Genomic DNA, 56,803 nt, shown 5'->3' with positions numbered 1-56,803 from the left:
CGATCGAATTGACCAGCCCGCCAAAGGCGGTGCCGATGACCACGCCGATGGCGAGATCCACCATGTTTCCCTTCAGGGCAAATTCCTTGAATTCCTTAAGCATGCTATCGTCTCCATACTTTGTTTTAATGCTTCCTTAAAAGATGGAGTAGAGGGGAAAAAGAGGGAACCGTGCAGGGTTGGGGAATTATCGGCATTGCGTTTCTCTATCTGCTCCTGCTCTTCGCGGTGGCGAGCCTGGGGGACCGGCGCGCGCAGCGCTGGGGGACCGAGCCGCGGCCCTATATCTATGCGCTCAGCCTCGCCGTCTATTGCACCTCATGGACCTTTTTCGGCTCCGTGGGCGTTGCGGCGGAGCGGGGGCTGGAGTTCCTCGGCATTTATATCGGCCCGATCCTCGTCTTCACCGTGGGCAACCGGCTGGTGCGCCATATCGTGCGGCTGGCAAAAGCCGAACGCATCACCTCCATCGCCGATTTCCTCGCCGCCCGCTACGGCAAGAGCTTCGCCGTCGCCTCCATCGCCACGCTGATCGCCACCATCGGCGCGCTGCCCTATATCGCACTGCAATTGAAGGCGGTGTCCGGCAGTGTGGATTTGATCGTCGCGCATTACGGCCAGTCCTTCGATCCCATCGGCTATGTGTTCAGCGACGTGTCCCTGCCGGTCGCCTGCGTGCTGGCACTGTTCGCCATCCTGTTCGGCACACGGCATACGGACGCGACCGAGCATCAGGACGGGCTTATTCTCGCGGTGGCGCTGGAATCGGTCATAAAGCTCTGCGCCTTTCTCGCCGTGGGTCTTGCCTGCACCTTCTTCCTCTTCGGCAGCCCTTCCGCGCTCATGGAGGCGGTGACGCTGAATGAAGCGGCATCCCATGCCCTCAATTACCAGACCTCCATCGGCACATGGATTGTGCAGAGCGTGCTCAGCGCCATCGCGATCCTCATGCTGCCGCGCCAGTTCCATGTCGCTGTCGTGGAAAACCGCAGCGTGACGGAGCTGCGCATCGCGCGCTGGCTGTTCCCGGCCTATCTGGTCTTGATCAATCTTTTCGTGCTGCCCATCGCGCTTGCCGGCGTGGTGGCGCTTGGGCCCAGCACCAATGCCGACCTCTATGTGCTGGCGCTGCCGCTGGCGACCGACCACCATCTGCTGGCGCTCATCGCCTTTGTCGGCGGGCTTTCAGCGGCCACCGCCATGGTCATCGTCGCCTGCGTGGCGCTGTCTGTGATGATCTCGAACCATCTGGTGCTGCCGCTTTTCATCAAGCATTTCCTGCGCAGCGAGGAAGGCGAGCCGCGCGACCTGACGCGCATGATCCTTTATACGCGGCGGGCGACGATCATCGTCATCCTGTTCATATCCTTCATCTATTACCGCGAGACGGCGGATAATATCCGCCTCTCCTCCATCGGTCTCGTCTCCTTCGCCGCCATCGCGCAGTTCGCCCCTCCCCTGCTCGGCGGCCTGATCTGGCGCGGGGCGAATGCGCGCGGCGCGGTGGCAGGCATGATCTGCGGCTTCGCGGTCTGGGCCTATACGCTGCTGCTGCCCACCCTCGCACCACCGGACGCCGCCATCCTGCGCGAAGGGCTGTTCGGCCTCGCGGCGCTGAAACCGCAGGCGTTGTTCGGCACCGACGCCTTTCCGCTTACCAATGGCGTGATCTGGAGCCTGGCGGCGAACACGTTCGCCTATATCCTCGCCTCGCTCTCGCGCAAGGCGACGCCGCTCGAGCGCATCCAGGCCACCACCTTCATGCCGCGCGACATCATGACAGTGCCGACGCTGCGCCGCTTCCGCACCACGGTGACCGTCGATGAGTTGAAAGCGACCATCGCGCGCTATCTGGGCGCGGAGCGGGTGGAGCGCTCGTTCCAGAGTTTTGCCGTCCGGGAGCAAAGAACATTGGTCGGCACTGCGCCCGCCGATATGGGCCTCATCCGCTATGCGGAGCAATTGCTCGGCAGCGCGGTCGGTTCGTCTTCCGCCCGGCTCGTCCTGTCGCTGCTCCTGCAGCGCAATGACAGTTCCACACGCGGCGCGCTGCGCCTCCTCGATGACGCCTCGGAGGCGCTGCAGCAGAACCGGGGCCTGTTGCAGATCGCGCTCGACCAGATGGAACAGGGCATCACGGTGTTCGACCGGAATTTCCGGCTCACCTGCTGGAACCGGCAGTTCCGCCTGTTGCTCGACCTTCCCGATGAGTTCGGCCAGGTCGGCACGCCGTTGTCTGAGATCATCGAGCATCTGGCGCGGCGCGGCGATGTGGCGGCGGGAAACATCGTCACCATCATGCGCAATTTCACCACGTTCCGGCAGCCCTGGCGCATAGAGCTGAAATCGAGCGGACGCATCCTCGAAATCCGCTCCAACCCGATGCCGGATGGCGGGGTCGTCGCCACCTATACGGACATCACCCTCGCCGTCGAGGCGGCCAATGCGCTGAAGCGGATCAATGAGACGCTGGAGCAGCGGGTGGAGGACCGCACGGCGGAACTGACCCATGTCAACAGCGAGCTTGCCAAGGCGCGCGCAGTGGCGGATGAGGCAAACTTAAGCAAGACGCGGTTCCTGGCGGCAGTGGGACACGACATATTGCAGCCGCTCAATGCAGCGCGGCTCTATAGTTCCGCCCTGACGGAACGGCTAAAGGGCGCGGAAGAGGAAAGCCTGACGCGCAACATCGATTCCTCGCTGGAGTCTGTCGAGGCCATCCTCGGCGCGGTGCTGGACATTTCCCGCCTCGATACGGGGGCGCTGAAGCCGCATGTCTCGGTCTTCCGGCTCGATGAATTGATGAAACAGATCGCCACCGATTTTGCGCCGCTCGCCAGACAGAAGGGCTTGCGGCTGCGCGTCGTGCCGAGCAGCGTGGTGGTGGAGACGGACCGCAATTTGCTGCGCCGGCTCGTGCAGAACCTCGTTTCCAACGCCATCAAATACAGCCGCAGCGGCAGCGTGCTCCTGGGCGCGCGACGGCGCGGCGATGCGGTGGATTTGCAGGTGCTCGACACCGGCATCGGCATTCCCGCCGACAAGCTCGAAGCGGTCTTCCGGGAATTCACCCGGCTTGACGAGGGCATGAAGGAGGCCGAAGGGCTGGGACTCGGGCTTTCGATCGTGGACCGCATCGCGCGCGTGCTGTCGCTGCCGCTGGATTTGCGCTCCGTGCCGGCCAAGGGAACCGTCTTCTCGGTACGGCTCGCGACGCTTCAACAGCCCGTGCCGGCCAAGGCAGGCGAGGCATCGCCCGGAGCCTACCGCGCCAACGAACTCTCCGGCACGAATGTGCTCTGCATCGACAATGACGAGCGCATCCTCGCGGGCATGGAGATCCTGCTCGGCGGCTGGGGGTGCCAGGTGGCAACGGCGCGCAGCGGCGCGGAACTGAAAGCAGTTCTGGCGGAGGGAGGTATGACGCCCGACATCATCCTTGCCGATTACCACCTCAACAATGAAAACGGCCTCGACCTGATCGGCGAGGCGCGCGGCTATTACGGGAAATTACCGGCCGTTCTCGTCACCGCCGACCGCTCCAACGAAGTACGCCTGCGGGCAGAGGCGGAAGAGGTGACGGTGCTGCACAAGCCGCTGAAACCGGCGGCATTGCGGGCCTTGCTTTCGCATCATCGGACGCGGATGCAGGCGGCGGAGTAGATCAGCGAGAGCGATTCTTGATATATTTATCGTAGCCAATCCAACCAAAGCAGGCCAGACCGACAAGGATCGGGAAAACATACCACATGAAAATTTGATCGGTCATGGTTTCCGGCTTCCAAGGACGTATGTTGCCATTCTAGCACAATTTACGTGGAACGGAACCGTCGGCCGCCTCGCGCCCTCCTTCCCCCTTGCGGGGAATGTGCCCGCGTTAGCGGGCGGATGGGGGTGGTGACGTTTGCGCCACTTTCTCAGACAAAAGCGCAAACGTCACCACCCCCACCCGACCCTTCGGGCCACCCTCCCCGCAAGGGGGAGGGAAAGGCGCGGACGTCAATTCACCGTCTGAATCCCATCCCCGCCGATCTTCGATAGCCGGATGACCGCCTGGGTGCGGCTGTCGACGCCGAGCTTCTGCAGGACCGCCGAGACATGGGCCTTGATGGTCGCCTCGGATACGCTGAGCTCATAGGCGATCTGCTTGTTGAGGAGGCCTTCAGCGAGCATGGAGAGGACGCGGGCCTGCTGGGGGGTCAGGGTGCGGATGCGGTGGATCAGGTCGGATATCTCAGGGTCCGGCTCGCCGCCGAGCTCGACTTCCGGCGGCGCCCAGATATCGCCTGAGAGAACCGCGCTTACCGCCTTTTCGATATCCTCGATGCCTGATGATTTGGAGATGAAGCCGGAAGCGCCAAGCTCCAGCGCGCGGCGGATGGTGGCGGGATCGTCGGTCGCGGAGACGACGATGATCGGTAGTGCCGGCTGGATCGATTTCAGCGCGACGAGACCCGAAAGGCCGCTGGCGCCCGGCATGGTCAGGTCAAGCAGCAAAAGGTCGATGTCGGGGGTTTCGAGGACCAGCTTCCTGGCGGCGTCGAAATCGCCCGCCTCGATAATATCCGCCTCCTCAACGCTGTGCATGAGCGCGTGCCTTAATGCCCCCCGGAACAGCGGATGATCATCGGCGATGATGAACTTCGATTTCATGACACCGCGTCTTCCCCATTATATATGATAGCGGCTGTTTCCTTCCGACTAACGGGTTTTTCCAGCTTTTCAAGCCGAAATCAAATGGACGGAAATGGTCGCGAAAGGCGCGCCCGCCGCAGTATGGCCTTATTGTGCAACAGGAATAGCCATATTGGAACACGCATCGTTTCCGGATAACCAATAAAAAGGCCGTTATGACCCCGCGCAACACGCTTTATCCTGAGATCACACCCCATCGCGACGAGATGCTTCCCGTTTCGGACCTGCATACGATCCATATCGAGGAATGCGGCAATCCGGAGGGCAAGCCCGTCATCATGATCCATGGCGGGCCGGGCGGCGGCATCACGCCAACCATGCGGCGCCTCCACGATCCGGAGCGCTACCGCATCATTCTGTTCGACCAGCGCGGCTGCGGCCGCTCGACGCCGCACGCCGAACTACGCGAAAACACCACCTGGGATCTCGTCGCCGACATGGAGCGCATTCGCGAGCATCTCGGTGTCGAGCAATGGCAGGTGTTCGGCGGCTCGTGGGGCTCGACGCTGGCGCTCGCCTATGCGCAGACCCATCCGGAACGGGTGAGCGAACTCGTGCTGCGCGGTATCTTCATGATCCGCCGCTTCGAGATCGACTGGTTCTACTCCAACGGCGCGAGCATCATCTATCCCGACCGTTTCGAGGCTTATCAGGAACACATTCCCGAGGCGGAGCGCGGCGATATGATAGCCGCCTATTACAAGCGCCTGACCGATCCCAACCCGCAGGTGCAGATCGAAGCAGCGCGCAAATGGGCGCGCTGGGAGGGCTCGGCCCTGTCGCTGCTGCCCGACCCCGCGCGCGAGAATGCCTTCGGCGAGGACCATTACGCCATCGCCTTCGCCCGCATCGAGTGCCATTATTTCCAGAATCGCGGCTTCTTCGACACCGACGATCACCTCCTACGCAATGTCGAACGCATCCGGCATATTCCCGGCGTGATCGTGCATGGGCGCTACGACATGTGCACGCCCTTCATCAATGCCTGGCAGTTGAAGAAGGTCTGGCCCGAGGCTGACTTACGCATCGTCGAGGATGCCGGTCACGCCGTGACCGAGCCGGGCATCGTGCATGAGCTGATCGAGGCGACGAAGCGGTTTGCGTAAGGGAGTAAGGGAGTAAGGGAGTAAGGGAGTAAGGCTAAAAATCGGCTTTTTCACCCCGGTTCAAGGCTTTTTCCCTATTCCCCTACTCCCTTATTCCCCTACTCCCCTAAAATGCCCGTTGCTCAATGCCGTGCTTTTCCACTAGGGAAACACCCATGAGCACGACAATCTATAAAATCGCGCCCCGCGCATTGTGGCAGGCGGCGGAGGAAGCAGGCGTATTCACCGGCGCGCCGGTCGACCTCGCCGATGGGTTCATTCATTTTTCCACCGCCGCGCAAGTGCGCGAAACGGCGGCGAAGCATTTTGCGGGGCAGAGCGACCTGCTGCTCATCGCGGTCGATGCCGAAGCGCTTGGCGACTGGCTGAGATATGAAGTCTCGCGCGGGGGCGATCTGTTCCCCCATCTTTATGGCGAGCTGCCGCTTGCCGCCGTACGCTGGGTCAAACCTTTGCCGCTCGGGGCCGATGGCGCGCACCAATTCCCGAGGATGGACGCATGAGCGGGCTTTTCGAAACCTTCGGCCGCCGCGCCCTCTTTGCGCTCGACCCGGAACAGGCGCATGGCCTTTCCATCGCCGCGCTGAAAAGCGGGCTCATATCGTGCGGCAAAGTCGACGATCCGGCGCTTGCCGTAAGCATCGCCGGACTCGCCTTCCCCAATCCGCTGGGCATGGCGGCGGGCTATGACAAGAACGCCGAAATCCCGGACGAACTTCTGAAGCTCGGCTTCGGTTTCGCCGAAGTCGGCACGCTGACGCCCCTGTCCCAGAGCGGCAATCCGCGTCCGCGCATTTTCCGCCTGCCCGAAGACGGGGCGGTCATCAACCGCCTCGGCTTCAACAATGAGGGCCACGAGGCGGCGTTTCAGCGCCTTTCCCGCCGGCGCGGCAAGGCTGGTATCGTCGGCGTCAATATCGGCGCGAACAAGGATGCAGCCGACCGCATCGCCGATTATGTGGCGGGCATTCGCAAATTCTATCCGCTCGCCAGCTATTTCACCGCCAATATCTCCTCCCCCAACACGCCGGGCCTGCGCGATCTGCAGGCGCGCGAGAGCCTGCGCGACCTGCTCTCACGGGTGCTGGCAGCGCGGGACGAGGAAGCGGAGAAAGCAGGCATACGCCGTCCAGTGTTCCTCAAGATCGCGCCTGATCTGACGGAGGAAGGGCTCGACGACATCGCGGCGGAAGTGCTGGCCCATCCGCTCGACGGGCTTATTATTTCCAACACCACGCTGTCGCGGGCCGGCCTGACGAACAGGCAGAATGCAGGCGAGACGGGTGGCCTCTCGGGCGCACCGCTGTTCGAGCGCTCGACCATCGTGCTTGCCAAGATGCGGGCGAAAGTCGGTCCCCACCTGCCCATCATCGGTGTCGGCGGCATAGACAGCGCGGAGACGGCGATTGCCAAGATACGGGCGGGCGCGGATCTCATGCAGCTTTATACGGGCCTCGTCTATCGCGGCCCCGGCCTGCCGGGCGAGATCCTGCGCGGCCTATCGCAACGGCTGAAACGCGAGAGCGTCAGGAACATCCGTGACCTGCGGGATCGCGACACCGCGCAATGGGCGGCGAAGGAGATCCCGACTTAGGGAGACGGCGTTCCGTGCCCATGAGGCTTTTGAAGCGTTGCGGCTTGCATCAAACCCCCAGCATCAACGCCCAGTAGATATAGCGCGGCTTGCTGGCGGGGGTGGCCCAGGCGAGGCCGTAGTGATGGAATTCCGGGTCGAGCATGTTCTTGCGGTGGCCGGGCGATTTCATCCATGCGTCGAACACCGCCGCCGTGCTGCGCTGGCCAGCCGCGACATTTTCCGCCGCCGGACCGTGAATGCCCGCCTGGCGCAGGCGCGAGACGAAATCATTGCCCCAGCCGATGCTATGGCCGATCTTATCATAGCTAGCCATGCGCTTCGCTTGATAAAGCGCGGCCTGCTCGAGCCTGGAATTGACCGCGACCGGCGGCAGGTCATGCTGTTTGCGAATGGCGTTGAAAAGCGCGGTCGGATCTTCGGCCGCCTCCGCCTCATTTGCCAGCGGCACGGCAGCCATAAGCGATGCCGCGCCTATCACCATCATGAATTTCCGCCGGCTCACGGCGAAACCGGAATGCTCGATCGTCATCGTCCTGTTCTAGCCCCAAATACCTTGGAAAGATCAGCGCCGATAGCTCACGATCCTGAGCAAAATGAAGGCAGGGATGACGATCGCAGCGCCCAGTAACAGGTAATTGACGAAATCCGCGATGGCCGAGAAGCCCATGTTCCACAATTGCAGGAAGAAGCCGCGGATAGCCCACAATATATCGTAGGGCGACCAGTCGAATGCGTGCATGACAACGCCGACGACCAGCGAAACCAGCACAAGCTTGACGATGACCCGGGCCGGCGTATCGCCCAGAAAACGGTTTACACTATCGGACATCTCGTGCCTCCTGTTTGCAGGCAGAGATATGTGTTAAAGTTCGGTGATGCAAGATAAACCCGGAGACGGTAGGATGGGGCGCATTCGAACAATCGAGAATGACGATGACCTCGCGCTATTTCGATCATCCTCCTGCTCCAGGTAGTGAAGACGCAGAGCGCTTCGATATGTTAGCGGATCTCATCGAAGAATATGAAACCCGCCATTACTCGATTTCGCCACTCCTTATTTAACGGCAGCTTGATATGTGAAGACGCCGCATTTTCAGCGGCGTCTTTATCTATGGCATCAGGAACATTTCTCCTGGTCCCGACGAGCACTTGCGCTCATGCTAGGCTTCCCGCCTCGCTTCGTTACTTCCTTGCAATAAGCATCCTCGGCCTCGACGATCGCCATCGAGATTATATAAGCCAGGGTTTTAAATCGCTCCTTGTCCACCATATGGAAAAGCTCACGCAGCATTTCGATTGTGTAAGATATTCTCGCTTCCTCATTTATGCCGACAGGCATGGTTCCCCCTGTAAACCTTAAAATAGAACAATCAACGCATGTATTTAGAATTCCAAATCTCTAATTGAGCAATCCATAAGTTTATTAAATTAGGATATTTGGTTAAGCTTAGATATTTAATTAATTTTCGCTTATTGGACGGAGTGGAATGAACCGGTCGTCCAAATGGGCGGCTGGGATCACGCGGCTAACTCTTGGTATGCATCTTTACATGGTGCATAATTTGCCCTATATTTATTTCATCAAAATGATCGGCGCATGGGCAAGTTGGTTCAAATCGGGAACATCATCATTCGAGTGTACGCGAATGATCACCTGCCGCCTCATTTCCACATCCTAACACCCGATGGAGATGCACTGGTGGAAATTGCCACGCTGGAAATCCTACGCGGCAAACTGCCCCGTAAGGTGGAAGATACCGCCCTTGAATGGGCGCGTGAGAATAAGGCGAGGATCGCCGCTGAATGGAGCCGAACAAATCCCCGCTTTCCCGTCGCCTGAGAAAGGAAACGAAGATGGACATGCCGCGCATCGAAAGCGTAAAGCCTGCGCCGAACATGACGCTGGAAATTCAATGGAAAAATGCCCCGGCTTCCACGGTCAATCTCGTCGGTTGGGTTGCCACTGGCGGCGAACTTCTCGCCTCGCTTAAAGCCCCGGATGTATGGAAAACCGCTACCGTTACGGACTATGGCGCAACGGTGGAATGGGCAGGCGAGGATTTGGCGATTGATGCCTATCACCTTTTTCAGATCGCAGAAGATCAGCGCGACTTTACGTCGGAGGATCTATGCCGGTGGCAGGAAGAGTGTGGCCTTTCCAACAACGAAGCAGCCGATTTTCTGGGCGTCAGCCTTCGCACCTGGAAGAACTACCGCGCGGGCGCTCCCATTAGCCATGCTGTCAAGATGCTGCTGCGCGCCAGCCAGCGAGACCCGCTATTGATGCACGCGCATTATCGGCCACGGCAAAATGGAAGGCCGAAACACGCCGCGTGATCCAAGCCACGCTTCGGGAACTGCGCCTTACTGTGGAAGACACTGCTGCTGGAGCGGGTAGCGGGAATCGAACCCGCGCGTTCAGCTTGGGAAGCTGACAGGCTACCATTACATCATACCCGCGACGCAGCGTAGCGCTTTTAAATCGCGCCAGAGGGCGGTGCTTGTCAAGCAGCGAACCGCACTCTTACCGAAAATGTTTCGAGAGCTTCAGCCCCTGCGCCTGGTAATGCGAGCCCAAATCCGCGCCATAGAGCGCTTTCGGGCGCGCCAGCATATGCTCGTAGACCAGCCGGCCGACGATCTGGCCGTGCTCGAGGATGAACGGCACCTCATGGCTGCGCACTTCCAGCACGGCGCGGCTGCCGGTGCCGCCGGCGGCGGTGTGGCCGAAGCCGGGATCGAAGAAGCCCGCATAGTGCACCCGGAACTCGCCGACGAGCGGGTCGAAGGGCGTCATCTCGGCGGCGTAGAGCGGCGGCACATGCACCGCCTCGCGCGAGACAAGGATGTAGAACTCATCCGGATCGAGCACTAGTTCGCCGCTCCCCCGGTCATAGATCGGCTCCCAGAAATCGAGCACGTCATGCGCGGCGCGCTTGTCTACATCGACCACCGCGGTGTGATGCTTGCCGCGATAGCCGACAAGTCCATCCTTGCCGCCGGTCAAATCGATGGAAAGCGCGATGCCGCCCCCGGTGATATTGGGAGTCTCGGACGCGACCAGCGTTTCGGCTGTGTGGAGCGCAAGCAGTTCGGCCTCGTCCAGCTGAGCGCGGCCCCTGCGGAAGCGTATCTGCGACAGGCGCGAGCCCGTGCGTGCGACGATGGGAAATGTGCGCGGGCTGACTTCGAGATAGAGCGGGCCGTTATAGCCGGCGGGAACCTTGTCGAACTCCTGCGCGCCATCGGCGATGACGCGCGTGAAGATGTCGAGGCGGCCGGTCGAGCTTTTGGGGTTGGCGGAAGCGGACAGGCCGGCGGGCAGCGCCAGCGCCTCCAGCAGCGGCACGATATAGACGCATCCGGTCTCGAGCACCGCGCCCGCCGTCAGGTCGATCTCGTGCAGCTTCAAACGGTCCAGCTTGGCCATGACGGGCGTACCGGGCCCCGGCATGAAGGAGGCGCGGACGCGATAGGCCTTGTGCCCCAATCTCAGGTCAAGGCTTGCCGGCTGGACCTGGTCGGCGTCGAGCGGCCTCGGCGCGGCAAGCGCTCCGCTCTCGAACAATGCCGCTATATCGGCGTCCGCCAAAATCCCTGCGTTTCGCTTGGTCATACGCACCTCACTACACTCTTGCCCCGCGCCGTCTGCCTCACCTTCGCAGCACAATTAATTGCTTGAACCTTTAGCGACCTGCCCGATTGACGCAAGGCTTCAACAGGACTAAAGCATCCTTATCCCGTGGTGATTTGGCCGGCCGGCTTGCAGCCACGTTAAAGAATTCGCTAAAGGAGGCCACGGTCCCGCACCGGCCTTTTGCGTTTTCGCAAGGCCGGTTTTTTATTGGCCTCCAGTCCGATACTGCGAGGCCAGATTTGGCAGGTGGACCCGATGACTGACAAGACCAACCGCAATTTCCGCCCCGCGACGCAGCTCATCCATGGCGGCACGCTGCGCTCGGGCTTCGGCGAGACGTCCGAGGCGATTTTCCTGACGCAGGGCTTTGTCTATGACTCGGCGGAGGCGGCGGAAGCGCGCTTCAAGGGCGAAGAACCCGGCTTCATCTATTCCCGCTACGCCAACCCAACCACGGACATGTTCGAAAAGCGCATGTGCGCGCTTGAAGGCGCAGAAGATGCCCGCGCCACGGCATCCGGCATGGCGGCAGTGGCGGCGGCCATTCTCTGTCAGGTCAGGGCGGGCGACCATGTGCTCGCCGCACGCGCGCTGTTCGGCTCCTGCCGCTATGTCATCGAAACCCTGCTGCCGAAATATGGCGTCGATTTCACGCTGATCGACGGCTCCAGGATCGAAAACTGGGAGCGGGCTATCCGCCCCAATACCCGCGCGCTGTTCCTGGAAAGCCCGACAAACCCGACGCTGGAAGTGGTCGATATCGCCAAAGTTGCCGAGATCGCCAATTCGGTAGGCGCCAAGCTGATCGTCGACAATGTCTTCGCCACGCCTCTTTTCCAGAAGCCGCTGGAACTGGGCGCGCATATCGTCGTTTATTCCGCGACCAAGCATATTGACGGCCAGGGCCGGTGTCTTGGCGGCGTGATCCTCTCCGACAAGCAGTGGATCGACGAAAATTTACACGAATATTTCCGCCATACCGGACCGGGCCTCAGCCCCTTCAATTCTTGGCTCCTCTTGAAGGGGCTCGAGACGCTGCCCATCCGCGTGCGCCAGCAGACGGACAGCGCGGGCAAGATCGCCGATTTCCTGACGGGGCAAACCCAGGTCGCCCGCGTCATCTATCCGGGCCGCGCCGATCACCCGCAGGCGGATATCATCGCCCGGCAGATGAGCGGCGGTTCGTCGCTGATCGCCTTCGATTTGAAGGGCGGCAAGAAGGCGGCCTTCGCATTCGAGAATGCGCTCGAAGTGATCCTGCTTTCCAACAATCTCGGCGACGCCAAGAGCCTCATCACCCACCCCGCCACCACCACGCACAAGAACCTCTCGGAAGAGGCGCGGGCGGAGGCGGGGATCACCGATGGCATGTTGCGGCTTTCCGTTGGGCTGGAGGATGTGGACGACCTTCTCGAAGATATCGACGCGGCGTTGCAGGCAGCCGGATAAGCTACCCGGAAGGCGTGTTATTTTAGCGTTGACGAACGCTTACAACTCGGCAATATCTTCCTGGTTGCAAAAGCTCGGGGGAGATTTCAATGTATCGTGCAATCACACGGCAAATCGAAGTCGTCGTGGAACCATTCTACCTGGAGGAGCAGTCGGACCCGGACGAGTACCGTTATGTTTTCGGCTATAAGGTAACGATTGCGAACAATTCGGAGGAAACCGTTCAGTTGCGCTCCCGCCATTGGCGGATCACGGATGAAAACGGCCGCGTCGAGGAAGTCCACGGCGCGGGCGTCGTCGGCGAGCAGCCGGTGCTCGATCCCGGCGATTCCTATCAATATTCGTCGGGTTGCCCCTTATCCACGCCCTCAGGGATGATGGTCGGGCGCTATCAGATGCAGGGCGAAGGCGGCAAGGATTTCGAAATCGAAATTCCGGCCTTCTCGCTGGATCTGCCCGACAAACGGCGGACGTTGAATTGAAGTGAATCGTGGACGGTGAATAGTCGGAAGTATCGTTATTGCTTACCGATAACCATACTTCCATTCACCATTCACTTCTTCTCAAATTCAGCCGGATCGAACTCATATCGCGTCGAGCAGAATTCGCAGGTGACTGCGATTTTGCCGTCTTCGATGCTGTCTTCGACTTCCTCCGCGGTGAAGCCTTCCAGCACGCCGCGGATTTTTTCGCGCGAGCAGGAGCAGTCGTCGATGACGGGGACCGGCTCGAACACGCGCACGCCGCGCTCGTGGAACAGGCGGTAGAGCAAGCGCTCCGCGCCGACCTGCGGGTCCGTCAGCTCCGAACTCTCGATGGTGCCGACGAGTGAGGTCACCTCAAGCCAATCGTCATCCTCATATTGCCCGTCATCGCTCTCATCCGCGCCGTGCGGGGCGTCACCGCCGGGCAGGTCTTTTTGCCGCATGCGCAGCTCCGACTCCGGCAGGAACTGCACGAGCAGCCCGCCCGCGCGCCATTGCTCCACCGCCTTGCCGTTCCTGCGCTCGATGAGCTTGGCGACGGAGAGGCGGATATCGGTGGGGATCTGCTCCGACTGGCGGAAATAGGCGCGGGCGATGTCCTCGAGGCTCGACCCGTCGAGCGCGACGATGCCCTGATAGCGCTGCATATAGGCGCCCTGGTCGATGGTGAGCGCCAGCGTGCCGCGCCCCAGCAGCTCTTCCGGCGCGGTCCTGCCCGCGGCGACCGCCTGCGCCAGCCGCTCCTCGTCGAAGCGCGCATAGGCGCGGACCGATTTCGGCGTGCGGAAATCCACCACCAGCATGTCCACCGGGCCGTCCGACTGGGTCTGAAGGATGAACTTGCCCTCGAATTTCAGCGACGTGCCGAGCAGTACGGTCAACACGATGGCTTCCGCCAGAAGCCGCGCCACCTCCTCCGGGTAAGCATGGCGCGCGAGGATGCTATCGAGGATCGGCCCGAGCTGCACGGTGCGGCCGCGCGCCGCCAGCGCCTCCACCTGGAACGGCACGACGGCATCGTCGCCCGCGAAATGAAAATCACCCAGTGAGGCGCCGCCCGCTTCGCCCTTGCCGTAAATCTCAACCATGCGCGCGCGCACTTTCCAGACACCAGGCGAGGATTGCCTTTTGCGCATGGAGACGGTTTTCCGCCTCGTCGAACACGACCGAGTTGGGACCGTCGATGACATCGTCGGTCACTTCCTCGCCGCGATGGGCGGGCAGGCAGTGCATGAACAGCGCGTCGGGCTTGGCATGGTCCATCAGGCGCTGGTTTACCTGATAGGGCATGAACACGTTATGGCCGCGTGCTCGGTCCTCCTGCCCCATCGAGACCCAGGTATCAGTGACGACGCAATCGGCGCCTGTCACCGCCTCGACCGGATCGGTGGTGGAGAGAATGCGGGCGCCATTGGCCTTGGCCCAGCCGAGATAGGAGCCCTGCGGCTCGCTGCCTGAGGGAGTCGCGATGTTCAGGTTGAAATCGAACCGCGCCGACGCCTCGATCAGCGAGTGGAGCACATTGTTGCCGTCGCCCGTCCAGGCGAAGGTGCGCCCTTTCACAGGGCCGCGATGCTCTTCATAGGTCAGCACATCGGCCATGATCTGGCAGGGATGCGTATCGTCGGTCAGGCCGTTGATGACGGGAACGGTGGCATTTTCGGCCAGTTCCATCAGCCGGTCATGCGCCGTGGTGCGGATCATGATGATATCGACATAGCGCGACAGCACCTTCGCCGTGTCGGCGATGGTTTCGCTGCGGCCAAGCTGCATCTCCGAGCCGGTCAGCATGATCGTCTCGCCGCCCAATTGACGCATAGCGACATCGAAGGAGACGCGGGTGCGTGTCGAGGGCTTGTCGAAAATCATCGCCAGCACCTTCCCGGCAAAGGGCTTCTCGATTTCGCCCGCCTTGAGACGCTCCTTGCGGGAGCGGGCATCGTCGAGAATGCGCCGCAGCTCCTGCGCAGAAACGGCGGAAAGATCGGTAAAATGCCTGATATCCTGCTTCATCGTCATGCTGTTCACGCTGTCTTCCTATTGGCAGCCGAAAGCCGCTCGCAAGCGGCCTCGATGCGCGCGAGGCCGTCGCGCAGTTCTTCCTCGGTCACGATCAGCGGGGGCAGCAGGCGCACCGCATTGTCGCCGGCGCCGACGCTGAGCAGGTGCTCGTCGCGCAGCGCCTGGACGAAGGCCGTGTTGGGAACCACGCATTTGAGGCCGGCCAGAAGCCCGCGACCGCGCACCTCCGAAACGACGTCGGGATAACGGTCGACGATCGAGGCGAGCCCCTGCTTGAAGACAAGCGCCATCTGGCGCACATGGTCGAGGAAGCCATCGGCGAGCACCACGTCGAGCACGGCATTGCCCACAGCCATGGCCAGCGGCCCGCCGCCATAGGTGGTGCCATGCACACCTGCCGTCATGCCCTTGGCGGCCTTGGCGGTCGCAAGGCACGCGCCCATCGGGAAGCCGCCGCCGATGCCCTTGGCCACCGCCATGATATCAGGGGTAATACCTGCCCATTCATGGGCAAAGAGCTTGCCGGTACGCCCGACGCCGGTCTGCACCTCGTCGAGGATGAGCAGCAGGCCCTGCTCGTCGCAGATTTTGCGCAGCGTACGCAGGAACTCCTCCGATGCCGGGCGCAGCCCGCCTTCTCCCTGCACCGGCTCGATGAGAATGCCGGCCGTTTCCGGCGTGATTGCCGCCTTCAGCGCCTTTTCATCGCCGAAGGGCACCTGATCGAAGCCATCCACCTTGGGGCCGAAACCTTCGAGATATTTGGCCTGCCCGCCCGCCGCGATCGTCGCCAGCGTGCGGCCATGGAAGGCGCCTTCGAAGGTGATGATCCGGTAGCGCTCCGGCTGGCCATTGACATAATGATAGCGGCGCGCGGTCTTTATGGCGCATTCGAGCGCCTCGGCACCGGAATTGGTGAAGAAGACCTTGTCGGCAAAAGTGGCATCCACAAGCCTCTGACCGAGCTTTTCCTGTCCGGGGATCTCATAGACATTGGAGACATGCCAGAGCTTTTCAGCCTGGGACGTCAGCGCCTTCACCAGATGCGGATGCGAGTGCCCCAGCGAATTGACGGCGATGCCCGCCGCGAAATCCAGATAACGGTCGCCCTTCTCGGTGATCAGCCAGACGCCCTCGCCTCGCTCGAAGCGCAAACCGGCACGATTATAAGTGTCGTAGAGCGGTTGCACGGTCGATTGGGTCATGCCTGTCGGGCCTCCTAGCCTTGAAGAGCGTGGGTGCGGGATGCGCCGTTTCCGGCGGGCCCCGCGCGGACGAAATCAAAAAGCCGCCCCCAGGGCGGCTTCTAGACCTGCAATATCATGCGGGAAGGCTTAAATGTCAATTGAAGCCCGCGTTTGGTTTTTTTGCCGCAGCGGATTTGTTTGTCCCCAAAAGAGTCACAAAAAGCAGATAGTTGGTGCCCAAGTTGGGGAAAACCGAAAAAACCAAATCAGTGTGGCACCACGACTCTTGTCACGGAGTCACCCGTTAATGTAGCTTCCCCGCAGTAAAAACTAGATTTCGTGCGGCGGACCTAGTCATCCGGATAGATGTAGTATTTTCGTCTGGGGCAACCCGGTCGAGACGATGGATTCCGGATGAGATGTTAATAAATTGGAGCCCAGGACAATGAACTGGACAGACGAGCGCGTCGAACTGCTTAAGAAATTGTGGGGTGAAGGGCTCAGCGCCAGCCAGATTGCAGCACAGCTTGGCGGAGTGAGCCGCAACGCGGTCATCGGCAAGGTGCATCGGCTGAAACTTTCGGGGCGCGGCAAAACGTCCGCAGCGCCGGCGCGCAGCAAGAAGGTCAACACCTCCACCGGCAGCACCGTGCGCACCGCGACGGCGACCGCTTCCAGCGCCAGCCAGCAGACCGTGGTTCGCACCGCCGTCACCAAGAGCATCGGCGCGACGGCCCTGCAGGCGGAATATGCGGTGGAAGCGGTGGCGCATACGGTGATCCGCCCGACCGCGGATGTGGTGGTGCCGATCTCGCGCCGCCTTTCGCTGCTGCAATTGAGCGAGCGGACCTGCAAATGGCCGATCGGCGACCCGCTCAACGAGGATTTCCACTTCTGCGGCAATGATTCCGAGGAAACAGGGCCTTATTGCGGCTACCACTCCAAGCTCGCCTTCCAGCCGGTTTCAGAACGCCGCCGCGCGCGGTAACTCCATTTACGACGTTGTTGCGGTGGCGAGGTTGAGGCATGGATTCCTGTGACAAGCACAGGAATCCATGCCTCAACCTTGCCTCCAGCGCGAGAGTGAAGAAGCGCATACTGCTTCCTTTCGGACCGTGACTGACCTAAGCCAGCTTGCGGAAGCGGACCCGCGCGCTGCGCTCTATGGCCGCGACGGTGAGCTCATCGAGGTCCCATCGGTCGCGCAGCATTTGCAGGAAGCGCAGTTCCTCCTGCTCGACATGGAGATCGGCGGCGGCGACTTCCACCGCCAGCGCATAGGCGGTGTCGTAGAGCCGCTCGGGCAGGGTTTCATGGGCGATGTCGAGGATCCGCTCCAGTCCGTCCTCATCCCCTAGATAGGCATAGCAGCGCGCCGCCAGCTCGGCGAGCCTGTTGGCATCGAAGCCGCGGAACACGGGAAGGCGGCTGACGATATTGCCGATGGATGAAAGTTCGGCATCGGTCATCGTGGTATCCGCCGCCGATGTGGTGACCATGATATAAACAAGCGCATCCTGCGGCGAAATCTCTGACATGCTTCCTCGCATCCGTTCAAAAACCGCCGCGAAACTAGAAGCACTGCTGCGAAGGCGCAAGGAAATTCCATGGGAGTTGACGCGAGGCGACCGGAGCCATAGAGCAAGACGGAAAAGCAAACTACACTCTTTTCGTCAACGTGCGCGCCATTCCGGCTTCAGGAACCCATCAAATGACCACCAACCGCCTTCCCGACCTCGCCCTCACGCCCGAACTGATCGCGGCGGCGGCGGAGGCGAAAGCGTGGCCGTTCGAGGAGGCGCGGAAAATCCTCAAGCGGTACGAAAAGACCGGCCTGCCGGAAACCGTGCTGTTCGAGACCGGCTACGGCCCCTCCGGCCTGCCGCATATCGGCACCTTCGGCGAGGTGGCGCGCACCTCCATGGTGCGCCATGCCTTCCGCGTGCTGACCGAGGGCAAGGTGAAGACGCGGCTCATCTGCTTCTCTGACGACATGGACGGGATGCGCAAGATCCCCGACAATGTGCCTGACAAGGCGGCGATGGAGCCTTACCTGCAATTGCCGCTTTCTGCCGTGCCGAACCCGTTCGGCGGCAATTACAAGAGCTTCGCCGAGCATAACAATGCCATGCTCTGCCGCTTCCTCGACACCTTCGGCTTCGATTACGAATTCGCCAGCGCGACCGGATATTACAAGTCCGGCAAGTTCGACGCGGTGCTGCTCAAGGCCGTCGAGCGCTATGACGACATCATGAAGGTGATGCTGCCGACGCTGGGCGAGGAGCGCCGGGCGACCTACAGCCCCTTCCTGCCGATCTCGCCAAAGTCGGGCCGCGTGCTCTACGTGCCGATGAAGAAGGTGGATGCCAAGGCCGGCACCATCACCTTCGACGACGAGGACGGCACCGAGACGACGCTTTCCGTCACCGGCGGCAATGTGAAGCTGCAATGGAAGCCGGATTTCGGCATGCGCTGGGCCGCGCTCGGCATCGATTTCGAGATGTTCGGTAAGGATCATCAGACCAACGCCGTCATTTACGACCGCATCTGCGAAATCCTCGGCGGCCGCGCGCCGGAGCATTTCGTCTACGAGTTGTTTCTCGACCAGCTCGGGCAGAAGATTTCGAAGTCCAAGGGCAATGGCATTTCCATCGATGAGTGGCTCGCCTACGCGCCGACGGAGAGTCTCGCGCTCTATAATTTCCAGAAGCCGAAGACCGCGAAAAAGCTTTATTTCGACGTGATCCCGAAGGCGGTGGACGAATATTTCACCTATCTCTCCGCCTATCAGCGCCAGGAATGGAAGGACCGGCTCAACAATCCGGTCTGGTATATTCACTACGGCAACCCGCCGAAGGTCGACCTGCCGGTGCCGTTCGCGCTGCTGCTCAATCTTGTCAGTGCGTCCAACGCGGAAAATCCGGATGTGCTCTGGGGCTTCATCTCGCGCCATGCACCGGGCGTGACGCCGCAGAACAATCCGGAACTCGACGCGCTGGTCGGCTATGCGATCCGCTATTTCAACGATTTTGTGAAGCCGACGAAGAAGTTCCGCGCACCCGACGAGGTGGAACGGCAGGCGCTCGCGGCACTCGATGCCAAACTCGGCGAATTGCCCGAGGGCAGCGACGGCAACGACATCCAGAACGCCATCCTGGACGTCGCCCGCGCCATCGAGCGCTATCAGGACCACACCAAGAAGAGCCCGGAAGGCGGCCCCGGCGTTTCGGTCTCCTTCTTCCAGATGCTCTACGAGGTGCTGATCGGCCAGGAGCGCGGCCCCCGCTTCGGCTCCTTCGTTGCGCTTTACGGCATTGCCGAGACGCGGGCGCTGATCGAGAAGGCGCTGGCGGAGGAGCTGGTTTAGGGCATTTGTTTTAAACGGAACATACTCTACCCGCTCGCCCCCTACGACGCGGCGGCCTTGAGGCGCTCGGCGGCGAAGACCGGATCATTATCCGCTCGGGGCCGCAGCTTCTGTTGTGCGGCGCCTGAAACGGCCGTTTGCGGGGAAGGACGCGCAGCGCGGGGGATGACGAAGGCGCCGCTCGGGTGATGCGGGGTCTTCTCCCATAGGTGCGGCGCCTCGAACAATTGCCACGCGGCGCGCCAGGCGGAGAAGGACATCAGCAGCCAATAGAACGGTATCCAGCAGAAATAGGGGCCGGCCCGGCGCTCCTCGCGGTTCAAGGTTTTCAACCCAAGGGCGTAATAACTGACATAGGCGAGCAGGATGTTCACCACATCGACGCAGAGGAGATAGAAGGACCAGAAGGAAGCCGGCCCGCGCAGCGCAGTGGCGATAACCACAACCGCCGTCAGCATCATCAGCGGATAGACGAGCGCGGAGAGGATGAGGCCTGACATATAGAGCATGCTGAGGGCGAAGCGGACGGTGCCGAGATCCCGCCAGGTGCGCCAGGGATTGCGCATATGGACGAGCCAGGTCTGCATCCAGCCCTTGAGCCAGCGGGTGCGCTGCTTTTTCCAGTCCTGATAGCAGCGGGGCGCATCTTCCCAGGTGCCGCGCGTGATCACGCCGACGCGATAGCCGAAACGCGCCAGCCTCAGCCCAAGATCGGCATCCTCAGTCACATTATAGCTGTCCCAGCCGCCGACCGCCTCCAGGCACTCACGGCGCAGATGGTTGGAGGTGCCGCCGAGCGGGATGACCAAATTCATCCGCGCCATCCAGGGCAGAAGGCCGCGGAACAGCGCCGCATATTCGAAGGCGAACATACGCGTCAGCCAATCGGAACGGAAATTCGAAATGAGGAGCGGCGCCTGCACGCAGGCGAGCCTGCGGTCGCCGGTGCGGAACGCATTCCACGCCTCGAGCAGCTGGTCCGGATGGGGTCTGTCCTCGGCATCGAAGATGACGAGGAATTCGCCGCGCGCGAATTGCAAGGCGTAGTTCAGCGCCTTCGGCTTGGTACGCGGGCCTGAATTGGGGACGCGGACGATCTCGAAGCAGGGCGGAAGCATATGGTTTTCGATGGCTTCGATGGTATCAGGGTCGTCGGCCTCGCAGACGAGCTTGATATCGAGCTTGGAGGCAGGCCAGTTTATACCCGACAGCGCCTGCAGCAATTGCGGGACGATCGCCGCCTCCCTATAGAGCGGCACCAGGATCGTATAAACCGGCATGTCACGCGGCACGATATTGCCGGCTGGCGGCAGCGAGGGCTTATGCGCCGCGATCGAGGCAAGCAGGCGCATCGTGACGCAGCAGAAGAAAATCAGCGTCAGGCTGACATGCAGGACAACCGACGTCTCCAGCGGGTGGAACAGAAAAAAGCCGATCAGCAGGAAGATCGTTTCCGCCAGCACGAAGCCTTGCCAGCCATTGACGACCATGGCAGCAGAAAATTGCGGCGGGGTCATTTCCTGGGCGATCTTCACCAGCTCCCGCTCCTGCCGCAGCCGCATCATCTGCGCCAGAATGGCGGGCGGGCATACGCGCAGACGTTCGGTGAGCGCGGGGGTTTGCGCAAGGGCTTGCTTGAGAACGACCAGATCATCGATGGTCGGCGCGATGTAGAGCAAGGTCCGTCCGCCGCCATGCGCCACCAGCACATGGCGGATGCTGCGCAGGTTTTGCGGGACGTCGTCCTCGCGCAAGAGGATATCGGAGGAGACGATGCGATCGGCAAAGCCTACGCCCAGTTCCCCCGCAATCGCCTCATAGAGTTGTTCCTGTCTAATCCCAGCTGAAACCATGATTTCATCGGTAAAAGAAGTATTGTTCCGTTTCGCTTCGATGAACGCATGTATCACTTCATTCCTCTTTGCCCCGTTCAGGCAAAGTCTTGCGGCGATGGCCGAACAAACCAGAATTTCGGCGTGATATTCCTTATGCAGCCAAGCCGCTTCCCCGGCCCGGCGTGCCTGAGCACCCCCGAATTTTGCCATGGTTGTTTAGTCGCGCAACTTAACGGTGACAGACGCGCGCCCGAACAGAAACAATTCTGCAAACTCAAGAACAGTACACGCCATTTTTTACACCTCTTACAAATACACCTTTCATTAAACTTAATTTTTTGTGAATTACAATAGGGATCATCTTCGCTGGCGAAAAAATGATTCGCCAAATTCACATTAAATTTCAATTATTTAGGATGTATAGAAATGCTGCGTGTGGGGGGATGACTTAGGCCCCGCGCGATTCCGCCAAAACACAATCTCCCCTCAAACCGTCCCGCCAATTCCTGTGCCTTGTCGTGAAACTGTCATTCAAGGCGTTCTCCGGTAATATAGACAATCCATGCTATGGAGGCATGGATTGGACGTTTCGGAGAGCCTTGGCGGGATGAGCGAGATCGAAAAGAACGGCGGCAGACGATGGGCAATAGCGGCGCGGATGGCCGGACGCATCGTGCGCGCGCGCCATATCCTGATCATCGCGGTTCTGGCACTGCTGCTGGTGCTCGCCTCCGGCGCATCCCTGCCGGTGCTCGCGGTTTTCACCATCGGCCTGCTGCTGGCTGTCGCGGCCTTGATGCCCGCGCCGCAAGCAGAGAAAGTCTATCCGGGCGGATTGGAAGGACCGCAGAACGGCCTGTCGCGCATTTCCGGCGAGCGCCTCGCCGAGCAGCTTCCCGATCCGATGATCCTGTTCGACGCGGGCGGCATGGTGCTCTATGCCAACAAGGCCGCGCGCGAGGCTTTCCAGCCGCTGGCCGAAGACACGACTTTGTACCTGCGCTTCCGCGCGCCGGAAATGCACGGCCTGATCCAGAGCGTGATTGCCGACGGACAGTCCCGCGCCATCGACTATTTCGAGCGCGTCCCGCTCGACCGCTGGTACAGGGCCATGGTCATGGCGCTCGATGCTGGCGCCGGAAGGCCGGCTTCCTTTGTCCTCCTCTTCCGCGACCAGACCGAGATACGCCGGATCGACCGCATGCGGTCGGATTTCATCGCCAATGCCAGCCATGAGCTGCGCACGCCGCTGGCCTCGCTGCGCGGTTTTATCGAAACCCTGCAAGGTCCTGCCCGCAATGACGAGCCAGCGCGGGAAAAATTCCTTGGGATCATGCAGAAGCAGGCGGAGCGCATGGCGCGGCTTATCGACGACCTGCTCTCCCTGTCGCGCATCGAGATGAAGGCGCATATCGCCGTGACCGAGCGCGTCGATCTCGCCAATGTGCTGAACCACGTCGCCGACAGCCTGACGCCCTTCGCCGTTGGGATGGGCGTCACCATCGAGCGCCATATCCCCGCCGGTCCCGTCAAGGTGACGGGCGACCGCGACGAGCTGATCCAGGTTTTCCAGAACCTGTTGGAAAATGCCTGCAAATACGGCCAGTCCGGCAAGCGCGCCATCGTCCGGCTGGAGGAGGAAAACGGCGCCACGGGCAAGGAGATCGTCGCCTCCATCGAGGATTTCGGCCCAGGCATACCCTCCGAGCACCTGCCGCGCCTGACCGAGCGCTTCTACCGCGTCGATGTCGAAACCAGCCGCGCCCACAAGGGCACCGGCCTCGGCCTCGCCATCGTCAAGCACATCCTCACCCGCCACCGGGGCCGGCTCATCATCCGCTCGCAGGTCGGCCAAGGCTCGACCTTCATCGTGCGATTTCCTGCACCGGAGGGGAGGGGGTGAGGCTAATGCTTCGGTGGCGTCGCCGGTTTCGGATGATTCCGTCTGAAAGCAATTTGTCCTAGAGCGTGATGCGATTAGGCCCGTGCGGGCATCACGCTCTAACTCTTTGTTTTACCGCATGATCTTGCCCGAAAGTCTGCAACTTTTCGGGATCATGCTCTAGTAAAACCCGATCGGGAAATATCTCAGGTAGAGCTCCGCCATCGTGCCTTTTTGCTCCAGCGCCTCCAGCGCGTAGTCGAAGGCCCTTGCCAGCGGCGCATTGCCGGCGGGGACGGCTATGGTGAGGCCGGGGCCGAGAAATTGCGGGCCGAGATAGGGGCCGCCGGAGAAGGCGCAGCAGCCTTCCGACGCCTTGTCGCCGAGCCAGAAGGAGAGCGTCATGCCGTCACCGAAGACGGCATCGAGCTTGCCGCTCTTGAGATCGGCGAAAAGCCGTTCCTTGGCGGGAAAATTCTCGATGACGGCATTTGGAAAATAGTTGCGGAGCATCGCCTCATGGGCGGTTCCGCCAAGCACGCCGACGCGCTTGTTCCTCAGGTTGCGGTTGAGCGGTTCGTCGAGCATGGCGCTGCGCCGCGTGACGAAGCGGGCCGGCAGGCCGAGATAGGGCCGGGAGAAGGCGTATTCCAGACGGTTTTCCGCCGTGGGCTCGAGTCCCGCGATGATGGCCTCGCCGTCGCCTGCCTTCAGCTTGGCGGCAAGCTCGCCCCAAGGGGCGGCTTCGACCTGACAGATCTCCCCTATTGCGAGTTCATCGCAGATGGCACGCGCGAGGTCGATATTATAGCCGGCAAGCCTGCCGCTGCTGTCGATGAAGTTGAACGGCGGAAAATCGACTGTCGTGAGAAACCGCAACCGGCGCAATTTCGAAAGGTCCGGCTTGGCGACGCGCTCGCGGCGGTCCCAGAGATATGGAATGTCCGGCGAGGCCGCCATGGCGGGAGCAGACAGGGCGGAAATGCCGAGGAGCAAGGCCGAAACCAGCGCTGAGAATCTCATGGAGCCTCCGGTGAACATGCCAGCCAGCATAGCATCGGCTGGTCGCCAAGGGTCAATCCTTCGTGCTCATTTCCCGGCAACGCGATATCCGGCTTCAAGCCGAACGCGCCCAGCCGCGCGTCCTCCATCTTCCGCCCGCGCTCGGCTATTGGCTCGCCCAGACGATGCGGGCAAGCCATGCCACATCGGGCGTGTCGATAACGCGGTTGGGCTCACCGGGGGCGGCGGTGAGAAGCTCGACGGCGCGGGTGGTCTGGCGGTGCAGGATGCGGGCCATGATCTCACCCGCCTTCGTCCTCACGAGGACACGGTCGCCCCGGCGGATCGGCGCGCCGGGCGCGACGATCAGCGTTTCGCCGTCGCGGTAGAGCGGCAGCAGGGAATCGCCGGAGACTTCCAGCGCATAGACCGCCCCAGCGGGAGGGAATTCCATGACGTCCCAGCCCTGCCCGGTGGGGAAGCCTGCATCGTCGAAGACATCCGCGCTCCCTGCCTGCGCCAGGCTTAGGAATGGAATGGCGCGCGCGGAGGCGGCGGGAGCTGGAGCACCGCCGCCCTCCCCCTCTTCGCGCATCAGTTCCATCAATTCGTCGAGCGATGCGCCGGTCGCTTCCATCACCTTGGCAAGCGACTCCGTCGAAGGCCACCGGGCGCGTCCGTCCGCGGCATGGCGCTTGGATTTATTGAAGGTGGTGGGGTCCAGCCCCGCGCGGCGGGCAAGGCCGGAGGGGGTCAGCGAATACCGCTCAGCCAACGCGTCGATGGCAGCCCATACGCGCTCATGAGAGATCATGGCGAAGTTTTCCTGATGGCGTCAGGAAAAAATACCTCTTTTTTGTCGGGCAGGCAAGATGAAGGATGGGGATGGTGGATTTCTCTCCCCCTTGCGGGGAGGGTGGCCCGAAGGGCCGGGTGGGGGTGGCGACGTTTACGCTATTTTCTCCAGCACAAGCGCAAACGTCACCACCCCCATCCGCCCGCTGACGCGGGGTTCGTCGTTGGAAAAGCCAAATCGTTGGCTTTTCCTCGGCCTTCGGCCGAACGCTCCTCAATCCCCGCAAGGGGGAAGGAGGGCGTTGGCGCTTACGCCGCCTGCTTCTGCTCACTCTTATACGGATCGAAGCGCTGGTAGAAGGTCTCGCCCTTTTCCGCCATGTCGAGAAGCAGGTTGGGGGCCTTGAACTGGGCTCCGTATTTCCTCTGCAACTCCTTGGAGCGTTTGACGAATTTCTTCGCGCCCATGCCGTCGATATAGGAGAGCGTTCCGCCCGTGTAGGGGGCGAAGCCGAAGGCGAGGATGGAGCCGACATCGGCCTCGCGCGGGTCGGTGACGATGCCTTCCTCCATGACGCGCGCCGCTTCCAGCGCGATGACGAACAGGAAGCGCTGCTTCAGTTCCTCGACGTCGATCTTGTCCGGGTCCTGCTGCGGGTAGAGCGTCTTCAGGTCGGGCCACAAATGCTTCTTGGCGGGCTTAGCCGGATAATCATAGAAGCCCTTGCCATTCTTGCGGCCCTTGCGATCATATTTGTCGACCATGGTGTTCACCAGCTCGACATGGCGCGGGTCGACAGCCTTGGGCCCCAGATCGGCGAGAGCGGCCTTCAGGATTTTCTGCGACAGGTCAATCGCCGTCTCGTCGTTGAGCGCCAGTGGGCCGACCGGCATGCCGGCCATGCGGGCGGCGTTCTCGATCATCGCCGGGGGCACGCCCTCGATCAGCATATTGTAGGCTTCCGACATATAGCGCAGCACGCAGCGATTGACGTAGAAGCCGCGCGTGTCGTTGACGACGATCGGCGTCTTCTTGATGGCGCGGACATAATCGAGCGCCACGGCCAGTGCCTTGTCGCCGGTCTTCTTGCCGAGGATCACTTCCACCAGCATCATCTTGTCGACAGGCGAGAAGAAGTGGATGCCGATGAAGTTCTTCGGGCGCTGCGATACTTTGGCAAGGCCGGTAATAGGCAAAGTCGAGGTGTTGGAGGCGAAGATGGCCGAGGATTTCAGCACCGCCTCGGCCTTCTCGGTCGCCACGCGCTTGACTTCGCGATCTTCAAACACCGCCTCGATCACAAGGTCCGCGCCTTCGAGATCAGCGTAATCCGGCGTCGCGGTGATGAGCGACAACAGCTTTTCCTTGTCGGCCTCGGTTGCCCGGCCCTTCTGGATTTCCTTCGTGATCAAATCAGCCGAATGGGCCTTGCCCTTGTCGGCGGCTTCCTGGTCGCGGTCGATAAGGACAACCGGAATGCCGGCCTTGGCGGTGACATAGGCGATGCCTGCGCCCATGAAGCCCGCGCCGATGACGCCGACTTTGGTAAACTTAGTCGGCTTCACATCCGCGGGACGGCGTGCGCCCTTGTTCAGCTCCTGCAGGGATACGAACAGCGAGCGGATCATCATACCCGCTTCGGTCGTCTGCAAAATCTGCGTGAAATAGCGCTGCTCGATCTTGAGGCCCGTGTCGAATGGGACAAGCAGACCTTCATAGACGCATTTCAGGATGGCTGCGGCGGCGGGATAATTGCCATAGGTCTCGCGGCGCAGGATGGCGCTTGCGGCGGGCCAGAGATTGGCCCCCGCCGCCGAATAGATCGGCGCGCCGGGCAGCTTGAAGCCCTTCTCGTCCCAAGGCTGGACCGGCTTCAGCCCACTCTTGATCATCTTCTTGGCAGTCTCGACCAGCTTCTTGGCCGGGGCGATCTCATGGATCAGGCCCATCGCCTTGGCGCGCTGCGGCGTCAGGTTCTGGCCTGTCGTCATCATCTGCAGGGCGTCCTGCTGGTTGGTGAGGCGCGGGACGCGCTGCGTGCCGCCGGCACCGGGGAAGATGCCGACCTTGACCTCGGGCAGCGCCATTTTCACGCCCGGCGCGTCGGAGGCGACACGGCCATGGCAGGCGAGCGACATTTCGAACGCGCCGCCCATGCAGGTGCCGTTGATGGCGGAGACCCAGGGCTTGCCTGAGGTTTCCAGCTTGCGGAACAGCCCGCCCATGCGGCCGGTGTTCTGGAACAGAAGCTCCACCGCCTTTTGCGGGTCCTTCGCCTTTTCCTCGTGGAACAGCTGGAACATGCGCTTCAGCATGGTCAGGTCCGCTCCGCCAGAGAAGGTATCCTTGCCCGAGGTGATGACAGCGCCCTTGATCGCGGCGTCGCCCGCCACGCGATCGACGATGGCGTCGAGCTCCTCCATCACCTCCTCGGTGAAGACATTCATCGACTTGTCGGGCATGTCCCAGGTGACGAGCGCGATACCGTCAGCGTCGACGTCGAATTTGAAGTTCTTATAGGTCATTGTTGCTCCTCCCCGGTCAGACGCGTTCGATGATGGTGGCGGTGCCCATGCCCGCACCGATGCATAGCGTGACGAGCGCGGTGTTGAGATCGCGGCGCTCCAGCTCGTCGAGCACGGTGCCGAGGATCATCGCGCCAGTGGCGCCTAGCGGGTGGCCCATGGCGATGGCGCCGCCATTGACGTTGATCTTGTCATGCGGAATGTCGAAAGCCTGCATGTAGCGCAGCACGACGGCGGCGAAGGCTTCGTTGAGCTCGAAGAGGTCGATATCCGAGAGCTTCATCTTCGCGCGCTTCAGAAGCTTCTCCGTCACATCGACGGGGCCGGTCAGCATCAGCGCCGGGTCGGAGCCGATATTGGCGAAGGTGCGGATGCGCGCGCGCGGCTTCAAGCCCAACGCCTTGCCCGCCTTTTTCGAGCCGAGCAGCACGCCCGCCGCGCCATCGACGATGCCGGACGAATTGCCGGCGTGGTGGACGTGGTTGACGCTCTCGACATCCGGATGCGCTTGAATGCCCACGGCGTCGAAGCCGCCCATCTCGCCGGGCATGACGAAGGACGGATTGAGGGAGGCCAGCGCCTGCATGTCGGTCGTGGGGCGGATCGTCTCGTCATGGTCGAGAATGGTGAGGCCGTTCTGGTCCTTGACCGGGATGACCGACTTCCTGAAATAGCCCTTTTCCCAAGCCTTCGCGGCGCGCTTCTGGCTTTCCACGGCATAGGCGTCGACATCGTCGCGGGAGAAGCCGTATTTGGTGGCGATCAGGTCAGCCGAGACGCCCTGCGGCATGAACCAGCCGGGCAGGCCCACGGAAGGGTCCATGTACCAGGCGCCGCCCGACATACCCATGCCGACGCGCGACATGCTCTCCACGCCGCCCGCGATGACGATGTCATCAGCGCCTTGCGCGATCTTGGCGGCGGCGAAATTGATGGCGTCGAGGCCGGAGGCGCAGAAGCGCGAAATCTGCATGCCCGGGGCCTTGAAATCATAGCCCGCCTCGAAGGCGGAGGAACGCGGGATTACCGCGCCCGCCTCACCGACCGGATCGACACAGCCATAGATGATGTCGTCGACCTGCGAGGTGTCGAGCCCGTTGCGGTCGCGCAGCGCCTCCAGCACCTTGGCGCCCAGCCGCACCGCCGGCACCTCATGCAGGCTGCCATCCTTCTTGCCGCGCCCGCGCGGGGTGCGGACATGATCGTAAATATAGGCTTCGGCCATCTTTTCTCTCCCTTTCACCGCGCCGCGGAGGCTGCGGATATTCGAAATTCCGTCGCGCCATCACCCCCCTCTGCCCTGCCGGGCATCTCCCCCACAAGGGGGGAGATTAGCCTTCATCAACGTTCGGTACCAATCGCAAACGTTGCAGAATGAGCGCCGCGAGCCATGTCAGCCAATCTCCCCCCTTGTGGGGGAGATGCCCGGCAGGGCAGAGGGGGGTGCGCCTGGTAGAAGCGTACCCGGTAATCTAACTTAAAACGCCTCCGCCGGCAGCGCCATCAGCGTATCAGCGCCGGTCTGGATGCGGGCGAGGCGCAAGGCGGTTTCGGGCATGATGCGCTCCATATAGTAGCGGGCGGTGGCGAGCTTGGCTTCGAAATAAGCCTTTTTATCGCCCGCGCCGGCATCGAGCTTCTCCTGAGCGGCTTTCGCCATCTGTCCCCACATGTAGCCGAGTGAAACGAGACCGAAGAGATGCATATAATCGGTCGAGGCGGCACCGGCATTGTCGGGCTTGGCCATCGCGTTCTGCATCAGCCACATGGTGGCGCTTTGCAGATCGTTAAGACCCTTCTTGACATGCTTGGTGAAGAAGGAGAGCTGCTCGTTCGCACGGTTCTCCTCGCAGAAATCGCCGACTTCCTTGAAGAAAGCCATGACGGCGCGCCCGCCATTGGCGCCGAGCTTGCGGCCGACGAGGTCGAGCGCCTGGATGCCGTTGGCGCCCTCGTAGATCATGGCGATGCGCGCGTCGCGCACATACTGGCTCATGCCATGCTCCTCGATATAGCCATGGCCACCGAAGACCTGCTGCGCCATGACCGCATGGTCGAAGCCCTTGTCGGTCAGAACACCCTTCAGCACCGGGGTCATCAAGCCGATGAGATCATCCGCTGCCTGGCGCTCAGCTTCATCCGGTGAGCGGTGGGCGATGTCGGCCTTGAGCGCCGTCCAGAGGATGAGCGCGCGGCCCGCCTCGTTAAAGGCGCGGATGGTCATCAGCGAGCGGCGGATATCGGGATGAACGATGATGGGGTCCGCCTTCTTCTCCGGCTCGGCGGCGCCCGAGAGCGCCCGGCCCTGCAGGCGCTCGCGGGCATAGATGGCCGCGTTCTGATAGGCGGTTTCGGCAATCGAAAGGCCCTGCAGCGCGACGCCGAGGCGGGCCTCGTTCATCATGGTGAACATGGCGCGCAGGCCCTTGTTCTCGCCGCCGATGAGATAGCCGGTCGCCTCGTCATAATTCATAACGCAGGTGGCATTGCCGTGAATGCCCATCTTCTCTTCGATGGAACCGCAGGAAACGCCGTTGCGCTTGCCCGGATTGCCGTTCTCGTCAAGAACGAATTTCGGCACGATGAACAGCGAAATGCCCTTGGTGCCATCAGGCGCGCCCTCGATGCGGGCGAGCACCAGATGGATGATATTCTCCGACATATCGTGCTCGCCGGCGGAGATGAAAATCTTCTGCCCCGATATCTTGTAGGAGCCGTCGCCATTGGGCACCGCCTTGGTGCGCAGCAGGCCCAGATCCGTGCCGGCATGCGGCTCGGTCAGGTTCATGGTGCCGGTCCAGACGCCCTCGACCATTTTCGGCAGATAGGCCTGCTTCTGCTCTTCCGTGCCATGAGTCAGGATCGCGGCGATGGCGCCCTGCGTCAGGCCCGGATACATCATCAGCGCCATATTGGCGGACGACATATATTCGCCCGCCGCCACATGCAGCGCGTAAGGCAGCCCCTGCCCGCCATATTCGGCGGGGACGGCAAGGCCCAGCCAGCCGCCCTGGCAATAGAGGTCGTAGCCCTGCTTGAAGCCTTTCGGCGTCGTTACCGAGCCATCATCGTTGCGCACGCAGCCTTGGTGATCGCCGACCTGGTTCAAAGGAAACAGCGTGTTTTCCGCCAGCTTCGCGCCCTCCTGCAAAATCGCCTCGACCACATCGGGCGAGGCATCGGCAAAGCCGGGAAGATTGTCATAGCGCTCATAGCCCAGAACATCGTTCAGGATAAAAAGCGTGTCTTCGACGGGCGCGCGGTAGCTCGGCATCAATTTCCTCCATAATCATGCGATAGCAGGGGACCGGGCTCGGACTCATCAACCCGGAAGGCGTATTAGGCGCGGATATTAGACAATTTTGACGTTTTCGTAAACGTCAAAAACAAGCCCATCGCAATCACGTTGTCTTTTGCAACCGGCTGGATCATATTGTCCACATTAACCCATCAGGGGATTGTGATGTCTGAGGAACTGCAAAAAGTGCTTCATGCCCTCGGCTCGGTGATCGAGACGCAGCAGACCATCATCGGATATATTGCAAAATATGATGCCAGATTTGACCGTATCGATGCGGAATTGGTGAAGCTTACCCGCGGTCAGTTGAGGCTTCAGGAAGAGATAGACGCCATTAAGGCTGAATTAGCGGATTTTAGAAACCGATTTGATGCTATCGACAAGCGTTTTGAGGCCATAGAGAATCGTTTTAATGCTATCGACAAGCGCTTTGACGCTATCGTTCGCCGCCTCGATGAAATTGAAAATCACCTCGATCAAGATTCCCTGGAGATTCGCGCCCTCAGAAAGGATATTTTCAGCCTCGAAACCAAGGTGATGAACGCCATTCGAGACGGCGTGCGCAACGCTTCCGAACTGGAAAAGCTTATTCTGGATTTGGACAATCTTAAAGAACGGGTCAATATGATCGAGCGCCGGTTCGGAACTTGAGTTACCGCAACCTGATCGCCGGCACCCTTCCTCACGAAACCGCAGCCTGCTGCGCGACGCCCATCTTGCCCAAGACATAATCGACCACTTCGCGCAGTTCGGCGATCGATTCATCGAGCGCGGCGCGCTGCTCTTCCAGGCGGGCGATCTGGCGGGTGGATTTGTCCAGAACCGCGCGCAGCTGGCGCATGTTGGAGCCGTCAGGCTCGTAGAGATCGATGAGATATTTCAGCTCGCGGAGGGTGAAGCCAACCTTGCGCCCGAACAGGACGAGCCGGAGCCGGGTGCGGTCGCTGCGGGTATAGAGCCTGGTGGTTCCGGCGCGGCGCGGATTGAGCAGGCCTTTGTCTTCATAGAACCTCAGGGTGCGCAGCGAGACGCCGAATTCACTGGCGAGATCGCCGATGCGGAACGCCTTGTCTTCCGGAACATCGTTCCGCTCTTCCATGAAAAGAACCGTGGCAGGAGAGTCAACGGCCTTGTGGTCGTTCATAGTCTCGTTTTCCAGTTTGGACCTTCGCAAGGCTCCAGCTTTCCTCATCTCTCGCCCAATCCGAACGCGTTACAGACATGAAGCAGCATAGCGCCAGCCAAGGCTGTCGTTATCCGCGTGATGCCGCCATCGGAACGCAAATTTCCCCATTGCAGCGGGCAGATAGCCCGCCAATTCAGATTCCGCACCCCGGTTGCCGAATAGCCAAATCAGCTTTGGATTGCAAGCGCCGCCTCCCAATTTATTTGGAGGCGGGAGGATATTTCCGCAATGGCTTAAACAGGGATTAACGGGTTGTTTACCACGTTTTGACAAAGCTATCGGGTCGGTAATCCGTGGTCAGAGATTCGTAATCTTTTTCCACGGGCTTGCGACCTCAGGTCGTGGCGGCGTAGAAAGTTTGCAAAGCGGGCAGTTTGATGAAAAACCAGCGTTCCCCTCTCGAGGATCTCAATGCGCAGCGCACCCGCCGGGCGCCGTCATCGCTGGATGGGCTGAACCGCACGCTCGAAGAGCTGGAGAGCAGGCTCAAGGGACTGGACTCGGTCCGCGCACCGGCCGAGCGCTCCTATTACGCCGACGAGGAAAGCATCTTTCCGCGGCCGTATCGCAGCGACCTGCATGACGAAATCGGCGAACTGAAACGCACTGTACAGACGCTCGCGCGGGAAGAGTCCCTGCGCCGTCTGACCCACCGCTGGGATTCGCTGGACGAGCGCTTCGATGCCTTCGAACAGCGACATGGGCATGGCGACCTCAACGCGCCCGCCTTCATGCGGCAGATGGATGAGCGGCTGGATGAGATCAGCCGGGCGATCCTTTCCACCAGCATGTCCCGCCGCCCGGACCCGAACGAGGCGCGGCGGCTGGAGCGCATCGAGGAGAGGCTGGCGGACCTGACGCGGCAGATCGAGGCGGCGGAAGAGCGCTCCGTCATGCCGGACCCGACCTTCATCCGCGAGATCGACCGCCGCTTCGAGGAACTGGCGCAGCGGCTCGACGACCATTACACCGGCAGCCTCCACGACGCACGGCTGATCGAAAGCCTCGAAGGCCGGCTCGAAGACATTTCGCAGCAGCTCTCGGTCAATGCCGCCGCGCAATCGGCCATGCATACGAGCTTTCCGGGGCATGAGGTGTTCCGCAATCTCGAGGCGCAAGTGGCGGAAATCGCCCGCCATCTGGCGAAGCCCGATCCGCGTATGCCTGTGCTGGAACAGCGGCTCGATTCCATCGAGCGGTCGCTCAAATCGAGCCGAGACACCATGCTCGACGCGGCGCGGCAGGCGGCGGAAGACGCAATCCGCCATGTGGTCAAGAACGGCTCGTCGGGCGATGCGGCAATCGCGCGGCAGCTCGCGGAAGATCTGAAGTCGCTGGAAGCGCTGACCCGCCGGACGGATGAGCGCAGCAGCCGGACCTTCGAGACGATCCATGACACGCTCATCAAAATCGTCGACCGGCTCGGACGGCTCGAAGAAGAAGTGGCGAAGCCCGGTAGCGCCCCGATAGAGCTGCCACGCAAGAGTGCAGTTTCCACGGCTCCCCTGCCCTTCGAAAGCGAAACCCAGGCCATGCCGCGCTCGCCCGCCGCGGCGGCGGCGGAAGCAGCGCTCGCGGCCCTCAAGAGCGACGGCCGGGCCGCGCCCAAGGCAAGCGAACGCGAGGGCCGCAAATCCATGTTCGGCGGCCTGGCGAAAGCCGTCAAAGGCCGGAGCAATGGCGACGTGAAGGCCGAAACGGCCAAGGGCGCACAGAAGGCGGAACCAGGCTTTGACTCCATGACGAAAATGGACGCCATCGCCGAGCCGCTCGATGAAGCTGATATCAAGCTCGCCAACCAGCCGCTGGAGCCGGGCTCCGGAATGCCCGATCTCAACACGATCCTGAAGCGGGTACGCGACGAGCGCCGCGAGCGCGGCGGCGAAGCGCCTGGCGATGCGGGCAAGGCGGATTACATCATCGCCGCGCGCCGGGCCGCGCAAGCGGCGGCGGCAGAATCCGAGCGCCTGAAGAAGACAGCCGAGAAGCCGCAGGCGAAGAAGCGGGCGGCGTCGGGCGGCGTTCTCCAGCGACAGCGCAAGCCCATCCTGATGGCCATCGCGGCGATCATGATCGCGATGGCCGGATTGCAGGTGGGCACCGCCTTCCTCGCGCGGGACGACCGGCAGGGCGATTTTGGCGACGCCGCCAATGTAACCGAAGCGCCCGCCGCCGCGCCTTCGCTCGACACGCGCAGCACCGCCGCCGTACCGGAAAAGCAGCCGGACGCGGAACCCCGCGCCGTCACGCCCGAGACGCCAGCCGAACAGCCGGCGCCTTCCGCGCCCGCCGACACGGTAATGCTCAACACGCGGGCGGCAACCGCCGCGCCTGAGCCGGCGGAGCCGGCACCGCAGGCCGAGGCGACCGCTCCGGTTCCTGAAACCAGCGCCCCGGCACAGGCCGATACGGGCTCACAACAGGCCGCAATTCCTGAAATTCCTGAGGAAGCCGGTCCCCAGGCCTTGCGCGAGGCCGCGGCAAACGGCGACCCGAAGGCGCTGTTCGAGATCGGCAACCGCTATACGGACGGACGCGGCGTCCAGAGCGACTATGCCAAGGCGGCGCAGTGGTATGAGCTTGCGGCGTCCAAGGGCTTTGCTCCGGCGCAATACCGGCTCGGCAATTTCAACGAAAAGGGCCTTGGCATGCCACGCGATACGGCAAAGGCCAGGGATTGGTACCAGAAGGCCGCCGAGCAGGGCAATGCGAGCGCGATGCACAATCTCGCCGTGCTCTACGCCATGGGGCCGGACGGCACGCCTGACAACAACAATGCCGTACGCTGGTTCATCAAGGCGGCGGAGCTTGGCGTGAAGGACAGCCAGTTCAATCTCGGCATCCTCGCCGCCAAGGGCCTGGGAATGCCGCAGAACTTGGAAGAGAGCTACAAATGGTTCGCGCTCGCCGCCCAATCGGGCGACAAGGACGCGGAGCAGAAGCGCGACGCCATCGCAGGGTCGCTGAAGCCGGAGCAGCTGGAGCGCGCCAAGGGGATGGTGTCGCTATGGAAGGCAAAACCTCTCAATGAGGCCGCCAATTCGGTTGACGTGCCGGACGCATGGCTGGAAAGCCAGCCCATGACAACGGGCACAGTGGACATGAAGAAGGCCGTGCGCAACATCCAGCTCATCCTCAGCCGCAGCGGCTATGACGCCGGCACGCCTGATGGCGTGATGGGCGCCAAAACCCGCCAGGCCATCGCCGCCTTCCAGAAGGCCAATGGCATGAAGCCCACCGGCGATGTCGATCAGCCGCTGGTGGAGGCGCTCTTGAAGCAGAACCAGCAGCTTTCAATGGCGGCGAAGCAGTAGGTACGGCTCCCTCCTTCCCCCTTGCGGGGAAGGTGCCCGCGTCAGCGGGCGGATGGGGGTGGTGACGGATGCGCTACATTCTTCGAAGCAAGCGCAAACGTCACCACCCCCACCCGACCCTTTGGGCCACCTTCCCCGCAAGGGGGAAGGAAAGGAAGGCCGAAAATGTGATGATTCTGCCGCATGTTGGCATAAAAAGCGCGCTCTCGGGCCAGCGCCCTTTTTCCGTCGAGATTATCCCGGTAACGCTTAGTTGATTTTCAAGATGCCGGCGGGTTGCGTCGCCAAGGCGTTGTTTCATCCGTATGATCCGGCCGAAAAGTCCGCGGCTTTGCCGGCGCTGGCCTTCGGTTATGGATCATGCATTCACCGGGTTCGGAATTGGGCATCTATCTCCCCATTGCGGAAATATCGGTCAACATGCTGGTCATTCTCGGCATGGGGGCGGCGGTCGGCTTTCTTTCGGGCATGTTCGGCGTCAGCGGCGGGTTCCTGATCACGCCGCTCCTGATCTTCTACAACATCCCGCCGGCGGTCGCGGTGGCGACGGGGGTCAACCAGGTCATCGCCTCCTCGGTTTCCGGGGCGCTCGCCCATTTCAAGCGCCGCACGCTGGATATCAAGCTAGGGCTACTTCTCGTTGTGGGGGGGCTCGTCGGCTCGCTCGTCGGGATCTATCTGTTCTCGCTGCTGCGCGAACTCGGCCAACTCGATCTCATCGTCTCGCTGCTCTATGTGATCCTGCTCGGGACGGTCGGCGGGCTGATGCTGATCGAGAGCTGGCGGGCGCTGCAGCGCGTGCGCCAGGGGCAGACCGCCACGCTGAAGCGGCCCGGCCAGCACAATTGGGTGCATAGGCTGCCGCTGAAGATGCGGTTCCGCGCTTCGAAGATCTATGTCAGCGTCATTCCCGTGCTGGGGCTCGGTTTCCTCATCGGCGTGCTCGCCGCGATCATGGGCGTGGGCGGCGGCTTCATCATGGTGCCGGCGCTGATCTATCTCTTGCGCGTGCCGACCAATGTCGTCATCGGTACGTCGCTGTTCCAGGTCACCTTCGTCACCGCCTTCGCCACGGTGATGCAGGCGATGACCAACCATTCGGTCGATATCGTGCTGGCGCTGCTATTGATGCTGGGCGGCGTGATCGGCGCGCAATATGGCGCGCGCGCCGGGCAGAAGCTGCGCGGCGAACAGCTTCGCCTCCTGCTTGCCCTGCTCGTGCTCGCGGTGGCGCTGCGCCTCGCCTTCAGCCTGTTCATCAGGCCGGACAATCTGTTCTCTATATCCCTTGCGAACGGGTAAGCCGATGCCTGCCCGCCGCCTTTCCTCTCCAATCTTGGCTGCGAGCGTCGCTCTTCTTGCGGCCGTGCCCGCCTTTGCGCAGACAGCACAGCTGGAAGAGGTCGCCGCCGGCGCCCCCGAGCAAGCCGAGACGATCGAGATCGGCCTTTCCACGGAAACCATCGCCATCACCTCGAATTTCCGAGGAACGGACCTCACCATCTTCGGCGCGCTCGACAATGCCGACCCGCTGGTCAGGCGGCACGGGCGCTATGACATCATCGTCGTCCTGCAAGGCCCCGACCGCGATCTCGTCATCCGCAAGAAGAGCCGTTATCTCGGCGTGTGGGTGAATGCGGAATCGCAGACTTTCCTCGGCGTGCCGCTCTCCTATTCCCTCGCCTCGACCCGCAGCCTGCAGGACATCGCTGAGCCAAAGGTCTACCAGCAGCTTTCGATCGGCGTCGACAATTTCCACCTTGCGGCGGTTGCGTCGGAAAACCCGCCCGAGGACATCAGGCAATTCGATCAGCAACTGCGCGAGATGAAAACGCGGGACGGGCTCTACACCCAGCGCGTCGGCGGCGTGGAGTTCATCTCACCGACCCTCTTCCGCGCCACGCTCTCGCTTCCCGCGAATGTGCCGGTGGGGCGGCACAAGGCCCGCGCGCTCCTGTTCCGCAACGGCACGTTTTTACGCGAGGCGGACACCAGCCTGCAGATCATCAAGGCGGGGCTCGAGTATCGCATCTATGATGCGGCGCAGAACCATGGGTTTTTATATGGTTTGTTTGCTGTGTTTCTGGCGGTGTTTACGGGGTGGTTCGGGAGGTTGTTGTTCAGGAAGGATTGAGCCGGGCGCCCTCCCTCCCCCTACCCCCCAACCAGCATCCCCCGCCGGATCGCATAGACCCTGTCGCTTCCCAGCATGAACGCCAGAAACCGCTCCTCCGCGAACAGCCCGCGGAAGGCCCGGTCCAGCACGTTGAGCGCACCCGTATAAGCGCCGAAGGCGGGCATGATCAGGCGCTCGCCGTCGCTGGCGAAGCAGGGACGGCGGACGGAGCGGCCGCGGCGGATGATCTTGGCAGCCGGGTGAAGGTGTCCGGCGATCTCGCCCGGTGCGCTGCCTTTTTGCGGCTCATGGCGGAAGATGAGGGGCCCGAATGCCAGCTCATCGGCGACATCCCCCGGCAAGTCCACCGGGCTTTCCGGATCGTGGTTGCCTGATATCCATATCCATTCGCGTCCGGCCATGAGATGCTTCAGCCTGAAGACATAAGGCGCAGGCAAGCGGGCGGAGGCTTGGCCATCGTGAAAACTATCGCCGAGGCTCACCACGATCGCCGGATTATGGCGAGCGATGACGGCGGCGAGCAGGTCGAGCGTGGCGGCGGTGTCATAAGGCGGCAGCAGCATGCCGCGCCGGGCGAAGGAGGAGCCTTTTTCCAGATGCAAATCCGAGACGACAAGCAGCCGCATGTCGGGGAAATAGAGCGCGCCTGCGGGGTCGCATAACGCTTCCACGCCTGCGATGGCCGCCCTTGCCGCGCCATGCCCCTCTCCCATGCGTAGCATTACGGTCATATGTCTCCCATTACCTCGCGGATCAGTTCATCGGCGGCTTCGGCCAGAAGCACGTCATTCGCCTCGCCCGCCACCGATTCCCTGCCGATTTCCAGCATGACCGGCACGGCCAGCGGGGAAATCTGCTCGAGGTCGCGATGGACGATTCGGCCCTTGATGCGCGCGAGCATATCGGCCAGGCGGCGGATGTCGAGAAGGCCAGTAGCGGCGTCGGCGCGGGTGGCCTTGAGCAGGATGTGGTCCGGCTCGTGGGTGCGCAGCACGTCATAGATCAGATCGGTCGAAACCGTCACCTGGCGCCCGGTCTTCTCCTGCCCCGGATGACGCCGCTCGATCAGCCCGGAAATAACGGCGCAATTGCGAAAGGTGCGCTTCAGGAGATAGCTTTCATCCATCCATGCTTCGAGATCGTCGCCCAGCATGTCCTCGTCGAAAAGCTGGCTAAGTGGCAGCTCGCCTGAGCGAAACATGCGGCCCAGATCATTGAGCGCCCAGACGCCGAGCGAATAATCCGTCGCGACGAAGCCGAGGGGCCGCGCCCTCGCCCGCTCCAGTCGCCGCGTCAAGAGCATGCCGAGCGTCTGGTGGGCGAGCCGGCCCTCGAAGGGATAGGCGACCATGTAATAGCGTGACCCGCGCGGAAAGGTCTCGACTAGCAGTTCCCCCGCTTGGGGGAGGATGGATTTCCTGCGCTGGATGTCCAGCCATTCATGCACCTGGGTTGGCAGCGCATCCCAGCGAGCGGGATCGGCCAGCATGGCGCGGACCTCGCCTGCCAGATAGGTCGAGAGCGGAAATTTACCGCCGGCATAGATGGGAATTTTCGCATCCTGCCCGGCGGCATTGGAGGCGATGCACTCATTGTCGCGGATGCCTTCGAAGCGCAGCACCTTGCCCGCGAAGAGGAAGGTGTCGCCCGGCGTCATGCTCTCAAGGAAATATTCCTCGATCTTGCCCAGCACCCGCCCGCCATAGGCCTTGCCGCGCCCCGATTTGGTCAGCCGTACATTCAGCTCCGGCGCTTCGACGATGGTACCGATGTTGAGCCTATATTGCTGGGCAATGCGCGGATGGCTGACGCGCCAGGTGCCGTCAGCCGTCTTGCGGATCTTGGCGAAGCGCTCATAGCTCTTCAGCGCATAGCCGCCGGTCGCGACAAAGTCGAGAATGCGGTCGAAGGTCTCGCGCGGCAGATCGGCATAGGGCGCGGCGGTGCGGATTTCGGCGTAAAGCGCGTCGGCATCGAACGGCGCGGCGCAAGCCATGCCCAGCACATGCTGTGCCAGCACGTCGAGCGCACCTTCCGCCAGAGGCGGTGTATCCTGTGCGCCCAGATAATTGGCGTCGAGCGCGGCGCGGCACTCCATCACCTCAAAGCGGTTGGCGGGTACGAGAATGGCGCGGCTCGGCTCGTCCATGCGGTGGTTGGCGCGGCCGATGCGCTGGGCAAGGCGGCTCGCGCCCTTGGGCGCGCCGACATGGATGACCAAATCGACATCACCCCAGTCAATGCCCATGTCGAGGGTCGAGGTGGCGACGATAGCGCGCAGGCTGTTTCCGGCCATGGCCTGCTCGACCTTGCGCCGCTGCCCGGCATCGAGCGAGCCATGATGGAGCGCGATGGGCAGCGTATCCTCATTGATACGCCAGAGTTCCTGAAACAACATTTCCGCCTGGCTGCGCGTGTTGACGAAGAGCAGCGTGGTGCGGTGGGCACGGATCGCCTCGTAGATATCCGGCAAGGCATAGCGGGCCGAATGCCCCGCCCAGGGGATGCGCTCGGCGGATTCAAGGATGGAAATGTCGGGCTTTGCCCCTCCTTCCACGGTGATCAGCCCGGCCATGGGCTTTGTTTCGTCTTGGCTCACCAGCCAGCGGCGCAATTCGTCCGGCTCCGCCACCGTGGCGGACAGGCCGACGGTTTGCAGCTTGGGCTGCAATTGCCGCAATCGCGCCAGCCCAAGCGACAGGAGATGGCCGCGCTTGGAGATGACCAGCGAGTGCAATTCATCGAGCACGACATAGCGCAGATCGGCAAAGAAACGCTCCGCATCCTTCGAGGCGAGGAGGAGCGCGAGCTGTTCCGGCGTCGTCAGCAGAATGTCCGGCGGCGCGAGCTTCTGACGCTGGCGCTTGTGGGCGGGCGTGTCGCCGGTGCGCGTTGCAATCGTGATCGGAAGCTGCATCTCCTCGACGGGGATGCCGAGATTGCGGTGAATATCCACCGCAAGCGCCTTCAAGGGCGAAATGTAGAGCGTGTGAATGCCGCGCGGGGCCATGCCCGGCTTGCGCTTCGTCCGCCGCGTCAGATCGACCAGCGACGGTAGAAAGCCCGCCAGCGTCTTGCCAGCGCCTGTCGGGGCGATCAGCAGCATCGACCGGCCCCGCTCCGCCTCGGCCAGAAGCTGCAATTGATGCAGACGCGGCTGCCAGCCCTTGTCGCGGAACCATTTCAGGAATGGTTCCGGCAGGGGGAATGTCGTTTCGGCGGGGTCTGGCTTCGCGTTCAGGGTCACGCGAAGGAAGTTAATGCGCCACCGCGCCGCCGCCAAGCGGTTTGTTCACTTTTGTTCTTGTTTTAGAGGCGCCGCGCCACCGTCACGATGCCCGTCAGCGGCTCGCCGCGGTCGTAACGGATGGTTGCCTTGCTCATTTCGATGGGGGCGAAGCCGTGCTCATCGAGGAGGCGGCGGATATAGGCGGAGGAATGGGTGAAGCGGAGCGAGGGCTGGAGGAGCAGGTCTTCGTCCGAGCTGTCATCCGTCTCGACGGAAAAGGCGAAAAGCCCGCCCGGCTCCAGCGCATCGGCGATATTGGCGAAGGCGCGGTCGAGCGCGCCGACATAGACGAACACATCAGCGGCGACGACAAGGTCCGCCGGCGTATCCGGCTTTTCCAGCTCGTTGACATCGCCCTTTTGGAGGCGGTCATAGATGCCCTTTTCCTCGGCCTTGCGCAGCATGGCATCCGAGAGGTCGATGCCTTCGAGATAATCGGTAACGGCGCGCAGGCGCTCGCCCATGAGCCCGGTGCCGCAGCCGAGATCCATGGCGTGGCGGTAGCGGCGGGTGCCGACCCTTGCGATGGCTTCGGCAAGGAGCTCGGGGACGCGATAATCGAGCTTTTCGACGAGCGCCGTCTCGAAAGTGGGCGCGTAGGCGTCGAACAGGGTTTCGACATAGGCGGTGGGCGGCGCGTCGGGCCGGTCGGCAAGGCCGATGCTGGCCAGTTTCAGGCTTGCGCCGAAGCGGTCTTCCGGGTCGGCCTCGAGCACGCCGCGCCAAGCCTTGGCGGCGGCTTCCGGATGGCCGACCTCCTCCTCCATCTCGCCCAGTCGGAAAAGGCCGGGCACCCAGCCGGGCACGATTTCCAGCGCCTGCCGCATCACATCCGCCGCTCCTCCATAATCGCCCGCTTCGAACATCATCTCGGCATAATGGGCACGGCGATCAGCAATCAGATCGCCGGAGGAAAGGAAAGCGCGCGTCATGAAGGGCCAGATTTTGGGGTTGGGTGCGCGGCATATGATCTTCAACCCGGGCTTTTGCAAGCCTTTTCTATCGGCCCCTTCGCCCCTATCTTCACATTATGCGCCCAGAGGACCTTCTCCGCCCCACGCCGCAAGGACTTTGCTGCCCGCCTGGCGATTTTCACATCGACCCGGTGCGGCCCGTGGCGCGCGCCCTCATCACGCATGGCCATGCCGACCATGCCCGCGCGGGGCATGGCCATGTGCTCGCCACGCAGGAGACGCTCGACATCATGCGGCTGCGCTATGGCGAGAATTTTGCCGGATCGACACAGGCCATCCGTTTTGGCGAGACACTTGCCATCAACGGAGTTGCGGTACGGTTTCACCCGGCGGGGCATGTGCTGGGGTCGGCACAGATCGCGGTGGAGCAGAACGGCATGCGCATCGTTGTTTCCGGCGATTATAAGCGCCAGGCGGACCCGACATGCCAAGCTTTCGAGCCGGTCAGCTGCGATGTCTTCATCACCGAGGCGACCTTTGCCCTGCCCGTCTTCCGGCACCCGGACGCGGCGCATGAGATCGCGCTGCTGATGAAATCGGTGACACAGTTTCCGGAGCGCAGCCATATCGTCGGCGCCTATGCGCTCGGCAAGGCGCAGCGGGTGATCAGCCTCATCCGGCAGGCGGGCTATGACAAGCCGATCTATATCCACGGCGCCTTGCAGAAGCTCTGCGATTATTACCAGTCGCAGGGGATCGATCTGGGCGAACTCCGGCCAGCAACGCTGGAAGAGAGCGCGCCGCAGGATTTCGCAGGCGCAATCGTCATCGGCCCGCCCTCGGCCTTCGTGGACCGCTGGGCGCGGCGCTTTCCCGATCCGCTCGCCTGCTTTGCGTCAGGCTGGATGCGCATCCGCCAGCGGGCGAAGCAGCAGGGCGTGGAGCTGCCGCTCATCATCTCCGACCATTGCGATTGGGACGAATTGACGGAAACGATCCGCGAAATCGGCCCTGCGCAAGTCTGGGTCACGCATGGGCGCGAGGAAGCACTGGTGCGCTGGTGCACGCTGTCGGGCATTCCCGCTCGGCCTTTGCACCTCGTCGGCTATGAGGACGAAGGGGACTGATGGAAGGGTTTGCCGAGCTCCTCGACCGGCTGGTTTTGACGCCGCAGCGCAATGGCAAGCTGCGGCTGCTTGTCGATTATTTCCACGCGACGCCCGACCCGGAACGGGGCTATGCCCTCGCCGCCATCACGCGCGACCTGGACCTCGCCAGCGTCAAGCCCGCCATGCTGCGCGCGCTGGTGGGCGAACGGGTGGACCCCGAGCTTTTCGCCTATTCCTATGATTATGTCGGCGACCTTGCCGAAACCATCTCGCTGATCTGGCCCACGCCCGAACGCAGGCGCGCCAACCGTCCGCCGCTGCTCTCCGATATCGTCGATGCCCTGTCGCAGGCCTCGCGGCGGGAAGGGCCGCTGCTCGTCGCGCTCTGGCTCGACGATCTCGACGCCTCGGGCCGCTATGCGCTCCTGAAGCTCGTCACCGGGGGACTGCGCATCGGCGTCTCCGCCCGGCTCGCCAAGCAGGCGCTCGCCGATTTTGGGCAGGTGGAGGTGACCGAGATCGAGGAACTCTGGCACGGGCTGACGCCACCTTATGAAAACCTCTTCGCATGGCTGGAAGGGCGAGCCCCGAGGCCGGCCAATCTGGCGGCGGCGCCCTTCCGCCCCGTCATGCTGGCGACGGCGCTGGACGAGGCGGAATTTCCCAAATTAGACCCCGCCGATTATGCGGCGGAATGGAAATGGGACGGCATCCGCGTGCAGGTGGTGGCGGAGGACGGCGTGCGGCGCATCTATTCGCGCACCGGGGATGATATCTCCCATGCCTTCCCCGATATTCTCGAGGCCATGGATTTCGAGGGGGCGATCGATGGCGAGCTTCTGGTGGGGCGGCTTGGCGAGGTCGGCATCGTGGCCGGCACCTTCGGCGATCTGCAACAGCGGCTCAATCGCAAGACGGTCACGGCGAAGCAGCTCGCGGATTATCCCGCCTTCGTGCGCGCCTATGATCTGCTGCAGGAGGGCAGTCAGAATACGGGCAAGGATATGCGCGCCCTCCCCTTTCGCGAGCGGCGGATGCGGCTCGAAGCCTTCGTCGCCACGCTCGATCCGCGGCGTTTCGATCTTTCACCGCTGGTCTCCTTCACAAGCTTCGAGGAACTCGCGGCGTTTCGCAAAGCGCCGCCGCATCCGATCATCGAAGGGGTGATGCTGAAGCGCCACGGTAGCCCTTACCTGCCGGGACGCCCCAAGGGACCGTGGTTCAAATGGAAGCGCGATCCCTTCACCGTCGATGCCGTGCTCGTCTATGCGCAGCGCGGGCATGGCAAAAGATCGAGCTATTATTCCGACTTCACCTTTGCCGTGTGGACCGGGCCGGAGGACGACCCGACCCTCGTGCCTGTCGGCAAGGCCTATTTCGGCTTCACTGACGAAGAACTGAAGCTGCTCGACCGCTTCGTGCGCGAGAACACGACCGAGCGCTTCGGCCCGGTGCGAGCGGTAAAGGCCGAGCCTGACCATGGGCTGGTTGTGGAAGTGGCCTTCGAAGGGCTCAACCGCTCGACGCGGCATAAATCCGGCGTGGCCATGCGCTTCCCCCGGTTTTCACGCTTACGCTGGGACAAACCGCCGCGCGAGGCAGACCGGCTGGAGGCGCTGGAGAAACTGCTGGAGCGGGAATGATTTTTGCAATTTTTCTAATATGTTTGAAAGCTAATTCAATTATAAGTATATTACATTATAACCCGTAGTTTATATCGCTATCTTATAATTCTGCTACGAATAGTGGTGCGTTCGAAAGCAAAACGCAGAAAGCGCCGGACCAGCAGACGCACCGGCGGAGGTGGGCTCTCCCGGCATTGGCGGTGCCTCGCTCTCGAACGATGGAGGTGAAAATGATGTGGTATCCCATACCACCTATCAGGATCACGCTGCAGGTAAGGAAAACCCGGACGGGCTGGTTAGTGACCGTCCGGATTGAGATTATCCTGTAGTAAAGCGACCTTGGGAGTTAGCGCTCCCAAGGTTCACTCCGGAATATAGAGGGAAAGCCGCCCTTTTTCAAGGACGCGCGGCGAGCTATTGAGTGACGCTGACCCTTATGGCGTAGATATCGATGGCCTTGCCCGCGCCGCTGACGTCGCTGTTGATGGTGATGGTTCCGGGGCCTGTCGCCCGTTGGCCTTCGGAGAAGGTCACATCAAACAGGAAGTCGCTGCGGGCGTCCGTCACGTCATAACGCTTGCGCCCGCAATCGCCCATGGCGCCGAAATCGCAGCTTACGGATATCTGCGTCGGTCTGCCGTCATCGCTCTTTGCGATGATATCGAAGGTCGCCTTCTTACCGGTGATCTCCCTCAAAATTCCCTCGCCCACGTCGAAGATGATTTCGTCGTCGGCGCCGGGGGACTTCACCCGCGCAAAGCTGACCGAACCCTGGCTCGCGATCTCCGCCGTGGCGGCGCCGGTGACCGATATGCGCGTCGGCTCGGAGGGGTTGAAAATGTTGATCCACTTGCCGCCCTGGGGTTCCTCGCCTTCCCGGGCGGGAGCGCCGTTCAAGAGCGCCGTGCTGCGCGAGGGGCTCATCACTTCGGTGAAGCTGTTGTAGAGCGACCAGCCCATCAGGACGAAGACCAGCAGGATAAGCCCAGGCAGCACATAGGACATAAAGGGCGAGCGCTGCTTCTTCACCACATCGCGCCGGGGCGCGCCACCCTCGAAGCCAAAATCGGCATCGCGATGCTTCTTCTTGCGCGCGGGGCGCACATCGTCACGGTCGAGCAAGGGGCCTTCCGCAGGAGATGCGGGCCTCGACGGCGCGGCGCCATTTCGCGGCTCCACGCCACCCAGTGCCGGCTCGACGCGCGCGCGCGGCGCGGGGGCGGCGGGCGCAGCGGGAGCGGCTGGCCGTGCGGGGCGGAACTCGGACTCGATGCGGGAGATCGTGGCCTTCAGCCGGTCGCGGCGTTGTGTCTTCTGAGCGTCGCTCAGGGAGGTATTGGCGGCGAGCGCGTGCTCATGCGCGCTCCAGGCCGATTCGTAAATCCGCTGGCGCGTGGCGGGATTGGCGGCATCGCCCTTGGCGAATGCGTTGCGTATCGCGCGTTCTATGCCTTCCAAACTCAAGTTTCCTCTTGCAGCGCCGGAACAGCGGCAAATTAGAGCATGATGGCGTCATGCTCTAGAGGTTCCCGGCGGTTAATCAAGCATTTACACTTTTTCTTAAGTGAGAGCACGCCGCCAAAAAACTTCCGTTTACGGAAACGTCAAAATCCTGCATATATCCCGCAAGGACGAGTATGGGAGGAAACGAGATGGCATTGCCCGATATCCTGAAAAGCAGGCTGCGCATTCCGGTGGTCGCCTCGCCGATGTTCATCATCTCCCATCCGGCGCTGGTGCTGGCGCAGTGCAAGGCAGGCATCGTCGGCTCGTTCCCGGCGCTGAATGCGCGGCCGGAATCGCAGCTTGACGAATGGCTCGCGGAAATCACCGAGACGCTGCGCAATCATGACCAAAAGCATCCGGACAGGCCGTCGGCGCCTTTCGCGGTCAACCAGATCGTCCATCGTTCGAACAAACGGCTGGAACACGACCTTTCACTGTGCGTGAAATATAAGGTGCCGATCGTCATCTCCTCGCTGGGCGCGGTGCCTGAGGTCAATGCGGCGATCCATTCCTATGGCGGCATCGTGCTGCACGACGTCATCAACAACCGCCACGCCAATTCCGCGATCCGGAAGGGCGCGGACGGGCTTATCGCCGTTGCCGCTGGCGCGGGCGGCCATGCCGGCACGCTCTCGCCTTTCGCGCTCACGCAGGAAATTCGCGAATGGTTCGACGGGCCGCTGCTTCTCTCCGGAGCCATAGCCAACGGACGCTCGATCCTCGCCGCGCAGGCGATGGGTGCGGACCTCGCCTATATCGGCTCGCCTTTCATCGCGACGACAGAAGCGCGCGCGCTTGACGAATACAAGCAGATGATCGTCGAATCGAACGCCAATGATATCGTCTATTCCAATTATTTCACCGGCGTTCACGGCAATTACCTGAAGCCCTCCATCCGCGCGGCGGGCATGGACCCGGACAATCTACCGGAAGCCGACCCTTCCAAGATGGATTTCGACAAGCCGGAAGCGGGCGCGAAAGCCTGGAAGGACATATGGGGCTGCGGCCAGGGCATCGGCGCGGTCAAGGAAATCCTGCCCACCGCCGATCTCGTCGCGCGGCTCGAAAAGGAATACGCACTGGCAAAGGCCGAACTCAGGGATCTGTGAGACGCATAAGCCGGAGGCAACGCGATTCCCTTGCCTTTCGGCAAATCCACCGATTTGCGCTCTTGCTTTTCCGCACCGAGTTCTGTATCAGCGCAAACATTCCGTGCCGGATGAGATTCTTCGGTCCGCGTAGATATCGGGGAACCCTCCCCTTGCCGCTTTAGCTCAGTTGGTAGAGCACATCATTCGTAATGATGGGGTCGCGTGTTCGAGTCACGCAAGCGGCACCAAAAACCCCTTAAAAATCAATCGATTACACAAATCAAAGTCGCCGCTGACGGGTTATGAGTTTTCGCGGAACCACGGCGGAACCAAATTTGGACTGACTGCGCGCCGTAGCGTCGAAGACCTATTTCCAGTTTTTTAGCCTGTAGCTTATCTGCACCAGCAGCCATACGATGCCAAGCGCTGACAAGGTGACTTGTAGCCCATGCTCAAGATATGGGAGCCATACGGGGTTCGTAGCCGCTCCGGTGGCGATAGCCGCCGTCACCCGATCTGCGATTTGATCTTTCATCACCAGCACCCCGCCGATTTCCCATAGGAATTGTGGCCCGCAATCCCCTGCCCTGCCGTGGTGTCATTGCCCGCGAGATAGACCGCCGTCGCGGGCTTAAGGCTGATCCGCTTCCAGCCGGCGCAGTTGGTCGCACTCTGGCATCCCACCGCCAAGCTCAAGGCAGAGGCGATAGCCGTCCATGCCAGTAATCTTTTCATCAACCTCGCCCCTTTTCTGGATTGCCTGTATGGTTGCCTCTGCGGCCGACAGCGCGGCTTGCTGACGTCCATGGGCCGTGCCGTAAAGATAGACAGGACCGGCGGCGAGGAGCGCGCCCACCGCCGCCCCTGCGCCGATCTGCCAATATTTGAGGAGCGCCAGCATTACGCCCCCATCTCCGATTTCAGGTCTTTTACCGCGCGGAAGAGATCGACACGGCGCTTGATGCCGTAGACGGCAAAAGCGACGATAGCCGCGCTGATGAGCAGCTGCGCGCGCCAATCGAGGCCACCGAGAAATTCACCGGCAGCGGAAACGCCAGCGCCAACACCGGCCAGCGCCCACGTCCAGGTGGTCTTGCTCTTGGCCGGGTGCTTTTCCAGCTCGCCGGGGTCGGCCACCACTGTTTCTTTGACGGTCACGGTTTCAGGCGGCGCGGGGGGCACAACGGCTACGGCCTGCGCGGCCACGCGGACCTTTTCAAGCACCGCTTCCACCTTCGCCGGGGTGACGAGAGCCTTGTTGAGCGGATCGCCGCTGTAATAGGACTGCCCGCGCTTAAGCTGCCGGTGCGCGCCCTTGGTTGCAGCGAGGACCGGAAATGATGCCCACTCCATCGCGAGGCGCTTTCCGAACTCGGTACGGCTGATTTTGCCAGCCGCGAAATCCTCATACCCGCGCCGCTTGAGCAGATGATAGGCGAGTCGATCCTGTAGGTCAGGGTCGAACACCTGCTTGCCGCTCAGCCCAAGCCCCTTCGCCAGACCTTGCAGCGTGGCCCGCATGAACTGGTAGCCGCCGCATGCCGACGACTTGAAGCGCCGGGTAAAGTCCTCCTGGGCATCCACCAGTTCTCCAATCGTCATGCTAGTGATTGGCTTGGAGAGCTTATCCTGATTGTGGCCGTAGATGACATCATATGAAGCGCGGTCACTGCGGCCCGTTTCCGTTAGACGGATGAAGTCGAGCAAAAGCGCCGCACCTGCGGGAACTGTCCTATCCATGATATTTCCCTTCAAAGAAAAAGCCGCCCCAAAGGACGGCTTGAGATTGAGATTTCCGGTGCGAAAGACTGAGGGATTTGGCTATTTCAGCGCCAGCGCGGCTTGCCACATGGCGTCGATGTCCTCTGGCGTCTTGCCGATAGACGGATCGCCGCCGATCAACTCAAACAGCGGATCGGTGCGCAAAAACTCGGTCACGCTGGCTAGCTTGTTTTTGCTGATTGTCCGGTTCGGCTCGTCCATAGCCTCAATGGCTGCATTGATCTTTTCGCGTAGCCCCGGCTCGAGATCGATGATTGTATCCACGCGCCATTTTTGGAGCGGCGGCATCGCGGCGCGAAGCTCATCAGGCGTCGGCGGTGGAGGCGGCACGTAGGGGGCAACATCCGAACGGCCCAGCAGGAAGTAGTAAAGCTCCGCGCCAAATGGCTCGATATCAGACACGAGCGCGGTAAACGGCACCCATCCGAGCGCGGGGTGGTTTACCTCGACGTCAATCACTCCATCACCAACAAATCGCGCATTTCTATATTCGATTTCCATCAGCCAACCCTCATCCAAAGCGTCGTGCCACGGTCACCTTCGTTTTCATATGCCTCTGCCCACCCCATGCATCGGTAGGTGCCCGGCAACGCAGTTGCATAGTTGCTGCCTCTCGCGTTTGCGGGATACAGTTCCGATCCAGCCACCACAGTACCGGGGTTTACCCCGGCCCTGTTGGCGATCCTAGCAAAGACGTAGCTCCCTACGGCGTTGTATGCCTGGGCGGCAATTGTCGGCATGATCTGCGCGATAGCAGCATCTCGGTATGATGCACCACGCGACTCTATCCGGTTGTTCACCGCATCAAACGCATTGCCGGAACCCCAATTTTGCCAGATGGAGCCAGAGATATTGCCATTACTGCCGATAATCGCTCCGCCGGGGTTGCCCACATAAAGCGGACCGGTGCGCAACACCACGTCGCCCAAAAATTCGTGGCCGGTGTACGATCCTGACGGCACGTACACGATGCGGTTAGGGTTGGCAGTATTGCCATAGCCAATATAAGCAACCCTGGTCCCATCCGGCGCGTAAAATGCGACATGCCCGGCCCTCGGGTCATTGGTATCGCCCGTTTCGATCCTGACCCCGCCTCTATTGGGAGCGGCAACCGTGACCCCGCCAGAAGTCGCAACGCGTCCCGGAGCGGTAAATGTGCTGTCTGACCCGAAGGTATATCTCGCGTTCTGCGCGCGGACGTGAATGTTGTAGTTTGCTGACTCGCTCCAGATGTCGCCAACTGTCGTCCCGTCGCTGTTCTGGAAATTTAGGACGCGATCACCCGCGTTTTTGAGGACGTAGCGTCCTAAGGTGATTATATTTCCTGTAATGGTGCCGCCGGTGAGAGGCAGATACAGGCTATTCAAAAGGATCTTAAGCCTAGACCAAAGAAGGCGCTTGGGTTTCCCACCGTCTGCGCTATCCGAGATCAACACCCCATCACCGTCCGCAAGCGTTTGCTTTTCGGGGGCACCGGACGGCATACCGGTAATCTTCCCGTCTGTCTCGGCTTTAGAATAAACGCCCAAGTTTTCTCGGGCCTGCGAAGCGCTCGCGCCGCCTGTCCCACCTGCCGTGATCGGTCGCGGAAAGTTCAGATCGGAGGCGACATCTTCGAACGGCACATTATGTTGCTGCGCCTCGATTTTCTCACCCGTTACCGCCTGATAGACCGGCGGCAAGGTGTATATGCCTTGTCCGTTGCGCGGCATGACCGTCCTTCCAGATTAGATATCTGGTGGGATTGTCGAAAAATGCCTGCGAAAGATGGAGGGGCTTGAGCGCGCTCTTTATTTTTCGTCAGCGATGCGGCATGGTGCGGCTCATGACCCGAACCGCCCAAATCGCCTGTGTCGTGATTTTCATCGCCGTGATGGTTGCCTTCCATCAGGGGGCTACGTTTGTGGCAAACTATATGGGCGGCGATTTTTCTTTCGGCTTCGCAGTCGGCGGTCTATTCGTAAGTGTGATATTCCTTATTTGCCATAAATTAGAAGCCGGGAAGGCTGCGAGGGGAGTTCATGCCGCCGCTCAAAAGGAACGCTCGCGCGATTTCCTCGACCTTTGAATTCGGCAAGCGCCCCCTCGCCCGTTGCACCTGAATAAGTGCATCGACAACATTTTGTCTATTACTTGAAATCGCTTCAGCCAGACTGGTGTTGTTGGCTATCCTGCTGTTTTTCAAAATAGCGTCCGCCGCCTTCTCCACAGCGCGAATGACGGATGCGCGCGCAGCGCCGGTCACGCCGCTGGCCATGGTTGCTTCCCTCACGCCGAATGCAGGTGCCCCCTCCGCTCCGAGTTCTTGCATAGCGGCATTACGCGCCGCCGTTTCGCTATTTCGCGTTACGATATGGCTTGTGTCGGCAAAACGAGCCTCACGTTCCAACAGGTTGAGCGCCTTATCTGCACGGTGCTGGCCGAATAGCATTCCGATCCGATCCCGGTTCCAGTCCCCTTCGCCTTTCAGGACGTTCTTAAGCGCAACCACGTCATTGACCTTGGTTCCTACCTGCCGGTCAATGTCGGCGCGCGCCGCTTGCTTCATGCGAAAGGTTTGCGCCGATGGACCAACCATCAAACCTTCCGGGTTGACGCCCTCGACAATCGCCTGCCGCAATTCATCGGGCCGGAGCGCCTCGCGCCCGCTATCCAGCGCTTTGACGCCTATCCGCAATCCTTCGTTCTGCCGAGCCAGCTCCTGGAACTTGGCGTCCGCCATTTTGATGCCTGGAACATTGCGGGCCAGCGCATCATCGACCTGCTTACGCGCGTTCGTGAATACGGCAATCGCTTGTGGATCGGTTTCCGTCGCCAGCTTACCGTCAATGGCATTGCGGGTTTGCAACAGCGTGTACGGGTTGCTGTCGAGCGCGTCACCCTGCGGAATGTTCAGCCAGCTTCGGACTTCACGCGCCGCCTTTTGAGCAGGGCCGCGCATCTGGAACGCTTGCTTGTCCAGTTCATTAGCGAGAACCGTCGTATCTACCGGCAGTGCATCCCGGAAGGCTTCGGCGTAAGCTGGAGAGAGGTCGCGCTGCCCCTGACGGATTGTTTCGTTCACCGCTCGCGGGTTTACGGTGGGGCCGAGCGCCTCATCAAGCCCGCTGATTACTCGCTGGTTTTTGCCGGCATCGCGGGTTCCAACTGCCCCACGCACAATTTCTTGCGCTCGCCCCGGCTTTGCCGCAAGCGCCCCGGCCTGACGTTGCAAATTCGGACCGAGGTCCATAAGCATGGCATTCGGCCCGAGATCATCAAGCTGCGAACGGATCGCTACCGCATCAAGGCCGTCATCGACAACAGCCCGGTTCAGCTTGGAGAGCGCGCCCGGCGTCATACCTGCCGATTTCGCTGCGGCGCGGCTGGCAATCGCATTCTGTGCTCCACGAACGCCCGCACCGATAGCCTGTCCGAACACCGGCCCCACCACACCTGTCGCAAGACCGATCATCGCACCCTTTTTCGCCGCATCGGGATCGCCTTCGGAACGAACCGCCGCATCCGCACCTCCTAACATTCCACCTGACGCCGCCGATGCCGCTGAACGAACAGCTAGACCGCCTCCACCAGCGCCAAAGGCAGCGGGTGCGGCCATCATCATCGGCACCGTACCGGCCACACCGCCGGTTATCTTGGCGGCGGTATCAATGTATGGGTGCTTTTCGGCTTGCTCTTTTCCAACACCCCGGACCGCCTGCAAAGCCTCGTCAAATGTGACCGGCCTATCCGCAAGCATCATTGCGCCAGCGGCGGCGGGATAATCAAGTGCCTTGCGGATATAAGGGCCTACTATAGGTATGCCTTCAATAAGCCCACCAGATGCAACGGCTGCGCCCTCAAGTACAGGGTTGTTATCGCTCTGGTCGCCGTTCTTCTGTTGAAGGCGCAGACGGGCAGAAGCAAGCGCGATAGCCTTTTTCTGTTCAATAGTCATTTCCATAATGCGCGCTCCTCTGGCGTCATGACGCCCCATATAGCAGGGTCAACTCCTTGTGGTGGAGGTGGCGCGTTTTGGTTGTCTTCATCACCTTTTGCGTTCGCTAACAATGAACGGGTACGCTCATCGAGTAGCGGCTGCTTGTCGATTTCGGCTATGCGCCTGTCCGCCTCTGCCGGGGTGATCTCCCCGCGCAGAGCGGCGGATGCAATAGTCCCCCGCTCCGCGTTAAGCTGTGCCTTGCGCTCGAAGATGTTCATAATCATCTGGTTAGCTTCCGGGTTGCCGCGAAGGCGTGGGAAGCTCCCCATGAGGATATCCATGTCCCGATCCGAAAGCGCACCAGAACCGGGAACGCGCAATGTCGGGGCCAACTGGTTCACCTGCGCTATGAAAGCATCCCCGGCAGAGCTGAAGCCGGGGAACATCTCAGCCAAGCGTCCCGATACTGGGCCTTGCGGTGCTTGAGAAAGCAACTCGCGCATGACGGGGATAGATTGCGCCACCGAAGCGGCCTGTGTTCCGGCATCGGCCAACGCGCCAAACCGTTCGACATTGCGCGCAGCGGCCTTCTTCGCGAATTCGCTTTCGTCCTGGGCGGCATTCTGCGTGACATTGGTCGCCCCGGCCTTTTTCAAATCCCGCTGGTAATCCGCAAAAGTACCTTGATAGCCTTGGGTGCGAGCAAACTCATACTCCTGCATGTCGCTCGTCGGTTTTTGCCCGGCGCTATAGATCGGCTCCGCGCTCCCCGAGCGCTTGTCTGTGCGTAGCACGGTGCCATCAGGCAGCGTCGTGAAGCCATATTCCGTCTGCGGCTTTGCCTTGAGAGCGTCAATCTCAAGCTGCGCCTTCTGCATCTGAAGCTGACGCATCGGGTCATTCTGCTGCATCTGGTTTTGCAGCAGGGCGTTGACCATAGCGCGCTGATTGTCATTGAGCCACGGGTTGGCCGCGGCCTGCATGAGCTTCTGGACCATCGCGCCGCGCGCGTCGTTGCCCTGCGGCTGGCCGGTCGGAGCTGGCGCGGATGGGAAATGGCCCGAGGCGTCGGCCATCTGCTGCGGAGCCTGCCCTTGAGGCGCGAGCGCGCCGCCGAGCGCCATATCGTGCTTTTTAAGCAGCGCATCGCGGACAGCTGCCTTCGGGTCCGGCTGCGACAGCGACACCTGCTGGCGGGGGGCAATCTGGTTGATGGCGGCCACCGCGTTCGTCGCTGGCATTCTGTCATCGACCAGCGGCGCGATAGTATCCATTTTCGCGAGCCGTGCCGCCCTTTCGGTTTCAGACAGCGGGCGCGCGTTCGGATCGTCCATGATCATATCCGCGAGATTGCCGCCCTGGGGCGCGTAGGCTGCCGGTTCCATCCGAGCGCCGCGCTCATCATAGGTAAGCATGGGATCGTCTATAGTCGCCCGAGCACCGTTTGCCGGAGCATTGCCGCGGTAATTCGACGGGTCATATCCGCCAGCCGTAAAGGTAGCTCCACCTTGTGGCGCAACACCGATAGACGGATCGAGGCTCGCCACCTGCGTAGGAGCACCGCCGCCCTGCCCAAGCGCAGCCATGAACTTCTGGCCGTAGGTGCCAACATCGGTTCCAAGCACGTCTTTCCGGTTCACCTTGCCGACACCGCCGGGACCGGCGAACCATGCCTGCGCTGCGCCTTCCGGCCCGAACTGCTTCACATATTGCCCGAAGCGGTGATCAAAAATGGCATCCTGAAGCGCGGGGTTCGACATAAATTCATCTGCCGACACCTCGCGGCCGAGCGCTTCCCGCGACCATGGGCCGATATTTGCCTCCATGATCTGATAGCGGCCAAGCGCGCGGCCCATCTTCGCGTTCGTCGGGCCGATGGCGGAATAATCGCCGCTACCCCGACTTTCGATGGAGGCAATGGCATCGCGATATAGGTTGCCGCCGGTCGCAGTGCCGGCATCTGAAGCAAAGCCCGAAGCGCCAGACGCCGCCCCTGATGGAGAAGGCGAAGCCGAGCCGCCGCCGAACAGCGAACTGAAGTCGATCCCGCCGAAAGCTTTGTCCGCACTTTCGCGCCCAGCCTTTTCAGCAGCGTCGTTTTTGTTTGCCATCATGCGATAAGCAATAGCCTGCCCCATCTGGGATAGGCCCTCGCCCACGTTCTTAGGAGCCTTGCCGAGAATAGCCCTCGCAACCGCGTCCTGCACCGCCCGGCGCTTCGCCAGCTCTTCCGGCGTCTTGGCTTCCTGATTGGGGCCGAAAATAAAGGACTTCATCAGGCCACCGCCTTCCGGTAATCGACGTGCTTCACGCCATCGACTTCAACAACGGCCTCTGGCCGCACCTCCTCAACATCCTGGGCCATTACGCCGATATGCGGCGGCCCGCCCGCCTTGTAGCGGTACAGGTAGACCGGCAAGCCGTTATCCAGGGTGCCTACGCGCTCGATGTCCGTCTTCACGCGGCGGTCGGATGCCATGATGAGGGAGTTTCCGAGACCGAACAGGCCGCCAAGGATGCCGCCGGTCTGCGCCTGCCGCTGCTGCCACGCGCCGAGCCGGTTCTGGTAGTCCTGGTTGATAATGCCCGCCACATCTGTGGTCGCGATCTGGCTGTTGGCCGAGTTGACGAAGTTCGGGTTGGTGACCTGCGCGCCGGATAGCAGCGCCGAGATTTCATTGATCGGCTGGTTCCGAAGCTGGTATTGCTCCTGGAGCCATTGGTTGCGCTGCGAGTTTTGCGCATTGAACTGTGTCTGCTGGTCGGCGTATTTCTGCCCCGCCAGCGCATTGTTGCCCTGTGTCGTCTGGAACTGATTGTTCCACATCTGCTGAAGGGCATTGTTCCCGAAGGTCGCCTGCTGGTTGGCGAGCTGCGCGAGGCGCGTCTGCTCCTGCCCCCCGGCCAGCACCGCCTGCATGCGGGCATCGTTCGACGCCTGGGCATTCTGCGTCATCGCGGTTTCCCACGCCTTGGCCCCCGGCATGATACCCTGATTGGCAAGGCGCTGCTCCAGCGCTGCGCGGTCATTCTCAAGCTGCGGGTTGATGCGCGACATGAGCGCGTCCTCAACCTTCTGCCGGTCGCTGCTGAAATCGTCGGTATAGCTGGTTTGAAGCTGCGGGCCGCCGCTGAACTGCTGATACTGCGGTGCCTGCAAACTCCCCGCATTCCCCGCCGCTGGCGCGCCGCCGAGGTCGAACGGCTTTCCGAGGAGATCATTCAGCCGTGAAGACTGCGAATTCGCGAGCTTGCCGAGGTTCAGGTTGGTGGCGTCTTCCTGCTGCTTGATAGCCTGCTGTTGCGGCGATAGCGTCTGCGTAGCGGTGAAGGTAGGGATGTCATAAGTCTTGCCGGTATACGGGTCGTAATATTTCTTCGAACCGGTCTGACTATAAGTCAACGTGCCGTCCGGCGTGACCTGATTGACGTTGTTCAACCACGAATTCGCAACAGCCGTTCCAATGTTGGTCCCGGTCTGGGCGGCTGACGTTTCCTTCGGATCAGGCGCTTTGGGTGCCTTGCTCTTGCCCACGGCTTATTCTCCGGCCAGTTCATCACGTGACCGAAGAATGAAATTTTCAGTGCGAAAGACTGAGGGACTTGCGGTTAAACCGGCTCCCGCGCCAATCGTCATCGGTCAAGGTGAAGATGAATTCGCCCTCGTCGCGGCCCCTGAGGCGCGGAATGAAGGTTCCCGAAAAGCCATAGGCTCGAGCGATGCGGATCATGGGCTTATTGCGCTCCGAAACGCGCAATACCGCCATCTGACACCCAGCGTCCTCGAAAGCATAATCGAACATGCGCTGCAAGACGGGCCGAGTCAGCCACCGGCGCGATACGGCCGCCGCGGACATTTCGATCACCCCGGCGCGTGGCTCCCAATTATGGAAGACGACCGCCCCGGCTAGTTCTATGCCGTCGAAAACGCCCATGGCAACGGCATTGCCGAACCCAAGCCCGTAGCCCCCTATCGAGCGCTCCACGAAAGCGCATAGGTGACGGCAAAGCGCCGGGTTTTGACTATCGCCCCAAATAATGTTCA

The 56,803-nt window shown here is 61.6% G+C and carries 47 protein-coding genes, 2 tRNA genes and 1 riboswitch (3 of these 50 only partly in view); of the genes, 19 read left to right on the top strand and 30 right to left on the bottom strand.

Going from position 1 to position 56,803, the window contains the following annotated elements; translation table 11 throughout:
- Positions 1–103 carry the 5' portion of a large conductance mechanosensitive channel protein MscL gene (gene mscL / locus ACOWVG_RS00555; RefSeq protein ID WP_420959413.1) on the bottom strand. Its footprint begins 314 nt before the window's first position, so only the first 103 of its 417 coding nucleotides appear in the window; it begins with the start codon at positions 101–103; the stop codon falls past the left edge of the window.
- Positions 104–171: 68 nt separating this feature from the next.
- Here mscL and ACOWVG_RS00550 point away from each other — a divergent pair, with 68 nt between their 5' ends.
- On the top strand, positions 172–3,663 hold the full coding sequence (locus ACOWVG_RS00550; protein ID WP_420959412.1) for a PAS domain-containing hybrid sensor histidine kinase/response regulator: 3,492 nt from the start codon (positions 172–174) through the stop codon (positions 3,661–3,663).
- A 336-nt stretch (positions 3,664–3,999) separates the two neighbouring features.
- Here the strand turns inward: ACOWVG_RS00550 and ACOWVG_RS00545 are convergent, their stop codons facing one another.
- Positions 4,000–4,653, bottom strand: coding sequence for a response regulator (locus ACOWVG_RS00545; RefSeq protein WP_420959411.1), 654 nt, complete (start codon positions 4,651–4,653; stop codon positions 4,000–4,002).
- Between the two features lie 197 nt (positions 4,654–4,850).
- On the opposite strand from ACOWVG_RS00545, the gene pip reads away from it, so the two are divergent.
- The 3 genes from pip (at position 4,851) to ACOWVG_RS00530 (ending at position 7,395) form a co-directional block, all read left to right on the top strand.
- Positions 4,851–5,801 carry a prolyl aminopeptidase gene (gene pip, locus ACOWVG_RS00540; RefSeq protein WP_420959410.1) on the top strand — a complete coding sequence of 317 codons (951 nt, stop codon included), beginning with the start codon at positions 4,851–4,853 and terminating at the stop codon, positions 5,799–5,801.
- Between the two features lie 155 nt (positions 5,802–5,956).
- Positions 5,957–6,304 carry a DUF952 domain-containing protein gene (locus ACOWVG_RS00535; RefSeq protein ID WP_420959409.1) on the top strand — a complete coding sequence of 116 codons (348 nt, stop codon included), beginning with the start codon at positions 5,957–5,959 and terminating at the stop codon, positions 6,302–6,304.
- Positions 6,301–7,395, top strand: a complete 1,095-nt coding sequence (locus ACOWVG_RS00530; RefSeq protein WP_420959407.1) for a quinone-dependent dihydroorotate dehydrogenase — start codon at positions 6,301–6,303, stop codon at positions 7,393–7,395. The genes ACOWVG_RS00535 and ACOWVG_RS00530 overlap by 4 nt, the downstream gene beginning before the upstream one ends.
- A gap of 49 nt (positions 7,396–7,444) precedes the next feature.
- Here the strand turns inward: ACOWVG_RS00530 and ACOWVG_RS00525 are convergent, their stop codons facing one another.
- Together ACOWVG_RS00525 and ACOWVG_RS00520 are read right to left on the bottom strand one after the other, a co-directional pair.
- Positions 7,445–7,927 carry a CAP domain-containing protein gene (locus tag ACOWVG_RS00525; RefSeq protein ID WP_420959405.1) on the bottom strand — a complete coding sequence of 161 codons (483 nt, stop codon included), beginning with the start codon at positions 7,925–7,927 and terminating at the stop codon, positions 7,445–7,447.
- Between the two features lie 33 nt (positions 7,928–7,960).
- Positions 7,961–8,227, bottom strand: coding sequence for a DUF6460 domain-containing protein (locus ACOWVG_RS00520; RefSeq protein ID WP_420959404.1), 267 nt, complete (start codon positions 8,225–8,227; stop codon positions 7,961–7,963).
- A 768-nt stretch (positions 8,228–8,995) separates the two neighbouring features.
- On the opposite strand from ACOWVG_RS00520, the gene ACOWVG_RS00515 reads away from it, so the two are divergent.
- Both ACOWVG_RS00515 and ACOWVG_RS00510 read left to right on the top strand, forming a co-directional pair.
- Positions 8,996–9,238, top strand: coding sequence for a DUF4160 domain-containing protein (locus tag ACOWVG_RS00515; protein WP_420959403.1), 243 nt, complete (start codon positions 8,996–8,998; stop codon positions 9,236–9,238).
- Positions 9,239–9,252: 14 nt separating this feature from the next.
- Positions 9,253–9,735: a hypothetical protein gene (locus tag ACOWVG_RS00510; RefSeq protein WP_420959402.1), complete on the top strand. Its 483-nt coding sequence runs from the start codon at positions 9,253–9,255 to the stop codon at positions 9,733–9,735.
- 49 nt (positions 9,736–9,784) lie between these two features.
- Here the strand turns inward: ACOWVG_RS00510 and ACOWVG_RS00505 are convergent.
- Positions 9,785–9,858: transfer RNA gene (locus ACOWVG_RS00505), tRNA-Gly, on the bottom strand.
- A 64-nt stretch (positions 9,859–9,922) separates the two neighbouring features.
- Entirely contained in the window at positions 9,923–11,014 is a 1,092-nt protein-coding gene (locus ACOWVG_RS00500; RefSeq protein WP_420959401.1) for a 2'-deoxycytidine 5'-triphosphate deaminase, read from the bottom strand.
- Between the two features lie 116 nt (positions 11,015–11,130).
- Positions 11,131–11,210: riboswitch (SAM riboswitch) on the top strand.
- 80 nt (positions 11,211–11,290) lie between these two features.
- On the opposite strand from ACOWVG_RS00500, the gene ACOWVG_RS00495 reads away from it, so the two are divergent.
- Complete coding sequence (locus ACOWVG_RS00495) at positions 11,291–12,484, top strand: O-succinylhomoserine sulfhydrylase (protein WP_420959400.1); 1,194 nt, start codon at positions 11,291–11,293, stop codon at positions 12,482–12,484.
- Between the two features lie 89 nt (positions 12,485–12,573).
- Positions 12,574–12,966: a Co2+/Mg2+ efflux protein ApaG gene (gene apaG, locus ACOWVG_RS00490; RefSeq protein ID WP_420959399.1), complete on the top strand. Its 393-nt coding sequence runs from the start codon at positions 12,574–12,576 to the stop codon at positions 12,964–12,966.
- A 71-nt stretch (positions 12,967–13,037) separates the two neighbouring features.
- Here the strand turns inward: apaG and ACOWVG_RS00485 are convergent, their stop codons facing one another.
- Genes ACOWVG_RS00485 through ACOWVG_RS00475 form a run of 3 tightly spaced genes read right to left on the bottom strand, consistent with a single transcriptional unit; the run spans position 13,038 to position 16,196 of the window.
- Positions 13,038–14,057 (bottom strand): Hsp33 family molecular chaperone, encoded by a 1,020-nt coding sequence (locus ACOWVG_RS00485; RefSeq protein WP_420959398.1) that lies wholly within the window; start codon positions 14,055–14,057, stop codon positions 13,038–13,040.
- Positions 14,050–14,988, bottom strand: a complete 939-nt coding sequence (argF, locus tag ACOWVG_RS00480; RefSeq protein WP_420960134.1) for an ornithine carbamoyltransferase — start codon at positions 14,986–14,988, stop codon at positions 14,050–14,052. Before argF ends, ACOWVG_RS00485 begins: the two co-directional genes overlap by 8 nt.
- Before the next feature lie 5 nt (positions 14,989–14,993).
- Positions 14,994–16,196 carry an aspartate aminotransferase family protein gene (locus tag ACOWVG_RS00475; RefSeq protein WP_420959397.1) on the bottom strand — a complete coding sequence of 401 codons (1,203 nt, stop codon included), beginning with the start codon at positions 16,194–16,196 and terminating at the stop codon, positions 14,994–14,996.
- Between the two features lie 427 nt (positions 16,197–16,623).
- Between ACOWVG_RS00475 and ACOWVG_RS00470 the strand changes: the two genes are divergently transcribed.
- Positions 16,624–17,166, top strand: coding sequence for a GcrA family cell cycle regulator (locus ACOWVG_RS00470; protein ID WP_420959395.1), 543 nt, complete (start codon positions 16,624–16,626; stop codon positions 17,164–17,166).
- A gap of 136 nt (positions 17,167–17,302) precedes the next feature.
- On the opposite strand, the gene ACOWVG_RS00465 is transcribed toward ACOWVG_RS00470, so the two are convergent.
- Entirely contained in the window at positions 17,303–17,716 is a 414-nt protein-coding gene (locus tag ACOWVG_RS00465) for a tellurite resistance TerB family protein (protein ID WP_420959394.1), read from the bottom strand.
- A gap of 173 nt (positions 17,717–17,889) precedes the next feature.
- On the opposite strand from ACOWVG_RS00465, the gene ACOWVG_RS00460 reads away from it, so the two are divergent.
- Positions 17,890–19,545: a lysine--tRNA ligase gene (locus tag ACOWVG_RS00460; RefSeq protein ID WP_420959393.1), complete on the top strand. Its 1,656-nt coding sequence runs from the start codon at positions 17,890–17,892 to the stop codon at positions 19,543–19,545.
- 41 nt (positions 19,546–19,586) lie between these two features.
- Here ACOWVG_RS00460 and ACOWVG_RS00455 read toward each other — a convergent pair whose 3' ends face one another.
- A complete protein-coding gene (locus tag ACOWVG_RS00455; RefSeq protein WP_420959392.1) occupies positions 19,587–21,398 on the bottom strand; it encodes a glycosyltransferase family 2 protein in 1,812 nt (603 codons plus the stop codon).
- Between the two features lie 562 nt (positions 21,399–21,960).
- On the opposite strand from ACOWVG_RS00455, the gene ACOWVG_RS00450 reads away from it, so the two are divergent.
- Entirely contained in the window at positions 21,961–23,283 is a 1,323-nt protein-coding gene (locus ACOWVG_RS00450; protein ID WP_420959391.1) for an ATP-binding protein, read from the top strand.
- Positions 23,284–23,442: 159 nt separating this feature from the next.
- On the opposite strand, the gene ACOWVG_RS00445 is transcribed toward ACOWVG_RS00450, so the two are convergent.
- The 5 genes from ACOWVG_RS00445 to ACOWVG_RS00425 form a co-directional block, all read right to left on the bottom strand.
- Positions 23,443–24,285: a transporter substrate-binding domain-containing protein gene (locus ACOWVG_RS00445; protein ID WP_420959390.1), complete on the bottom strand. Its 843-nt coding sequence runs from the start codon at positions 24,283–24,285 to the stop codon at positions 23,443–23,445.
- 145 nt (positions 24,286–24,430) lie between these two features.
- Entirely contained in the window at positions 24,431–25,078 is a 648-nt protein-coding gene (locus tag ACOWVG_RS00440; protein WP_420959389.1) for a S24 family peptidase, read from the bottom strand.
- Positions 25,079–25,368: 290 nt separating this feature from the next.
- Positions 25,369–27,585, bottom strand: coding sequence for an FAD-dependent oxidoreductase (locus ACOWVG_RS00435; protein WP_420959388.1), 2,217 nt, complete (start codon positions 27,583–27,585; stop codon positions 25,369–25,371).
- A gap of 16 nt (positions 27,586–27,601) precedes the next feature.
- Complete coding sequence (locus ACOWVG_RS00430) at positions 27,602–28,810, bottom strand: acetyl-CoA C-acetyltransferase (RefSeq protein WP_420959387.1); 1,209 nt, start codon at positions 28,808–28,810, stop codon at positions 27,602–27,604.
- A 252-nt stretch (positions 28,811–29,062) separates the two neighbouring features.
- On the bottom strand, positions 29,063–30,859 hold the full coding sequence (locus ACOWVG_RS00425) for an acyl-CoA dehydrogenase C-terminal domain-containing protein (protein ID WP_420959386.1): 1,797 nt from the start codon (positions 30,857–30,859) through the stop codon (positions 29,063–29,065).
- Between the two features lie 189 nt (positions 30,860–31,048).
- On the opposite strand from ACOWVG_RS00425, the gene ACOWVG_RS00420 reads away from it, so the two are divergent.
- Positions 31,049–31,534, top strand: coding sequence for a hypothetical protein (locus ACOWVG_RS00420; RefSeq protein ID WP_420959385.1), 486 nt, complete (start codon positions 31,049–31,051; stop codon positions 31,532–31,534).
- A 31-nt stretch (positions 31,535–31,565) separates the two neighbouring features.
- Here ACOWVG_RS00420 and ACOWVG_RS00415 read toward each other — a convergent pair whose 3' ends face one another.
- A complete protein-coding gene (locus ACOWVG_RS00415; RefSeq protein WP_420960133.1) occupies positions 31,566–31,982 on the bottom strand; it encodes a MerR family transcriptional regulator in 417 nt (138 codons plus the stop codon).
- Positions 31,983–32,446: 464 nt separating this feature from the next.
- Here ACOWVG_RS00415 and ACOWVG_RS00410 point away from each other — a divergent pair, with 464 nt between their 5' ends.
- The 3 genes from ACOWVG_RS00410 to ACOWVG_RS00400 all read left to right on the top strand — a co-directional run bounded on the left by ACOWVG_RS00410 (position 32,447) and on the right by ACOWVG_RS00400 (position 37,517).
- Positions 32,447–35,383, top strand: a complete 2,937-nt coding sequence (locus ACOWVG_RS00410; RefSeq protein WP_420959384.1) for a peptidoglycan-binding protein — start codon at positions 32,447–32,449, stop codon at positions 35,381–35,383.
- Positions 35,384–35,743: 360 nt separating this feature from the next.
- Positions 35,744–36,685, top strand: a complete 942-nt coding sequence (locus tag ACOWVG_RS00405; protein ID WP_420959383.1) for a sulfite exporter TauE/SafE family protein — start codon at positions 35,744–35,746, stop codon at positions 36,683–36,685.
- 4 nt (positions 36,686–36,689) lie between these two features.
- Complete coding sequence (locus ACOWVG_RS00400; protein ID WP_420959381.1) at positions 36,690–37,517, top strand: TIGR02186 family protein; 828 nt, start codon at positions 36,690–36,692, stop codon at positions 37,515–37,517.
- 20 nt (positions 37,518–37,537) lie between these two features.
- Here ACOWVG_RS00400 and pdeM read toward each other — a convergent pair whose 3' ends face one another.
- From pdeM to ACOWVG_RS00385, 3 genes are all read right to left on the bottom strand, one after another.
- Positions 37,538–38,251, bottom strand: a complete 714-nt coding sequence (gene pdeM / locus ACOWVG_RS00395) for a ligase-associated DNA damage response endonuclease PdeM (RefSeq protein WP_420959380.1) — start codon at positions 38,249–38,251, stop codon at positions 37,538–37,540.
- Positions 38,248–40,767, bottom strand: coding sequence for a ligase-associated DNA damage response DEXH box helicase (locus ACOWVG_RS00390; protein ID WP_420959379.1), 2,520 nt, complete (start codon positions 40,765–40,767; stop codon positions 38,248–38,250). Before ACOWVG_RS00390 ends, pdeM begins: the two co-directional genes overlap by 4 nt.
- 62 nt (positions 40,768–40,829) lie before the next feature.
- Positions 40,830–41,741 (bottom strand): methyltransferase domain-containing protein, encoded by a 912-nt coding sequence (locus tag ACOWVG_RS00385; protein WP_420959378.1) that lies wholly within the window; start codon positions 41,739–41,741, stop codon positions 40,830–40,832.
- A 98-nt stretch (positions 41,742–41,839) separates the two neighbouring features.
- On the opposite strand from ACOWVG_RS00385, the gene ACOWVG_RS00380 reads away from it, so the two are divergent.
- Positions 41,840–42,850 carry a ligase-associated DNA damage response exonuclease gene (locus ACOWVG_RS00380; RefSeq protein WP_420959377.1) on the top strand — a complete coding sequence of 337 codons (1,011 nt, stop codon included), beginning with the start codon at positions 41,840–41,842 and terminating at the stop codon, positions 42,848–42,850.
- On the top strand, positions 42,850–44,475 hold the full coding sequence (locus ACOWVG_RS00375) for a cisplatin damage response ATP-dependent DNA ligase (RefSeq protein ID WP_420959376.1): 1,626 nt from the start codon (positions 42,850–42,852) through the stop codon (positions 44,473–44,475). Before ACOWVG_RS00380 ends, ACOWVG_RS00375 begins: the two co-directional genes overlap by 1 nt.
- A gap of 396 nt (positions 44,476–44,871) precedes the next feature.
- On the opposite strand, the gene ACOWVG_RS00370 is transcribed toward ACOWVG_RS00375, so the two are convergent.
- Positions 44,872–45,915, bottom strand: coding sequence for a hypothetical protein (locus tag ACOWVG_RS00370; protein WP_420959375.1), 1,044 nt, complete (start codon positions 45,913–45,915; stop codon positions 44,872–44,874).
- A gap of 194 nt (positions 45,916–46,109) precedes the next feature.
- Between ACOWVG_RS00370 and ACOWVG_RS00365 the strand changes: the two genes are divergently transcribed.
- Complete coding sequence (locus ACOWVG_RS00365) at positions 46,110–47,072, top strand: NAD(P)H-dependent flavin oxidoreductase (protein ID WP_420959374.1); 963 nt, start codon at positions 46,110–46,112, stop codon at positions 47,070–47,072.
- A 154-nt stretch (positions 47,073–47,226) separates the two neighbouring features.
- Positions 47,227–47,302, top strand: a tRNA-Thr gene (locus ACOWVG_RS00360).
- Positions 47,303–47,685: 383 nt separating this feature from the next.
- Here ACOWVG_RS00360 and ACOWVG_RS00355 read toward each other — a convergent pair.
- Positions 47,686–47,955: a hypothetical protein gene (locus ACOWVG_RS00355; RefSeq protein ID WP_420959373.1), complete on the bottom strand. Its 270-nt coding sequence runs from the start codon at positions 47,953–47,955 to the stop codon at positions 47,686–47,688.
- Positions 47,955–48,794, bottom strand: coding sequence for a hypothetical protein (locus tag ACOWVG_RS00350; RefSeq protein ID WP_420959372.1), 840 nt, complete (start codon positions 48,792–48,794; stop codon positions 47,955–47,957). Before ACOWVG_RS00350 ends, ACOWVG_RS00355 begins: the two co-directional genes overlap by 1 nt.
- Positions 48,795–48,875: 81 nt before the next feature.
- Positions 48,876–49,337, bottom strand: coding sequence for a hypothetical protein (locus ACOWVG_RS00345; protein WP_420959371.1), 462 nt, complete (start codon positions 49,335–49,337; stop codon positions 48,876–48,878).
- Complete coding sequence (locus ACOWVG_RS00340; RefSeq protein ID WP_420959369.1) at positions 49,337–50,548, bottom strand: hypothetical protein; 1,212 nt, start codon at positions 50,546–50,548, stop codon at positions 49,337–49,339. The genes ACOWVG_RS00345 and ACOWVG_RS00340 overlap by 1 nt, the downstream gene beginning before the upstream one ends.
- Positions 50,549–50,826: 278 nt before the next feature.
- Complete coding sequence (locus ACOWVG_RS00335; RefSeq protein WP_420959368.1) at positions 50,827–52,779, bottom strand: hypothetical protein; 1,953 nt, start codon at positions 52,777–52,779, stop codon at positions 50,827–50,829.
- A complete protein-coding gene (locus tag ACOWVG_RS00330) occupies positions 52,770–55,034 on the bottom strand; it encodes a hypothetical protein (protein ID WP_420959367.1) in 2,265 nt (754 codons plus the stop codon). Before ACOWVG_RS00330 ends, ACOWVG_RS00335 begins: the two co-directional genes overlap by 10 nt.
- Positions 55,034–56,293 carry a tail fiber domain-containing protein gene (locus ACOWVG_RS00325; protein ID WP_420959366.1) on the bottom strand — a complete coding sequence of 420 codons (1,260 nt, stop codon included), beginning with the start codon at positions 56,291–56,293 and terminating at the stop codon, positions 55,034–55,036. Before ACOWVG_RS00325 ends, ACOWVG_RS00330 begins: the two co-directional genes overlap by 1 nt.
- 46 nt (positions 56,294–56,339) lie before the next feature.
- A protein-coding gene (locus tag ACOWVG_RS00320; RefSeq protein ID WP_420959365.1) for a GNAT family N-acetyltransferase crosses the window boundary here: on the bottom strand, positions 56,340–56,803 show its 3' portion. 1 nt of this gene lie beyond the right edge of the window; the window shows 464 of its 465 coding nt (coding positions 2–465); only part of the start codon is in view: it crosses the right edge, with 2 bases visible at positions 56,802–56,803; the stop codon is at positions 56,340–56,342.
- Positions 56,801–56,803, bottom strand: the final stretch of a protein-coding gene (locus tag ACOWVG_RS00315) for a hypothetical protein (RefSeq protein ID WP_420959364.1). Its footprint extends 1,593 nt past the window's final position; only the last 3 of its 1,596 coding nucleotides appear in the window; its start codon lies beyond the right edge, outside the window; the stop codon is at positions 56,801–56,803. The genes ACOWVG_RS00320 and ACOWVG_RS00315 overlap by 4 nt, the downstream gene beginning before the upstream one ends.

The organism is Brucella sp. IR073, assembly GCF_049065735.1.
GTDB lineage: Bacteria > Pseudomonadota > Alphaproteobacteria > Rhizobiales > Rhizobiaceae > Paramesorhizobium.
This window is presented reverse-complemented; position numbering and strand designations above follow the sequence as displayed.

Excerpts from the sequence above, each read along its gene's own strand:
- ACOWVG_RS00470 (WP_420959395.1), top strand. The coding sequence starts at position 16,624 with ATGAACTGGACAGACGAGCGCGTCGAACTGCTTAAGAAATTGTGGGGT.
- ACOWVG_RS00405 (WP_420959383.1), top strand. The coding sequence starts at position 35,744 with ATGCATTCACCGGGTTCGGAATTGGGCATCTATCTCCCCATTGCGGAA.
- ACOWVG_RS00340 (WP_420959369.1), bottom strand. The coding sequence starts at position 50,548 with ATGCCGCGCAACGGACAAGGCATATACACCTTGCCGCCGGTCTATCAG.
- ACOWVG_RS00435 (WP_420959388.1), bottom strand. The coding sequence starts at position 27,585 with ATGACCTATAAGAACTTCAAATTCGACGTCGACGCTGACGGTATCGCG.
- ACOWVG_RS00380 (WP_420959377.1), top strand. The coding sequence starts at position 41,840 with ATGCGCCCAGAGGACCTTCTCCGCCCCACGCCGCAAGGACTTTGCTGC.
- ACOWVG_RS00420 (WP_420959385.1), top strand. The coding sequence starts at position 31,049 with ATGTCTGAGGAACTGCAAAAAGTGCTTCATGCCCTCGGCTCGGTGATC.
- ACOWVG_RS00530 (WP_420959407.1), top strand. The coding sequence starts at position 6,301 with ATGAGCGGGCTTTTCGAAACCTTCGGCCGCCGCGCCCTCTTTGCGCTC.
- ACOWVG_RS00385 (WP_420959378.1), bottom strand. The coding sequence starts at position 41,741 with ATGACGCGCGCTTTCCTTTCCTCCGGCGATCTGATTGCTGATCGCCGT.
- ACOWVG_RS00440 (WP_420959389.1), bottom strand. The coding sequence starts at position 25,078 with ATGATCTCTCATGAGCGCGTATGGGCTGCCATCGACGCGTTGGCTGAG.
- ACOWVG_RS00455 (WP_420959392.1), bottom strand. The coding sequence starts at position 21,398 with ATGGTTTCAGCTGGGATTAGACAGGAACAACTCTATGAGGCGATTGCG.
- ACOWVG_RS00495 (WP_420959400.1), top strand. The coding sequence starts at position 11,291 with ATGACTGACAAGACCAACCGCAATTTCCGCCCCGCGACGCAGCTCATC.
- pdeM (WP_420959380.1), bottom strand. The coding sequence starts at position 38,251 with ATGACCGTAATGCTACGCATGGGAGAGGGGCATGGCGCGGCAAGGGCG.
- ACOWVG_RS00535 (WP_420959409.1), top strand. The coding sequence starts at position 5,957 with ATGAGCACGACAATCTATAAAATCGCGCCCCGCGCATTGTGGCAGGCG.
- ACOWVG_RS00335 (WP_420959368.1), bottom strand. The coding sequence starts at position 52,779 with ATGGAAATGACTATTGAACAGAAAAAGGCTATCGCGCTTGCTTCTGCC.
- ACOWVG_RS00520 (WP_420959404.1), bottom strand. The coding sequence starts at position 8,227 with ATGTCCGATAGTGTAAACCGTTTTCTGGGCGATACGCCGGCCCGGGTC.
- ACOWVG_RS00345 (WP_420959371.1), bottom strand. The coding sequence starts at position 49,337 with ATGGAAATCGAATATAGAAATGCGCGATTTGTTGGTGATGGAGTGATT.
- ACOWVG_RS00515 (WP_420959403.1), top strand. The coding sequence starts at position 8,996 with ATGGGCAAGTTGGTTCAAATCGGGAACATCATCATTCGAGTGTACGCG.
- ACOWVG_RS00445 (WP_420959390.1), bottom strand. The coding sequence starts at position 24,285 with ATGAGATTCTCAGCGCTGGTTTCGGCCTTGCTCCTCGGCATTTCCGCC.
- ACOWVG_RS00415 (WP_420960133.1), bottom strand. The coding sequence starts at position 31,982 with ATGGAAGAGCGGAACGATGTTCCGGAAGACAAGGCGTTCCGCATCGGC.
- ACOWVG_RS00510 (WP_420959402.1), top strand. The coding sequence starts at position 9,253 with ATGGACATGCCGCGCATCGAAAGCGTAAAGCCTGCGCCGAACATGACG.
- ACOWVG_RS00500 (WP_420959401.1), bottom strand. The coding sequence starts at position 11,014 with ATGACCAAGCGAAACGCAGGGATTTTGGCGGACGCCGATATAGCGGCA.
- ACOWVG_RS00355 (WP_420959373.1), bottom strand. The coding sequence starts at position 47,955 with ATGCTGGCGCTCCTCAAATATTGGCAGATCGGCGCAGGGGCGGCGGTG.
- ACOWVG_RS00410 (WP_420959384.1), top strand. The coding sequence starts at position 32,447 with ATGAAAAACCAGCGTTCCCCTCTCGAGGATCTCAATGCGCAGCGCACC.
- ACOWVG_RS00400 (WP_420959381.1), top strand. The coding sequence starts at position 36,690 with ATGCCTGCCCGCCGCCTTTCCTCTCCAATCTTGGCTGCGAGCGTCGCT.
- ACOWVG_RS00475 (WP_420959397.1), bottom strand. The coding sequence starts at position 16,196 with ATGACCCAATCGACCGTGCAACCGCTCTACGACACTTATAATCGTGCC.
- ACOWVG_RS00545 (WP_420959411.1), bottom strand. The coding sequence starts at position 4,653 with ATGAAATCGAAGTTCATCATCGCCGATGATCATCCGCTGTTCCGGGGG.
- pip (WP_420959410.1), top strand. The coding sequence starts at position 4,851 with ATGACCCCGCGCAACACGCTTTATCCTGAGATCACACCCCATCGCGAC.
- ACOWVG_RS00430 (WP_420959387.1), bottom strand. The coding sequence starts at position 28,810 with ATGGCCGAAGCCTATATTTACGATCATGTCCGCACCCCGCGCGGGCGC.
- argF (WP_420960134.1), bottom strand. The coding sequence starts at position 14,988 with ATGACGATGAAGCAGGATATCAGGCATTTTACCGATCTTTCCGCCGTT.
- ACOWVG_RS00375 (WP_420959376.1), top strand. The coding sequence starts at position 42,850 with ATGGAAGGGTTTGCCGAGCTCCTCGACCGGCTGGTTTTGACGCCGCAG.
- apaG (WP_420959399.1), top strand. The coding sequence starts at position 12,574 with ATGTATCGTGCAATCACACGGCAAATCGAAGTCGTCGTGGAACCATTC.
- ACOWVG_RS00460 (WP_420959393.1), top strand. The coding sequence starts at position 17,890 with ATGACCACCAACCGCCTTCCCGACCTCGCCCTCACGCCCGAACTGATC.
- ACOWVG_RS00350 (WP_420959372.1), bottom strand. The coding sequence starts at position 48,794 with ATGGATAGGACAGTTCCCGCAGGTGCGGCGCTTTTGCTCGACTTCATC.
- ACOWVG_RS00330 (WP_420959367.1), bottom strand. The coding sequence starts at position 55,034 with ATGAAGTCCTTTATTTTCGGCCCCAATCAGGAAGCCAAGACGCCGGAA.
- ACOWVG_RS00365 (WP_420959374.1), top strand. The coding sequence starts at position 46,110 with ATGGCATTGCCCGATATCCTGAAAAGCAGGCTGCGCATTCCGGTGGTC.
- ACOWVG_RS00525 (WP_420959405.1), bottom strand. The coding sequence starts at position 7,927 with ATGACGATCGAGCATTCCGGTTTCGCCGTGAGCCGGCGGAAATTCATG.
- ACOWVG_RS00485 (WP_420959398.1), bottom strand. The coding sequence starts at position 14,057 with ATGGTTGAGATTTACGGCAAGGGCGAAGCGGGCGGCGCCTCACTGGGT.
- ACOWVG_RS00465 (WP_420959394.1), bottom strand. The coding sequence starts at position 17,716 with ATGTCAGAGATTTCGCCGCAGGATGCGCTTGTTTATATCATGGTCACC.
- ACOWVG_RS00425 (WP_420959386.1), bottom strand. The coding sequence starts at position 30,859 with ATGCCGAGCTACCGCGCGCCCGTCGAAGACACGCTTTTTATCCTGAAC.